Raw genomic sequence first — 57671 nt, 5'->3', positions numbered from 1 at the left:
AAGTCGATTTTATGTCGATAGAAGATATGATGCCCGATGTTGGCATCGCCTACATGCGCCTCGGCGAACGGAGTAATTGCATGCTTAACCACACAGGTTCGTCGTGCGTGTTTCCGATTAAAAACGAAGGAATACACCGGCTGCAAACAGGTTCGCAAAAGGCAATTGCGACTTACCAGGCCATTTTGCGGGTAAGCTCGCACGATGTAGAATCGAAATGGTTATTAAATATTGCCTACATGACATTGGGCGAATATCCGCAAAGCGTACCTCCCGAATTTTTGATTCCGGGCTTAAATAAAGCAGATGAACACCCGGTAAAACCGTTTACGGATGTAGCGCCCGACCTGGGCGTAGGTATTAACAGTAGAGCTGGGGGTGTTATTGTTGACGATTTTAACAATGACGGCTACATGGATATTGTGACCTCGGGCTGGGATCTGGATGACCCCATGCACTATTTTCAGAATAATAAAGACGGTTCATTTACCGACATGACCAAGCAAAGCGGCCTCACCGGGATAACCGGCGGCCTGAATATTCAGCAAACGGATTATAATAACGACGGCAATATTGACATTTTTGTTTTACGCGGTGCCTGGAATATGGGCGGTTTTGGCAACCAGCCAAGCTCATTACTGCGTAACAATGGCGATGGTACATTTACCGATGTGACCATGCCGAGCGGCCTGTTATTTTTTCACCCGACCCAAACTGCTACCTGGGCCGATTTTAATAACGATGGCTGGCTGGATGTATTTATAGGCACAGAAAATAATAATACAATGGACGCGGGAGGTACCCATGCCTGCATGTTATATCTTAACAACCACAATGGTACCTTTACTAATATTACCGCACAAGCCCATTGCGAAATTACCTCGTTTGTAAAAGGTGTTACCTCTGCCGATTATAATAACGACGGCTGGCCGGATATTTTTATCTCGACCATGGATGGTAGAAAATACCTTTTGAAAAACAAATGCAAGCCGGGTATGACGGCCGATTTTGAAAATGTAACATCGAAATCTGGCATCGACCAAAATAGGGAGAAAACATTTACCACGTTTTTTTATGATTACAACAACGATGGCTGGCCGGATATACTGGTAAGTAATTATCATTTCAACAAAAGTTTAGCCTTTTACGCAGGCGCAGAAGCTATGGGAATACCCATACCGGAAGCCGGGCACGTTTATTTGTACAGAAATAACCACGATGGTACCTTTACCGAGATGAGTAAGGAAACCGGGCTGGATAAAGTTGTTTATAGTATGGGCGGCAATTTTGGCGATATTGATAACGATGGCTACCCCGATATGTACTTCGGGACAGGTTCGCCCGATTTTAAATCGCTGGTGCCTAATAAAATGTTTAGAAATGTTGGCGGCAAACGCTTTGATGATGTAACCACGTCATCGCGCACAGGCAACCTGCAAAAGGGGCATGGTGTGGCTTTTGCCGATTTCAGGAATACAGGAGTGCAGGACATATTTGCTGAAATGGGTGGTGCCTACATTGGCGATGCCTACACAAGCTCGTTATACATGAACCCCGGCCAAAGCAATAATAATTGGATAAGCTTAAAACTTAGAGGTGTAAAAGCAAATGCATCGGCTATTGGCAGCCACATTAAGGTAACCTTTACAGAAAATGGCGTTAAACGCAGCGTTTATAAAGATGTAAACTCGGGCGGCAGCTTTGGCTCGTCGCCATTGCAGCAGGAAATTGGGATTGGCCAGGCCAAAGTAATTGACGAAATTGAAATTAAATGGGCGGGCAGCCGTGCGGTGCAGCATTTTACAAATGTATTACCTAACCAGTTTTTAAAGATTACAGAAGGCGATAGCCGGGTTAAGGTAAATCATTTGGCCAAACTGGTGTTTAAAACTAAACACAACCCCTCGGTTTGTATACCGATGGTGGCCAGTTTAAATAATTGATATTTAATGTATTGTAGTTTATAAAATGTATTCTAAATTAGGGTCAATAAAATCAATTAAAAAAACATGAGAAAAATCCTCTTACTATGCTGTCTCTTAGTTGGGCTAAGCACAGCAGGCTTTAGCCAGGCTAAAAACACTTCAGACCCTGATGTAAAGGCTAAGCAATTGCAAAAGCAATTAAAATTGAATGACGGTCAAACTAAAAAGGTAGCCGCGATATATGAAGAGTCGGCTAAGAAATATGCTAAAATTAAAGCCGATGAGCATGGCGATACCAATAAAATGCTGACAGCTATTAAACCACTGCGTACTACTACTATCACTAAAATTAAAGCAGTACTAACACCCAAACAGTCTGCCGAGTACAACGAATTACTAAAAAGTAAAAAAGGTGAAGATGGGAATGGCTGGGGCGACGGCTGGAGTTCTACAAGCAATTAATTGCTATTGCTATACAAAAAGAGCCATCTGTTAATAACGCATGGCTCTTTTTGTATTAAAAAATAAATATATTTTACTGTTTATCGTGCTTGGTCCAAACGAGGTTATCGGTATCATAGCCTAAATTTCTGGCTTTTTGCAGGTATTGTGTTTTTATCGTGTCGGGGATGGTTTTTTCACGGGATAAAATCCACAGATAATTTAAATTATTGCCTACAACTAAAGCATATTGGTATTTTTTGTCGACGGCTATTACATTGTAGCCTGCATAAAACGGGCCGAAGAATGACACCTTTAACCGTGCATTATCACTATCGCCCACAAATTTTGCTTTACCTACGCTTTCTTTCCATTTGTTTTTAGTGTAATCATAACCTTTATTATCAACCTTAATACTACCGTTATCATTAAGCGAATAATTGGCGGTTACATTATCCAGATTTTTTTCGAATTTGAAATCCAGGCGTGCAATTTCGTACCACTGGCCAAGGTATTTGTCTTTGTCAAAAGGGCGTACTGCCTTAGCACCCTTTGGTATGGTAACGCATGATGTATAGCTTGCCGCTATTGCTGTAGCGCCTGCGCCTAATGCCAGTGCTAAATACCATTTATTTATTTTCATAACTAATAATGGATTGAACTGGATTAACTACTAAAAGGTATTGATTGTTTGATTAGGCTAAGCACTAGCCTGGCTTGGCAACCTAAAGTAAAAAGTTAATCTTTACCCAATCGCTATCTATTGCTATCTGCCCATATTTTACCTTGTTGGCGTGCAATAAATAATCTGCAAATAAGTATAGCTTTTACGGCTTGGCGATGGTCCATTTAGGCACATAGCCTACCTGGTTATTAAAAGCTATTTTATAAAAGCTTTGTTTCTGTGCTAATACCCGCACCTTGGCGTTGCTGGGCAATAAGGTTACCACTGCCGACATATAATCTGCCAGTTGATGCAGGTATACAGAGCCAGCCAAGTTGGGTTTAAGGTAAGCCGTGTAAGAAGAATCGATAGGGGTAACAATAGCAGCCTGTTTAACAACAGGGGCAATAATAGGCGGTGAAGAAATAACAGCGGGGTTAGACTTTACAGATATAGATTTAGCAATTTTAACCTGCGCTGTATCTTTTACAGTTGGTTTGGTAACAACAGGTGGGGCAACCCTGGTATATAGTCTTTTTTTGTAATGCCTGGCCTTGTGCGGTTTAATTTGGGGTATTGCTACTACAGGCACAGCGGCTCTTACAACTTCGGCTGGTTTGGAGGTGTTAAGTAACCTCACCACGTAGAAACCAAAAAGTGTTGTAAATAATATTAATGCACCGGTAAGAGCGATATTAATGGGCCTGGTTTTAAAATTGGCCAGATGCCTTTGATGTGTTTTTTTGAAAGCAGCATCATAGGTACGTCGCCGGTTAGGGTCGCTTAATATTTCGTAAGCTTCGGTGATTTCCCTGAAATGACTTTGTAGGAAATGGTCATTCTCATGGGACGCGGGCCCGAGCTTTTGGGCCAATTTACGGTAGGCCTCATTGATCTCGCCTGCAGTACATCTGCTATCCGTGCCCAAAATATAGTAGAAATCTTTCATCCCTGATTCAACAATAACGTAATGTGTTATTTTGATTGATTTTTTTACTTATAGTTTAATCAGGGTGGGTTTTTTTAACTTCAAATCCATTAAATATCAGAACCGTGTGTTAAAATGTTTGATTTAAGCCTTTAGTTTGTTTTTTTATTCATATTTGGCCAACCAATTGTAGCTACGTATAAATTTGAGCTTATCCTGAATGAAAGAGCAATTGCCTTTTTTTAATTTTTCTTTGAAGAAGGTACTGGCCCTGGAGCCCAATTCTTTAAAAAGGGCCAAGATCCAGATTATCCTTACGGCGCTTGTGTTCACAATTATAAAGGCGCTGGTTATTGTTTTTGTGGCATACAAGTATGGGCAAAACCTGCAAGTATTACGTGCGGGTATTGTAATTAGCATAGCTGTTGTTTTCATTAAAATTCTTTTGTCGCGGCCGGCCAGTATGCCTGTAATTTCGCATATTATACTATTAATTGGGTTGCTTGTAATCTGGTCAAATTTGCTGGTGTTTGTACACCATATCAATATCGTCACCATCCAGATGATTTTTCTGAGTACCCTGGTTAGCTATTACCTTATTGGCGGGTTGCGGGCTGCCTGCTATACCGTACTGGTTATGATGCCGGTACTGTATTGTTTCTTATTTAGTAAAGAAGGGATTGCACCACCCGGTATTGTATCACAAGAACTGGTTTCATCTGGTACAGACCCTATAATTCTGCTCAATTTCCTCACCTTTATAATTACACACTATCTATATTACCGGGCGTTTAAGCAAAATTTGCAAGAAAAAGAGGCCTTAAACATGCAGCTGCAAAAAAACATTGCAGAAGTAAAAGCACTTGCAGAATCCCGGTCTGTATTTTTATCTACCATGTCGCATGAGTTACGCACCCCATTAAATGGTGTAATTGGTATGGCGCATTTGCTTAAGGATGCAGCAGTGGAAGAACAAAAAGATACCTTAAATATTTTAGAGTTTTCGGCCAACAACCTATTGTCGGTTATTAATGACGTGCTGGATTATAATAAAAGCGAACTGGATAAGATAGAATTAGAGTTATTACCTGTTAATCTTACCGCTTTAATGGGCAAAATACATTCGGGCCTTAGCCATAAAGCGGCTGAGAAGGGGCTAGATTTGGTATTATACCTGGATGACCGGCTAAAGAATATGGTGGTACTTACAGACCCAACCAGGCTTACGCAGGTAATTTATAACCTGGCCGGTAATGCAATTAAGTTTACAGAGGAAGGAACGGTAAAGATAAGCCTGCAGGCTAAAAGCATTGAGAATGATAAAATTGATATTCATTTTTCTGTCAGTGATACCGGTATCGGCATTGCGCCAGAACGGCAGGATGCCATTTTTGACCCTTTTACGCAGGCCTCAACTGATACTACCCGCAAATTTGGGGGTACGGGTTTGGGCCTGGCTATTGTAAAGCGACTGCTTAAACTTTTTAACAGTACTATTCATCTGGATAGCGGATCGGAAGTGGGGGCTACCTTTTCTTTTCTGATCAATTTTAAGTTATGCAGTGAAGAAATGCAAACCCGGGAAATACTTCAAGCTACACCCGTTGCTTTGAAAGGGCTTAAACTGCTGATTGTTGAGGATAACCGGATCAATGTATTGCTGCTGGAGAAATTACTTTCTAAATGGGAAGTGGCTACTGGCGTTGCCTGGAACGGGCAGGAGGCGGTAGATAAATTGTTAACAGAAAACTTTGACGGTATTTTAATGGATATCCATATGCCGGTGATGGATGGCTACAATGCTACCAGGGCCATCCGCCTGTTAAGCGACCCTGCTAAAGCTAACATCCCGATCATTGCAATTACGGCATCTGTTTCGCATCAACTATATGCTAAAATTACCACAGCAGGCATGCAGGATTATATCCATAAGCCTTTCCAGCCAGATCAACTCTGCGAAAAGTTGAATCAGATTTTAAAACCTGTTCATTTATAGGATAGCTAGCACTGCGTAGCTTAATTACTAAACCTTTTTGCGAAAGAAAATTTGGGATGCTGCATCGCTGTTTCGTTGGTGCTTGTTTCCTGTTGTGCTTCTTTTGCATAAGCTAACATCTGCTGCTCATAATTGCTGATTGCAGCTGCTATGGTTTTAAATTTTCCGTTAGTGAGGTTACCAGATAAAATTAACGCATCAACCAGCCCGGTATTAGCACCCTGGCCAGCAAAAGGAGGCATTAAATGTGCGGCATCCCCAATAAGGGTTACAGGCAAAGGGCGATCATTTTTCCAGGGTTTATCCAGCGGTAGCTTTCTCGTCGGTAATCCCCAGAAGGAGGATGTTGCCAGGAGTAATTGTTTATAACGAGCATCCCAATGAGAGAACATGGTTGAAAGCAATGTACGGATGTTCTCCTTGTTCTGAAAGTCTAACCCGTTTTCAACAACCCACGCTTCGGGCGATTTGAAAATAATATTATAGGTTAATGCGCCCTTATTGTTGGGATTGGCAACCAGTAAATTGCCTTGGTATGCGCTCATGAGTATATTATTGTTGCATAGCCGGTAAAACTCCGGGCACTTTATTGCCGGTTCAAACACTTCGCCCTGTATAATAAAGGTACCGGTATCTGCTACTTTTGCATCGGTAACATAATTTCTTACATTAGACATCCCGCCATTGGCACCGATAATAAGATCTGCGGTTGCGTCGGGTTTGTTTTCAAAATGTATCAGCCATTTTCTATTGTGCTCTTCAAGCCCTGTAAATTTGCTGTCCCAGGCAACGGTATCGCTTGTTAAGCTGGCAAGCAATATTTTTCTTAAATCGTTTCTGTTTATTTCGGGGTTGTCATGTTGGAGGTTTACAGAGTACAGTACTGTGCATTGCTCGTCAGTTATGGTTCTCCCCATTGGTATTGCCAGCGCATAGTAATTATCCAGCAGGCCTGCCTTTTTCATGGCTTCCTGCCCTGAATCTTTATGGAGGTCAAGCGTGCCGCCCCAAATTCTTGCTTGCGGGTTTTTGTCTCTTTCGTAAACGGTTACATCTACGCCTTTTTGCTGTAATAACCTGGCCATTGTAAGGCCTGCCGGCCCTGCACCAATAATGGCTATCTTTTTATTTCTGAGTAACATGTTTTTTGCCTCGTTTATTTACAATGCAAAAATGTTGAGTATATTGGAGATAAAATAACCGCCTTAGGTACAAAAATAGCTATAAAAGACTTTTAATAAAAAGAGAAAAATTGCAAACAGAACCGAATATCCTAAAAAAGCTTGCGCATTTATTATGGACAGATGTAAAGAACCGGAGACTGGAAATCCCCGAAAAGTTTGGCAAGGGGTATTGCACTGGTTATGTTTTTAATGAGCACATCCGGATGATGATCTTTAATTATGAACTGAGAGAGAACATAGTTATTGAAAACCCGGACGCCGGTGTTGCTGCGAGGACAATTCTTTTTAAGTTTCAAAATATTATCCCGCAAACAGATCTATTACCAGCAGGAAAGCCATTAAAAATAACTCCATCAGTTTTAATTGCTACCAGTAGCATAAATGCCGACGTGGTTATCATCCATACCAATACGGCTACTATTAATATAGAAGTGGATGCCGATTATTTAAACGGCTTATTTACCTCGGCAGACAAATCGCCGGTTTTACAAAGCCTGTTGCAGAATACGCGGCCCTTACTGTTTGAACAAATGATGTATCCTGCTTTACAGAAAATTTTGGATGAAATTATGTCTGATTTGGTTGATGAAAATTTCAAGTTGTTTTTTCTGCGGGTAAAGGCAGAAGAATTGATTTGCAGGCTATTAATGGAATTGGAAAAGCGGGATGAGAAACAACTGTACGCCTTAAACATCCGGGATATACAAACCATTTACAAGGTAAAAGAGCAAATGCTGGGGCATCTGGCAAAGCCGCCGGTTATTAAAGAATTAGCCATTGATGCCGGTATGAGCCCATCCAAACTGAAACGTTTGTTCAGGCAAATTTTTGGCAACAGTATTTTCAATTACTACCAGGAGTTCAGGATGAAAGAAGCCGCCCTATTGTTGAAAGACGAAAAGCTATCTGTTTCTGATGTAGGTTACAGGCTGGGCTTTACTAACTTAAGCCATTTTTCGAAAGTTTTTGCGGCACATACCGGGATGAAGCCCAAACAATATAGCCGGTCTTAAAAATTAAAAAGGGTTTGCCGGTCCTTTTTAATTCACGGTTTTGATGTGGTAATAAGGGATGACGATTTAAAAGCTGGTATTGTTGTCGTAAAATAAAAGATGTAACTTATTCATACATTTATTTTCCGCCGGTTTTAACGTACATATATACTACGGCTACAACAATGGTTATAATCACCACCACCAGGCCAGTTACGCCTTTCTTTTTATCCTGGCGCATTAGCCAAATTAAAAAAGCAAAAAGAGGCACTGCAAAAACCAGCCAGAATATTAAAGAGGGTCCGTTCATTTTTTAGTTTTGAATGATTGATTCACTAATCGATGTCAAAAGTAATGATAATTACCAACTGAGTAAATTATTCACTAACTCAAAACGCACTCATTAAAAACTGTACTAAAAAGGCATCCTCGCTAGCGGCGCTACCTGCTGACCAATAAATTCACCTTTTAAAAATTTATAATGGCCTGCAATGGCAATCATGGCGGCATTATCTGTGCAGTACTCAAACGCCGGGATAAAGCTTTTCCAGTTATGCTTATCGGCCAGTTGCTGTATCCCTAAACGTAAACCCGTATTGGCAGATACGCCGCCTGCCAGCGCAATGGTTTTAACATCGTAGGCTTTGGCCGCTTTTTCCAGCTTGTTTAATAGTATGGTAACCACCCGTTTTTCTACCGAAGCACAAATATCTGCCATATTCTGCGCTACAAAATCGGGGTTCTTGGCCTGATTATCGCGGATAAAATACATGATCGAAGTTTTTAACCCGCTAAAACTAAAATCAAAATCCGGGATATTGGGTTCCGGAAACTTAAAGGCGTCGGGGTTACCTAAACGGGCATATTTATCAATGAGCGGGCCACCGGGGTAAGGCAGGCCGAGCACTTTACTGGTCTTATCAAGCGCTTCGCCGGCAGCATCATCCTGGGTTTGGCCAACAATTTCCATGTCGAAATAATCCTTCACCAAAACTATTTGTGTGTGTCCGCCAGAAACAGTCAAACATAAGAAGGGGAATTGGGGTTTATCTATACCAATGAAATGGGCAAGGATATGGGCCTGCATGTGGTTAATGTCGATAAGTGGAACGTTTTGAGCAAGGGCAAATGCCTTTGCAAAAGATACCCCTACCAACAATGAACCTAAAAGACCTGGTCCGCGCGTAAAAGCTACTGCATCAATGTCATTTTTGCTTACTTTTGCGTTTATTATAGCTTGTTGTACAGCAGGAATAATATTTTGTTGATGAACCCGCGAAGCAAGCTCTGGCACTACGCCCCCGTAAGCTTCGTGTATGGTTTGGTTGGCAATAATATTGCTTAGCATGATACCGTCTGCACAAATAGCGGCAGAGGTTTCATCGCAAGAAGATTCGATTCCTAGTATTACAGGCACAGCAGTGTTTTAAAAAGCAAAGTTATTAAAAAAGTACTCAAAATAGCGCTAAGTATTGTACTGATCATCTTCTTGATGTTAAGTATACTTTTGCTCATCATTCAATACAAACCCGTACAAACCTGGGCCGCGCGCAAGGCTACGGCTTACCTGTCTAAAGAATTAAATACCACCGTAGATATTAAAAGCTTATACATTAAGCCCTTTTCTTCTATCGTGCTCGAAGATCTATACGTGCTGGATAAGCAACATGATACACTGTTGCGTACCCCAAAGCTTACAATTGACCTCAGCAAGTTTTCGCTGTTTAAAAGTATCCCCGCCCGTACCATTAATTTCGATTCCATCAGGCTGGATAACGGTTCTGTATACCTCAAAAAATTAAAAGACAGTTCAACAAACCTGAGCTTTATAATCAACTATTTTAATTCGGGGCCACCGGATACTACCAAAAAAGTAAGCAGGCCTTGGACGCTTAACTTCGGGCAGATTATGGTGAATAACCTGCATTTCAGGTACAAAAACCAACTGGATACCAGCGTACTGAAACACGAGGTAAACTTTGAAGATATTGACGTAAGCAAGTTTAGCGCTGTGATCCGCAATATGGATCTGAAAGAACACCTGTTTAAGGCCCGGCTTTCGCACTTAACTTTAAGAGAAAAAAGCGGCTTTTATGTAAAAAGTTTAAGCGGTACGGCAACTGTTGATACCAACCAGATCCTGGTGCAAAACTTCTACATCGTTACGCCGAACTCGAGGCTCAAAGATTATTTCAGGATGAAATTTAAATCATTTAGTGATTTTGGCAACTTCGAAAACAAGGTGTACATGGATGGCGACTTTAAACAATCATTCATCTCATCAAAAGATGTAGCTTACTTTACAAATACGCTCGATAAGACACAGTTTGACCTTGGCGTTGATGGCCGCATTAAAGGCAAGGTAAATTACCTTTCTGCCAAACACCTTACCATTACCGGTGGACAAGCCACTTATATAAAAGGAGATTTTAGCCTGAAAGGATTACCCGACTGGGAAAAAACACATTTGAACTTAAAGTTTGACCAACTGGCCAGTAATAAAAAAGATCTCGATTACTTACTAAGACGCTTTGCAGGCGACCCTAAAATGAGCCTGCCCGATTTTCTGACCAAGTTTGGCAACATCAATTTCACCGGCGAGCTTAATGGCTTGTCTGATAACTTTGTAACTAAAGGTACATTCAAAACAAAACTAGGCCGTTTTGCCCCTGATGTAAGGCTTGTCTTTAATAAGATACCGGCTTATATTGGTAAGGTTACACTGTATGATTTTGATTTGGGCACCATGCTGGATAATACTTCGCTGGGCCGTACATCACTTACTGCCAATGTAGATGGTAGCGGTGATGAGCTAAAAAATTTAAAAATTAAAACAGACGCTAAAATTGCTTACCTCGATTTTAACAAATACCATTACAGCAACCTTACTGTAAAAGGCTCATTTATTAATGATCTTGCTAATGGTAAAATTACCGTTAACGACCGCAACCTGAAGCTTAACTTACAAGGCAGTGTAAATTTAAAACCAAAGTTGCCCGCTTACCAGTTTAATGCCACAATTGGCGATGCCAAACTGTATGCACTTAAATTATTGGGCGATACCATTACGCTAAGTACGCAACTCAAAACCAGTTTTACTGGTAATGATCTTAAGAATTTGCAAGGCTCTGTTATACTGTCGCCTGTTCGCGTGGTTGATCCAAGGCATAATTACCTCATAGATTCTGTGAGCCTTACCTCAAAAGGGTTTGGTAAAGAAAGAGAGATCAGCCTGCGGTCTGACCTGCTTGACGGCACCCTGAAAGGTAACGCCGACCTGGCTACGCTGCCATCGTATTTTAAAACAATTGTTAAGCAATACATACCATCGTTAAAAACTGATATTGTAAAACCAGGCCCGCAGGATTTTGAATTTAATTTGCAACTCAAAAACCTCGACCCGATAACGGCCATGTTTGCACCCGATTTAAAGGTGCCGGAACAAGGAACGTTTAATGGTAAGTTTAACTCAGAAACGCATACGGCCACGCTTAACGGCTATGTTAAAACTTTTAAATATGGCACTACCGTTTTCCACGATTTTATTATTGATGAAAACACCAATGACCAATTTCTGGGACTCAACGTATCGTTAAGCCGAGTTGACTTAACCGACAGCTTGTTTATTAAGAACATTAACATCACCAACTTTTTAAAGAAAGACAGCCTTAACTTCAATATAAAACTATCTGACAAGGATGCAACAAACCAGTTAGACCTTTACGGTTTGGTGCAGTTTGGGCGAGACACAACAGCCAAACTGATGCTGCTACCATCAGACGTGATACTGGAGCACCAAACCTGGCGACTAAGTGATAAGGTACGTATCCGCTTTTTGAATGGCAAAACACAGGTATCCGGCTTTTCATTGGCCAATGGCAGCCAGAAGGTAAACATCAACGGGTTTATATCAGACAATCCTGAAGACAAACTCAAGCTGGAGTTCGATCATTTTAGCATGTCTACTTTAAATCAGCTTACCAAAGCCGGGGGAGTACTGCTTAAAGGCTCAATGAACGGCGATGTGCAGTTTACCTCCATTCTTAAAAACCCTGGTGTGGATGCACATCTTGGTATCGATTCGTTAAACATGAACGGCACGCAAGTGGGCAATGTAAAAATTGTATCAACCTTGGATAATAGCCGCAAAGACGCAAACATCAACCTTAATATCCTCAACCGTGGTTTAGAAACTATGAAAATTGCCGGCGTTTACCACTTGGGGCGCGATGCAGACAACCTGGATTTTGATGTGAACATGAACCAAACCGAGGCCGTTATCTTCGACCCGTTTGTAAAGGGCCTGGTATCAAACTTAAAAGGGACGCTATCAACCAATTTAAAACTAACTGGCACACCAAGTAAGCCCATGCTTAATGGCGATATTACTTTAGCCAACACCGGGGTAACGGTTGACTACTTAAAAACCTCTTATATTATCAATGATAAGCTTACAGTAGCCAACAGTGTGATCAACATCACCGACATGAAGCTAACCGATGGGCGGGGTGGTTCGGGCACAGCCAATGGCAAAGTTGACCTTACCAACCTCTCTAACCCGGATATTGAAGTTGCGCTTACTGCCAAAAAACTGCTGGCCCTAAACACCAGTTTTAAGGATAATAAGCTCTACTTTGGGAAGGCAATTGCCACCGGTCGCTTTAATTTTAGTGGCCCTGTTGATAACATGAAAATTGACATTAAGGCCCGAACTGAGGACAGTACGGTTTTTAATATCCCCCTTAATACTTCATTAGTTGCAGGTGATTATGAATTCATCCACTTTGTAAGCCACAAAGATTCTGCAAAGGTTACCCCTACGGTTAATGCCTTTAATGGCGTTACCCTAAATTTTGACCTTACCGTTGACGAAAAAACCCTGGTAATTATTGGTACGGATTACGGACAATTGGAAGGCCGCGGTAACACCAGTAATTTACAGCTGAATATTAACAGCCTGGGCGATTTCCAGATGTTTGGAGACTTCCTGATCTCATCTGGTAAGTTTGAGTTTACGGCCAAAAACTTCATCAGTAAAGTGTTCCAGGTAAATGAAGGTGGTACCATCCGCTGGACGGGCGACCCATCGAACGCGAGCATCAATATGCAGGCCATATACGAGGTGCGTACAGACATATCTAACCTTTACCGGGCAGCAGGCCTGCAATCGCCAAAGGGTAACCTGCAAGAGCTGGTACAGGCACAGCTGGTATTAACCAAAACGCTTTTAGCGCCAAATATCGACTTTGACTTTACCTTCCCTACCGACCCTTCTGTTAAGGATGATCTGGGCACTTACCTTACCGATTATAATAACCGGAGCCAGCAGGCGCTAAGCTTAATTGTACGCAGGCAGTTTGCATCGGGCTATGGTAATAATATTACAGACCAGGTTAAGCAAACAGCCCAGGATGCGGTAAGTGAATTTGCGTTTAATAAGTTGAATAACCTGATCTCGCAATCAAACATCAAGAACCTCGACATTAACTTTCGCTCGGCAAGTGATGCCAGTGCGTCTTTACACTTGTTTAAAGACCGTTTGCTATTAAACGGAAGCCTTTACAATACCAACCAAAACAATAATTTATTTGGTAGCAATACGCAAAGCCTCTTCAACTCTAATCTTAATAACTTTACGAAAGATTTTGAGGCCGATTACCTCATCAGGCCGGATGGCAGGTTACGTGCGCGTTACTCTTACAGGGTGCTAAACAGTACCACGTTAAACAGTATTAACAACCTTGATGTGCAGTATGTAAACGGAATTGGTTTAATATACCAGCGCGACTTTGATACCTTTGGCGAGTTTTTGAGGAGTATATTTACCAGGCGTAAACGTACCAGCAGCAATTCTAACAATACGGCAACTCCTGCTGGTAACGATAACGATTTTGATAAACCCGAAGACGATAAACGCGATTAGTGATTCAGCAAAATAGAATGATCCATTCTGTCGCGTTTGGTTTTCAGGTATAATTCATTGTGTGGGTTGGGTGCAATTTCAATAGGCAGGGTTTCGGTAACCTCTAAACCGTAACCAACCAGGCCCGCACGTTTTTTAGGATTGTTACTTAATAGCCTCATTTTAGAAATGCCCAGGTCGCGTAATATTTGTGCACCAATGCCATAATCGCGCTGATCCATCGGGAAACCCAATTGCAAGTTAGCATCTACAGTATCAAAACCATTCTCTTGCAGTTGGTAAGCCTTTAATTTATTAATTAAACCTATACCGCGGCCTTCCTGGTTCATGTATACAATTACACCCTTACCTTCTTTCTGGATAATTTCCATGGCTTTGTGTAATTGCGGGCCGCAATCGCATCGGCACGAACCGAAAATATCGCCCGTTACACATGAACTGTGCACGCGTACCAGTATCGGTTCGCCCGGCTCCCAGGTACCTTTTACAAGGGCAAGGTGGTTTTCGTTGGTAGTAAGCTGGGTATAGGCTATCATATCAAAATCGCCCCATTGGGTAGGCATCTTTACAGATACTTCCTTGCGGATCAGCGATTCGGCATCTAAGCGGTATTCGATCAGATCTTTGATCGAGATAATCTTCATGTCAAACTTCTTGGCAATTTCCAGCAGTTCGGGCAGGCGGGCCATTTCACCAGCCTCGTCCATAATTTCGCAAATTACACCTGCAGGTTCAAAACCGGCAAGCACGGCCAGATCTACAGCTGCCTCTGTATGGCCCGAGCGGCGCAATACACCACCTTCTTTTGCAATAAGCGGAAATATGTGCCCCGGGCGGCCCAGGTCTTCGGGCTTAATAGCCGGATTAATTAATGCCAGCGTAGTTTTTGAACGGTCTGTGGCAGAGATACCAGTGGTACATCCATAACCCAGCAAATCAATAGATACGGTAAAGTTGGTTTCGTGCGATGTGGTATTTCTACCTACCATGGGGTTTAACTCCAGCTCTTTTGCCCGTTCAACGGTAATGGGTGCGCAAACTAAACCACGGCCGTGGGTAACCATAAAGTTAATGGTTTCGGGGGTTGCATTGCGTGCAGCAGTTAAAAAATCACCTTCATTCTCGCGATCTTCATCATCTACTACTATAATGGTTTTGCCAGCTTTAATGGCGTCTATAGCTTCAGGGATAGTATTAAGCATACTTAATAATGGTTTGCAGGCGGTATAAAACACCTGTTGTTAAACAAAGTTACATCAAATTGTATTACACAGCGTCGGCACTGTGTAAAATGAATACGTAGCTAAGCTGCCTTTCGTTTAAACAGGCGGTTAAAAAATTTCTTGTAAGAATCCATATCAAATAATACCGAATCTGTAGCTGCTTTATAGGACAAGAAAAAACCGATTGGCGTAAGGATACCGATGGCGATCCACATACCGATAACCGGCGACAAGCTCCCCTCTTTAACCGACTTTTCGCCAATGGTTGAAATAATATAATAGATGAGGAAAAATACCACGGCCACCACAACCGGTAAGCCAAGCCCACCTTTACGGATAATTGCCCCAAGCGGTGCCCCGATCAGGAACAGCGCCAAACAGGCTGCTGAGAGTGTGAATTTTTTCTGGTATTCGATAATTGATTTCCGGATATCTTTTGATACTTCTTTATATCTTTCGTTGCGGCCTTTTACCAGGTCTTTGATTGATCGCGCCTCATTAGCTGCATTATTAACGGTTGATATTTGCGCATAAATGTCAACCTTTTTTAAATAATCGGGTTTCAGAGGCGCATAAGGCTTCCCTTTTACAGGCCTGTGCGAGAAATTGAAATATTTGTAATAAGCCGACATGAGCCTAAAGTTGGCATGTAGCCCGCTATCAACCTGGTGTTGGGTAGAATCTCTGAAAAATCTTAATTGCTTAAGGTTCATCATTTGATAGGCGCGCGAAAATTCACCCTCATTGGTACGCTTAAGTTTAAAACCCGAAAGATCAAATTTTTGCTCTGTTTCCTTGAACCTTAACCTGCTAAAACGCTGCCTGGCATTCCCGGTTTCGCCCGGCGACTCTTCGTAACGGATACCATCCTTGAGGCGCAATACCAGAAACTTATCATTAGGCGTGCGATACATTACGCCCTGCTTGGCAAAAAGCACGCTGTTGTTGTTCTGCGCTGCATTACGCGTGTAAATCATTACGCCATGCAGCGTTTGGCCATCTTCGTCCTTATTGTTTACCCGGATAGAGTAGCCGGGGAAACTATTATTAAAAACGCCCTCCTTAATTAAAAAACCGGATTTTTGCTGGCGCGCATCCCACAACAACGAATAATATTTGAGGTTGGCAACGGGCAGCATATAATCGGAAAAAATGAAGGCCGACATGGCTAATAAAGTTACCACGATAACCATGGGGTACATAGCCCGGCTAAGAGAAATACCGGCAGATTTTATAGCCACCAACTCGTAGTTTTCGCCCAGGCTGCCATACGTCATGATTGACGAAAGCAGCACAGAAAGCGGCAGCGCCATGGCCACATTGGTAGCCGATGCATACATCATCAGCTCTAAAATTATATACCACTCAAATCCTTTGCCTATCAGGTCGTCGATGTATTTAAATAAAAACAGCATCAGCAACACAAACATTACAATGAAAAAGGTAACGATAAAAGGCCGTATAAAGGACTTAAGTATTAAGAGGTGTATCTTCTTCACAATACAAATTTAGCGAATTTTTGGTTGCCTCTAGGCACCCAAAACGCTAATAAGATAGTCGATCTGGTTGTCCCATATCAGCTTGCGCTCGGCTATGGTTTCTTCGGCAGCAAAATCTGTAATTGCCAAAGCCACATCGTTGGTCAATTCGTCCTGCACAACTTCCATCTCGAAATAGCACTGCGGCTCGTCGTCAATCCATTTAAAACGTACCAGTTTATTCTCTTTGGTAAGCAGCAATTTGGCTTGTTGCTCCTCATCATCCCAGATAAAAGTATAAACCTGGTCGCGTACGCTTACACTATCTGCAAACCATTGCATTAGCCCGTTGGCCTCACTAATAAAACTATAAAGTATTCGGGGTGACGATCTTATCTCATATTCTATATGAAATTTCTTCTTCTCAGACATAAGGGGAGCAATAGTTTAAAGTGCTAAGGGGTAAAATTTGAACATTTTTTCTAAAGAAAAGTATTTTCTGCTATATTTGCAAACCTTTTTAAGAAAGGGGGCTTGGTTGAGCGATTAGTTATCAACATAATGGCCCGAACTCTTAAATAACCATAAACAAGGTTACGCCAGTAATTATAGCAAACCTTGCAATACACTCGGCGGGGTAGCTCAGATGGTTAGAGCGTAGGATTCATAATCCTACGAGTTTGACACAATATGATCTGATATGGGCTAAAATAGATGTTGCTTCGGTTATAATATCCCATAAGACACCATCACACCGCAGGTTGAGCCAGCCAAACCGTTAACAATTCCGTTAACAAAACGCGACCTTTGAACGGGGCGTGGAAACAAATTTTTACTTAAAAATGTTTCCACATGGCCACTGCAAAAATCATCACTTGGAGCCGTTTAGACAAAAACGGTCAATTTCCCATCGGAATTAAAGTATCTCAAAAAGGCATTCCTGCTTATTTATTTGAAGGCAACGTCCTTGCTTCCCGTGAATTATGGGATGCAACAAAACAGCAAGTCAAAAAAGCGCACCCACATGCGCTACGGCTGACAAACTTCTTGTCAAAACGGCTTTCTGAAATCAATGGAAAAATTCTCGAATTTGAAACCGACCAAAGAACGTATACGGCAGAAGACGTTATTAATGCTATCAAGCCTAAGCCAGTGGTAGATGTGCCTATGCCGCCAGCTCTAAAATTGCCTTTATTTAAAGACGTCGCCGATCAATATCTTGCGGAACAAAAAGGCCTGGGCAATTACGATGTTTATAACACCGATAAAAGCCGCCTGAAACGCTTTTATGAATTTGCCGGGGAGCAAGTTACGTTTGCTAATATTACCGTTGAACTCCTACGCCGCTTTACATTATATCTGCGAATGGATCGCAACAGAAATCATAAAGAGCATAAGCCATTAAGTGACCGCACGGTTACAAATCATTTACTGGTAATTCGCACTATGTACAACCGCGCTAAAACCGCCGGGCTGATTGGGAATGATACCTATCCGTTTGGCGGCAAAGAAAAGATAGTTATCAAATTCGGCAAGACGGAAAAAATCGGGCTGGTGGCCGAAGAAATCACCCAATTAAAAGAATATAAATTTGATAAATACCAAACGCATCTGCACCATAGTCGTAATATATGGCTAACCTGTTTTTATTTTGCCGGGATGCGTATCACGGATGCGCTATTATTGAAGTGGTCGGATTTTCAAAACGGGCGTTTCTACTATGTGATGTCAAAGAATGGTGAACCGGGTTCTTTAGCAACCCCTGCGGTAATTGCGGCCATTCTTGAAGAATATAAAAATAACAACCATGTCCATGATCTTGTATTCCCATACCTTAACGAAGTTAATAATCTCGAAGACCGTTTTGAACTGCGAAAGCGGATTAGTTTTGTAACGAAAATGCTCGGTGAACATATGGGCATTGTCATGGGATTGCTTGCCATTAATAAAAACGCATCACCGCACAAGGCCCGTCATGCATTTGCACAACTCGCCGAGGAAAAAGAAATACACCCGAAAGTATTACAAAAGCTTTATCGCCATGAAAGTATGCTGACAACAATGGGCTATCAATCTAATTTCTCAAACAAAAAGGCCGACGAAGCTTTAGAGGCGGTGATTGATTTTTAATTCGTTACACAACTGCATTTAGAAAAATGCTAACTTTATATAAAATAATAAAACATGGCAAAATTAACAAGAGCAGGCTCTGGCTTCATAAAATATGGTGACGAACTTATAAATCTAATAGGATATAAAGGGATAACAAAAATAGACGAAATGGATGACTCTATGATTGGTTTTACGCCATTCATACCATCAAATGAAGACTTGGAAAACGGCGTAGAAGGTACTTGGGTTATTACATATGAAACAGTTTCTGAAAGGGACGAAGATTTTAAACTAATTGAAACGGTACTTGCAGATTAGTACCATGATTTCAGAGCATAAATTTAATCCTGCAAAGACGAGAATGATTGTGCATTAAAAATTTGAATAACTTTGTAGCAGTTAAGCATCTCGCTTAGCTATTGTGATAAGGTTTAGGTTGAAAGTCCCCGGCAGCGAGTGCAGGGGACTTTCTTTTTATTGGTAATTTCTTCTTTTAATTTTAACGAAACATTTTTCTTCGCAGTTAGTTATCTAATAAAACCACCAACCTTATGGAGTACGAGATAACACCTAAATTATCCGGCGGAATATCTTACAGTAACAATATCCTAAACGGATTAAATAACGCAGGCCGCTCTTATCAGTCGAACTATGCGGCTAAAGTCATCACCTATATCAAGGCAAATTTTAATATTCGACAGCTCAGTCCCAAAGGGGACACGTCTGTACAGTATTATTTATATAATGATATTTTCAGCATCAATAACCGCAAGGTCTTAACGTATTATCCGGTTTCAAATACGATTTATTTCGGCTTTGCCGTTCCCAATGCCGGGGAAATTTCTCTTAACTTTAATGGCAATACCTTATACGTTAATCAGGTTGGTATAACAGGTTCAATGATTTCTAAAATGAGTATCCCGGCACTGTCAGGGATTAAGCGTAACGGGATTTATCTATTAGACCCGCTGCCCAACGGCGATTATACCGTTAATAATGGGCACCATCGCGGGAAAGACGAACAACGTGGCGGGTTTTATAGAGATGGTGTAGGTTTCACCTTTGATATAACGCCGCTCTTTGCCTCATTAAACGGCAAAAAGATGGAAAGAAGCTTGCTCCGTATACACCCGGACGGCAATAGCCCAGGGAGCGCGGGTTGCATCGCCCTCGGTGTTGATCGCCCTGTATTAACGGCTTTCTATGATGCTATGAAAGAGTATATGGCTAAGAAAGGCGCGGTGCGTCTGAAAGTTGAAGACCCCAATAATCCGAATATCATGTATAACAGACATAAAGGAGTAAAAAGCCATGAATAAGCTTTTAAAAGGGTTAGTCCTTTGTTCGATTATTTGGCTGATTGCTGGCAATTGCTTCGCGCAACAAAAGACCTGTTCCGCTACGTTCAAACATGATACCGGCGTGTCCGGCATAAAATTGCAAAGTGCAAACAGCACGATGGCCACTTTGGGAAAAAACTCGTGGGGCCGGGAATTTGAGAAAGAAGACGGCTTTGGTATGCCAAGGATTGAGGTTACCAATGCCGATAAAACGCAGTTGCTGCGCTTAGGATTCTTTGAAGGGGATTTTGAAAACAACGTACAAGCGTTTCAAATTCAGTATCTGCCAGCAAATTACAAGCGTTCTGCAAAAACTGCCAAGATCAACACCCCGGCCTTTATCTCTGCCCTGAATATCAAATTAGGCATGACTAAGGCAGAAGTTATTAAACGAATTGGGAACAGCTATAAATCCACTAAAGACAAGGGCTTTGCAAAACTGAAATGGTACACCAATGACCCTAATAGTGCTTTTCTAAAGGAATATAAAGCTGTTGGATATTCGATTGAATGTAAGTTTGATACCAGCGGTAAACTAACCCAATATTACTTCGGCTTTGAATATCCGTAAGTCGATTCTGACGGCAACCCTAACATGTTGACGGCAACTGTCACCTGTCTAATTTATACGAAAAGGGGTAGCACGAACTATAAATTTTTCTTTATCGTAAAAAGCCCTTCAATAATTACTCCATATTATTGGATTATGATCTCCAATAATTAAATGGCCGAGCTCCTGAAAGTTACTTATTTCTTTTATATCGGCAATCGCCCAAATATTAATTAACCCTAATTGGCTGTCTACTTCCCGTTGCCTAAAGTACACTTGTAACTGTTGCGTCTTAACCCTTTTTTGTTGCTCTGTAAAAACTTGTTTTATGCCTTTAAGATTTTTAATCGATGCCCTCATCAGTTTATTAGTAAAATCGGTATCTAATAAACTTTTGATCGTTTGAACCTGCGCCTGGTTTACACCGCTGTACTTGATCTTATTAACCAGTTCTGCAAAATCAGCAATAAACTTATCGAAATCTTCGATTGTGTATTCAATTAATTTTTTTTGTTCCGGTGCTATTTGAATTTCGTAGCTTGCTTCGAAATATATTTTGCAGGATGCAAATTTATCATGGGACATACCTTCTTTGTAGACTTGAATATCCCAAATCCGAATAGAATTCGGGAAAATATAAATGAGATTGAAAAAATCGCTACTAAATATTAGTTCATTGTCGTCCCATTTTTCTTCTCTGCTGAGCGGATGCCAGTAATCAAAGGCCATATTGAACTTGTGCGCATGTATCGCCGAGATGTATTGCTTTATCAAATCTTCAATTTCTATTTTATCATAATCTTCTTCGCTTAATTCTTTAATGGCTGATACTACTGCTTGTGGTTGGATTGTGAAAGAAACATCAACTTGCGTAATTTCTTTTTGTTCAGCATTAATAACAGCAGTTTCATTAATCTGTGTTTCAAAAGCCAATTGAGAGCCTTCTATTGAAGCGATATTTTTTTGAGCATTTTTCCTTTTTCTTTCTTTAGCGTCAGCAAGAGCAATTTTAATTTCTTCTAATTTCCCAGTTATATCAATCAGCGAACTTTCACCTGTTTTATGAATTAAGAAGCCCTCTTCGATCTTAAATAAGTCAGAATACCGTTTCATATAAACTTGCAACAATACGTAACCCTGTTGATCTGGATTATCAAAGTCTTTTTCTCTGATCTTTTTAGGGATTTTACAGCCGATATATTTAGATAAGGCCGTTATCATCAGCGATGTATTAACGGGCCAATATTTGGACATTGATTTCCTTGCATCGCTTTCAGTTTTGGAAAAATATAACAAGTCATGCCCTGTACCAGTACCAAAAAGATGTTCAAAAACAGCGATGGTTGTACCTGATGTGTTCTGCTTCCACATTTTTCCTTTGGGCCTAACCAATGCCTCCCGTTGACCAGGCGTAAAGCAGTTATCCCAAGCGTAGTTAGCCAACTCTTTATAAAATTTTATGAATACATTAACTGGTACATACATTTTGAAATAGAATAAATTCCTGCAGTTCCTGTAAAACTATAATTTTCTCCCGTAAAAAATCAAAGGAAAGGCAGATTTCCTGTAACATAAAAATCTGAAATGCAACCACGACTTTTGAATTATCAATCGGGCTGATTGTTGTTCTTTGATTTTTTGGGAGAGATAGAAGTTTTGCAAACTTCTAAGAGACGTTGGTTTTTAACAGCCAGCTTAATTAATTCCTTGCGTGTTTTACCATCGGAATTACTTATTAAGTTTATGGTATCTGTAGCGTCATATGTATACAATATATGAAATATTTTGTATGTGATATCAGAAACTGCTTGAAGATATCCGGTAGCGGTTTCACTGCCGTATTTATCTATAAATGCGGCGAGATCTTTTTCAATCGTTTTTTGATCGTTTAGATCAAGAAAATCTTTACCATCAAGAAAATCATCAAATACGCACATTATACACCTTCAATGATATGTATAAACAAAGGTTTGACGAATGTCAACTGAAATGAGATAAAAGTATAGTGAGAGCGCCTAAACACTTAAAAAAGAGGCACCGGATCGCGAAAACGGCTAAAAGAGTAGCATGTAAATTAAATCCTTAAAGTAATGGGAAACTATTCAGATAAGGAAAAAAGCACTATGCGTGACGGTGGTTATCGCCAAACTTCGGATTCCGATGTTTGGAAAAAAGATAATCATACTATCACCCGTAGGAATGAGACGACTATCTTTAACACAGATCGTCACACTACTAATGGTAGTGGTATCTCAGATAGCCTTTTTTCAAAGAAAGCGAAATAGCGTTGCTATTAACCATTCATGGTCGGCCAACCATGAATGGTTTTAAAAAGAACATTAAACCCACGTATAACATGGCGACAGTAATTCAGGCTGTTTACAAATAATATTTGAATCCTGAATTATACTTTCTAATTTAGAGCATATTATTTCTTGTAATAGCGAACTCGTTTAAGCTTCCGAACCGTCGAAACTTCTAAAGCAAAAACACACGAGTATGAGTTACTGCCATGTTATGCGTGGGGTTAATCATTCGTGTGTACGCTTTTCGACGGGCGTGGAAGCTGGTGAGGCCCCACGCTGTTTTTTAATAACCCGTCTTATTAGGGGCTAAGGCACATTAGCTCCTTTATGAAACATTTTTTATTTTCTTGTTTTTTGCTGATTACGATTATCAGCAGTTTTTCCTATGCACAAACCAAATCAAAAAAAGCAACTTCGGCAAGTGCAGAAGTACTGACCAATGCCTCGCTTATCAGCCTGCACAAAGCCGGACTGGACGATGAAGTCATTATCTCCAAGATTGAAACGTCACCAACCAATTTTGATGTATCAACTGACCGTCTGATTGACTTAAAAAATGCAGGCGTTAGCAACGCCATTATAAAGGCGCTAATTGATAAAGGGAGTGGCAAGAGCGCAAAGGGTAGTACCATCCCTAATATTAAAAGAGACATTGTAACCGCTGCTGCCCCAGATGTGGATATGATAAACAATCCCTATTATCTTGACAAAGCAGCAGGCAAGGCAACGGGTTTAGAAAGTACAACAGCGAAAGCCAAGATCAAAATCAACCCGCTTAAAGCGTTTATTCCAACGTCATCATTTCCGGTTATGCTGCGCGTCGATGGTGAAAAATCACCAGTCCAATTACAGGCTAATTCAACCTTTATTGTCAATTGCGGCAATACGATGACGCCTGAAGTTGTCTTCGGCCTGTATCGCTATAGCACCATCAAAAAGGGCTATCGGGAAACTATCTGGCAGAAAGTAAGCGGCATCAATACCGGGCAAGATAAAGATATGGTAAGCTTTAACTATAAGAAGCTGAAAGATGGCGTTTATGAGATCATCCCCAATGCACCGCTTGATAAAGGGGAATACTGCTTTGTAAACCGCATGTCTTACACTAACTATAAAGAAATGAAAGCCGATGTATTTGCTTTCGGTGTCGAATAATCAAACTTAAAATCATATAAAACTTACAGCAATGGGAGAAGTAATTTTTGTCCTAATCATTATAGGACTAATCGGGTTTTACCTGTATCGTGTATTCACAGAAGGCAGAATGGAAGAAACGCCGGAATATTTCAAGCAAGGTAAAGTTACCGTTGAATATAAAACGCAGAAGATCAAAATAGGCAAACAGGCTTATGATGTTAGCCAGGTCACAGGAATCAGTTCTAATACCAAATTTAACGGGCGAAGGGAACGTAACCACGTTCAAATTGAGGTCGATGATTTAAGGCACCCTGTGCATTTTATCCCGATCATCGGCGGCAAGGCAAGAGCAGATCAGTTAAACCAAAGAATATGCGTTGCCCTTCGTAAAGCAGGCGGGCCGAATTTTTATTAATCAATAAATCACCTTTATGAAACAGATATATATATTATCATTGGTTATTTTTCTTTTCTCGGCCTGTAAAAAAGATAATGGTGGGCAGGCCGTATACGTATCACCAAAGGATGCGGTAACGATAACTGATTTTACCCCGAAATCTGCGCAGCCCGGTGCAAAAATTACGATTACAGGCACAGGTTTTGGCAGCGATGCATCAGCCGTGGCTGTGGCCGTTAATAGTACGCCTTACTTTACATTAGTTTCAGTGTCGCCTACCACAATTGTTATTCAAACTAATTTAGGCACGCCGAGCGGCAAAATAAGGGTGACGGTTAATGGTAATGCAGCCGTTAGCACAACTGATTTTACCGCTTTATTGGAAGATTTGAGAATTGTGGGTTTCGATGACCAAGTCCAGCTTGGTCATCAGTTCAATATGTATGCGGATGGTTTTGGAACAGACACTAATAAGATTAGTATGTCCTTCGGCGGCACTACTCCGGTTAAAGCAAATTATATTGGCCCATCTTCTTCCGTAGTGGGCGCTATGGTGCCAAGATATGCACAAGGCGGTAAAGTTACTTTGACCCTTAACGGTAAATCAGTAATCAGTGATAAGATTTTAACTCTTGCAATGTCCATGCGGGATTTTTCACCTAAGACTATAAAAACAGGCGACACAGTAAAAATCACGGGTGTACAGTTCACTAACCAAGATGAAATGTGGGCAAGTTTTAACAATCTCTTAGATAAGCAGGAAAAGCCAATTAAGGTTACGCCAACGGAAATGTGGTTTATCGTTCCGTCCTATGCGAAATCTGGATATCTTGAAATAGGGCAGCGGTTCGGTCTAACCGATATAAGCGACACCAAGTTTACTTTCATTCCCAAGTAATCGCATGTTATTGCATGATAGAATATTGTGATAGGTTTAGGTTAAGCCCCCAAGCAGCGATTGCGAAGGGGCTTTGTTTCACAAACAAATAACAACATACAGCAAGGCGCATTATTGTCCTTCGGGACTATAGGAACCATAGTTAGAAACAATCCTTGCTGTTACTTATATACTTTATAATGACAAGGAGACTTAATCGCCGTCAGAGGCATAGTGCTTATCTTATGATTTAAGCCTTGTCATTACAATGTAGTTTGAAAGAAAATATACAGTAAGGCGCATTATTGTCCCTCTGGATTAGGAGCCATAGCTTGAAACAATCCTTGCTGTAATTAAACACTTTATAAATGACAAGGGGACTTAATCGCCGTCAGAGGCATAGTGCCTATCGTATGATTCAAGCCTTGTCATTTACAAAGTTGCCGGATACCTAAAAATATAACAGCAAGGCGTATTACTGTCCTTCTGGATTAAGAACCATAGTTGGAAAAAATCCTTGCTGTTTTTTTAGATACAAATGACAAGGGGACTTATTTGCCTTCAAAAGCCTATTGCTTATCTTATGATATAAGCCTTGTCATTTTAAAAACTTAATAATACGAAGACATAACAGCAAGACGCATTATTGTCCCTCTGGATTAAGAACCATAGTTAGAAGAAATCCTTGCTGTTTAAATATTAAAACGGCTTATAAGTGGCAAGGAGACTTAATCTACGTCGAAGGAAAAATACCTAACGAATGATACAAGCCCTGCCGCTTAAAAGTTAAATTAATATCTATGGAAGTTTCAAAAGCTAAAAAATACACTTACTTTATTGGAATAGACATTTCTCGCAACGAACTTGATTTTGCAGTCATGCAAGGAAATAAATTCTTATTTCATCGCGAAATAAAAAATGAAAGCTCCGAAATAAACGCCATAATCGATAGTTTAAAAAAACTACCGAAGTTTGTCATGAGCAGGGCGGTGTTTGGATTGGAAAATACCGGCATTTACGGGAACCATCTTCTGAACTGCCTGAAAAGGGTAAAAACAAATATTGTTAATGAGAATGCGCTGCATATTAGAAACTCCCTCGGCAATATCCGTGGAAAATACGATAAGATTGATGCCATACGCATCGCTCAATATTTGTATAAAAATCGGGATGAGCTAAATATCTGGAAACCAAAGCGACCAATCGTGCAACAGTTGGCGCATCTTTCCACTTTGAGAAACAGAATAATGACATTGGAAAAAGCCTTGGTTACCCCCTTGAAAGAAGATACTAATTTTGTCCAAAAGAAAATCGTTGCTCAAAGTAAAAAATTAATCAAAAACAGTTCCGATGCTTTATTGGCGGATTTTGCCGCCATAGATGCATTTATATTTGAACTTATCAACTCTGATACGAATTTAAAACGCATGTTCGGAATTATTACTTCAGTGCCAAGCGTAGGCCCTGTAACCGCATTACAGATAATTATAACAACAAACGAGTTCCAGGATATTCGCAATCCTAAAAAGTTCGCCTGTTATGCAGGCGTTGCTCCGTTTAAACGGGATTCCGGCTTAATTGAAGGTAAGGCCAAAATCTCAAACATGGCTAATAAGCGGGTAAAGGCCTTATTGCATACGTGTGCGTTAAGTGCTGTTAGGCATGACCCGGAGCTAAAAGCGTACTACGAAAGAAAAACCAAGACCGACGGCAAGCCCAAAATGGCCGTTCTAAATGCGGTGCGCAATAAAATAGTTTTAAGAATATTTGCTTGCCTTAATCAGGATAGATGCTTTGAACGAAATTATCAAAGACAAGCAATGTAGAAGTTTAGCCGCTAAACGTGTTCTTTTGTTTAACTTAGGGCTTATATGTTCCCAATGGGAATATTTTCTAATCATACTTTTGGATTAAGCGTAATAAACTCAAACGTGGAAGATACTTTTAGAAATTTCATTTCATCGCATAAGCTACAATTTTCCGTTCATAAGATACTTCGTCAACTGGATTCGCCTGGACTAAAAGCCATTCGCGAAGCAAGGAAGAGAATTGACGATTTACAAAGTCCTTCCGTTCAAAATATTTTAGAATATCAATCCATTCTAAAAAAAATCCCTGGGATTGGCCAGCAACTGACATTAATTAATCAGGTTAACTACTTTAATTTAAGGATGGCTAAACAGGTCGATTATTTAAGTGGCATCCTTGACTCTCACACTCTTCTTTCGCCAACGATTGAGTTTATAAGAAATATAGACTTTTCTAAATATGATATTCATTTCGAGGAAGACGACGAACTTCAACTAACGTCTTATGAGATCATGGCTGATCCAGAGACAAATACGATGCAGCAAAAAATAATTCTTCTGGATGAGGTAACGAATATAAGAAGGATTATATCTGATATTTATAGAGATCACACGCAGCTTTATAAGCTTCAGCCAAGAGCATTTGAAAAAATGATCGCCGAATTATTGAGGCATCATAATTTTGAAGTGCAATTAACCCAGCAAACACGAGATGGCGGTCTTGATATTATTGCACTCCAAAATATTTCTGGCTTCCCCTTAAAGTTTTTAGTGGAATGCAAAAAATACTCTCCTGAAAGAAAAGTAGGTGTAGGAATAATAAGGGAGTTTAGTCATGTAATAAATACTAATAGAGCTAATAAGGGTATTATATTCACCACATCATACTTTTCACCTGACGCTCTGCGAGAACAAATGCAAAACATGCCGAACCTTTTGGATTTACGAGACTGTAACGATATTATTGGTTGGGTTAATAATTATTCAGAGAAGCATTAACGAAGCCCCAAGCATCGAGTGCGAGATGGCTTTGTTGTTTTACGATTGCATATGCTTAATACGATGGCTGAACGTAATTATATCTTTTAGTAAGTTCCTCAATGAAAACTTTATCTATATAATCCGCGTAACGCTGCATCATTTCTGTACGTTGATCTAAGAACTCGGCCCGATCATAAGCTTTGTCGTTATTGTTTTTGCGTACATGTGCAAGCTGTCGATCAGCAATTTCATGAGTATAACCTAACTTTTCTTTTAAAATTCCCAAAGCTAAAGATCTAAAACCATGGCCAGTCATGTGTGTTTCAAACTTCATCCTTTTTAAAGCTTGAAGTATGGTTCCATTGCTCATGGGTTTAAGTGGCCGTGGGATGCTTGGGAAAATATATTCTCTTTTACCGTTCATTTCTTTCAGCTCTTTTAAAATGGCGATTGCCTGCCTTGATAGGGGGGTAAGATGGTCTTTCTTTTTTTTCATTCGCTTTCCAGGAATGCGCCATATAGCTGTTTCAAAATTAATTTCGCTCCATGTGGCTTTATTAAGTTCAGTAGTTCGAACAAAAGTCAGTAACATAAACTGGATAGCTAAATAAGTTTGGCGATGAATTTTGGTTTGCCTGAAGTCGTGCAGGGCTATTAAAAAATTTGCGAGTTCATCAACGTCAATAGATGCAAAATGGCCTTTTTCGTATTTACGAAGACCTTTTTCAAGTCCGGTGGTTATATCGCTTTGCACGCGATTTGTGTTTTTAGCGTAGACAAATACATTACTGCAAAGCTGTTTAATGCGCCGCGCCATATCGGGCGCGTTTTCGTCAATTTTACGAAGGCAGGATAGAATGATAACAGGTGTTAGCAAAGTGATTGGATATGATCCAATATCCGGGAAAAGGTATTTTTCCAAACGATGCAATATTGTTTTCGCGTATCGAGGATTCCAAGCAGGTGCATTCTGTGAATGCCATTCTTTTCCGATGAGTTCAAAAGTTTGTGCGTGTGCAAACACAGCTGTCTGCTGTTGTTCAAGTTTAACCAATATTGGGTCATGCCCAGATTTCAGTTGGGCTTTAATTTTATCCTTTTCTTGCCTTGCCTCCAAAAGCGTAACAAGTGGATAGTTGCCTAATGAAATTCTTTTTTCTTTTCGGTGGTATCTGTATTTAAGGCGCCAAAGCTTGGAGCCAGTCGGATAAACCTCTAAATACAACCCGTTGCGGTCAAAGATTTTATAAGGTTTGGCTTTGGACTTGGCTGTACGGCATAGCATATCATTAAGCGACATGGGATGAGGCCTTTCTGCTTGAAAAAAAATGATTTTTTAACTTTTGGGGGCAAGTCAATATGCAAATGGGCTGACTTGCCCCCAACTTGCCCCCATTTTTTGTTAATGTGGGTGAGTAACCATGATTGAAATTAAAATGAATTATACGCCAGGAAACTTTTGAAAGCCCTGTTTTCAATGGGTTATTAACGATAATTAATGTCTGTGAATGAATGCTAAGGTTAGCATGTGCCGAATTTTGGGCTTTTATTTGGTTAGTTGGCTCCCTGGGCAGGATTACCATTTGATCACCTATATATTTATTTTCATTGTGTTGCTGTATCAGGGTTTGTATTTAGGCACCCCAAATTTGCCCCCATTGTAATTTGCTTTCCTCGTTGGCAGCTTTCAAATTATACCATAAGCCATTTTTCATTCCAAGCATTTTCGCAGTCATTTATTTTATTTCGAATTTAGTTTTTAAACATTCTTCGGCTGGCCTCGAATAAGAGATTATCCTATTTAAAATTATTAATGGCCTTAGCAATAAGGTCAATGTTTGCTTCCGTTACATGATGGTTTTTGGCTAAATCTTTCCAATCACCCAAAGAACTCATTGTTTGATCAATAATTTCATCTATCAGGTTTTTAGATAGCTTTGCTTCCTGGCCAAGTTTTATCAAATGGCTGATCTTCGGATTTCTGCCTTCACCCATGACCATTGTGCTTTGTTCACCATTGGGGCCGCTGGAAAAAGTAAGATCGTATGCAGGGGCTAATTTCCATGTTCCGTTTTCATCCATTAGAAAACTGAAATTTTTAGCGTGATCATCCCGGTTATGCGCCAATACATTGAAAACCGCGAGGCGATACATTTTCTCTATTTCGCGAGTATCTTTTGTAAGAGCGCCAGTCAAAGTGAGCAAGTCTTCGTAATCCTGGGAAGGGGTTCTGAAATCGCTATGCAACAATCCACTTGCTGTATGCGTGTGTAGTCGTTTTTTACCGTCTCTGTCAAAACGTTTAACCGCAAAATAGCCAGCGCTTTTTTGCGATGAAAACAGGTGTACGTCCGGCATCACCAAACCTGCTTCTTTTGCCATCAAAGCATAAACGTATTCAATTGCACCGGCATCCTGACCGTCTTGGGAATTGGAAAACTTGACCAGCCAGGGTTCAAACCCTTCATCAAGTTTTTTTGTGCCATAAGCAATCTCCTTACGGTCATCGCTCAAAACAATAAGGGCTTTGGGGCGGGCACCGGCAGATGATCCATTCAAGGCCAATAATTCTTTTAAAACTTCTTCAGAACTGCCCTGTAAAACTTCTTCCGTCTGCGAGGCCAGGTGATCCAGGCCAATAAATTCCTGGTTATCTAATGGACTGTTATCCGGTTCATACACCAGTGCGCCCATGCCCGATAAGCCAACATGGGCCAAACGATCCAAAGGCGTTATGCTGGCAGGTAAAATGCCTTGTGATCTTATTAGGCGATCAAAAAGCAATCGACCCCAGCCATCAGGCAAACTATCGCTGAAAACACCGGCCAGCCCGTCAAATGGACGTTGAGGTAATTCGATAACATTTTGTTGCAATGGCAATCGGATGGGAGAAATTTCAATGTCCTTCTGGATGAAGGCATCGTTATATTCAAAATAAATGATGCGGTCGCGCATGGCCAACCGCCCTACAGGCTGAGTTTCTGAACCGAAATTTACGCCAACTTTTACTTCTGTTATGGGCTGGCTCATTTAATACTCCCTCTTTTTCGAGCAATGTTATTTGTGTCTTTCAACACGTCATCTATCGATTTGAAAATTGGCTTTGACGGTTTCAGTACATCGATTGTTTCTTCCATACCACCAACGACCATCAGTAGTTTCAAAAAGGACTCCAGCGAAATTGAACCTTTCTGTTCAAATTTCCGTAGGGTCGCAAGGGGAACGCCCGACCGTTCAGCCAAGCCTTCTTGGGTTAATGCCAAGAATAACCGTCTTGCTCGAATATTTTCAGCAATTTTCGCTTGCGCTTTTGATGGAGAAATAAGTGATATCATAATGGTAGTAATTGCACCAATAGGGTTAATACTAATACTATAGTATCACAAATTTAATAAAATTCAATTAAAATTTAAGCATATTAAAAAGGTATTTGCATAGGATATCGGATAAAGACGTTAATCTCCGAATTTGATAATGAGTGTTCTAATATCTTTAAAGTAGCGTTTGGCTTGGATAATATAAAAATTACACCAACGTAATTACTCGTAATTTAAAATTAAGGTCTGATTATTCTATCTCCTAACCAGTCTTCCAATTTACTTTTACAAAAAACATACTCTCCGTTTTTGATTTCAAACGGCATACCTTCTTTTGCAATTAAATTGTCCAAAGTATATTTGGTAGTTTTAAAATGCTTGAGAACGGCGTCGTAATTCATGAATTCTTCGGTCATAGATACGGTTATATATAACAGGCTACTTAAGATTGAAAGTTAGATGATGACCTAAGTTGGCCGATTTAATCGGTAACCCCGTTTTCGAAAAGTCGATTAAATTGTTTGTTAGATGTTCAGTGTTATTTCTAAAACCCTGTACAGCGTGAGAAACTGTTTTTTCCGTCTTATTTTTTAAAGGATATTGGTTATCATCCGAATGCTTTTTGAAAAGCATTTCGCTTGCTATTTCAAATACCACACCGCATGAAAATCCGACTAACAAAGTTTCCCATTTTTTCATTTCAAATCCTCAATAAATATTTTTACAAATCCTTGTATATCATATAAGAAGTTTTGTAAATTGTATACAAGTAAGAGTTATTATTCATTAACTACTTAAATTAAACATTATGTCCTACAAACAAGCAATGTCGCATCAAAACCTGAACAGTTCCAGCCAGGTAAAGTACCACCTCGGCGGTGGTCAAAGGCGAATGGAATTCTCAACAAAGTTTCCTGTAACACAGAGTAATGACGACGGATTCGCACAGCGAAAAGAAAAATCTTCCTCCGGAGGTGGGCACCAGCAAATAATGCCGTTTGCGGTTATTCCGTTTATGGAGAATTATCATGAACAAAAAAACAATTTTATCGGATGTAGCTAATGTATTATCAATTTTAAAAGGTTTACCTGAGCTACTTAAGCAAGTGTATCCCCATGTTTTAACTTGGGGCGGGCTATTATTTGCTTATATAAGCTATCATGCCAATCTTACTAACACAGTTGTTTTAAGTGCTATTTGCATTACTGTGGTAGGAGGCATTACTTTTGTTTTCAAAGACAGAATACGTAGGGCTTTGACTGTATTAAGAAAGTCAAAGAAATTAGTTCGTCCTGAACAATTTTCCACAATTTACAATGAAGTTGTAATCGATATTGCATCTAATCGTAGAAAAGCTAAATTAACACAGAAAAGATTTGTGCAATGTTTAGTTGCAAATGTTCTCTATTATCAATATCGTTTTTATCCAGCATATAAATACACAAACATTCAGCATAATGTTGGGAAACGTATCATTGACCCCAATAAAGATGATGCAGTCGATGTGCTTATTGAATTTAATAAACCTTTAAAAGTTAAATCTAAAGCTTTATTTGAACTGTCATGTGACATGCTCGACGTTTTTCCAACAGCCGACGAATATTGGTGCCTAAGCCAATTTTATAGAATTGATGGGCCATATAAATTAAAAATTCTTTTTCCTGCCAGTTCTTTTCCGACATGGTATAAGGGTGAAATAATCGAAAATGATGATTTTGACAATCCAATTCCAGTTGATGTATTTTCAAATCACCAAAGAAGGAGAAAACCATCCCTTAATATGGATGTAACTTTAAAAGAAGGCCAAGATTTATACCTTCGTTTTGTTTGGTGATTACCATCAGCAGTAGTAAAGTATGGCATTATACTTTACTTTCTAAACTATTACTGGGTCATTTAACAACATTCAGTTGGCTGCAACTTAATTTTATTTAATAGGAATATGCTTTAAGTATTCGTGTCCTATTAGAGTTAGTTTAATTTCTGTCGTAGGTCTATAAATCGTTAAAAATCCTTTATCAACGAGCGATACTATCCCTTTATCAAAGTTGTCTCTCAATGAAAGGTCTATCATTTCTTTGAGGTCAATGAGAAATCCTAAGCCATAACTGTCACCGGGGTGCATGTCGTTCTGTATAGCATATACCAACATTTTGGCCTCTACCTCTGTCGGGGTCATCAATATCTTTTTCATACTTAAACTTTCAAATTAAGTAAATTCCCCGGTAATTTAATTTTTTCGTAGGTATTTGATCCAACGATGTTTGCTTTAGCACCACTCAACGACCACAGCCATTTGTAAATCATATTCAGGTGTTTTAATTGCAAATCTTCTGCTTTTTAATTGCCCTCCTGCATCGCCTTCACATGACCTTTGATTGAGGCGAATTTATACCTCTTCGGCAGTCAAGGCCATGCCACAGTGCCGCTAAAAAAATCTCCACACCTGCGCTGCGCTTCGGGTAGTATTTTTTTCCGTCAGCCTTGCCTGCCAGCCCACCCCGCAAATATCTATGCCTCTATCAAAGGCCACGTGAGGCTCACGCCGAAAGGCCTTTGGTAGCAATAGATTATTTACACTTAAAACCCATTAAAAATGGATTTACAACACGCGAATGGCGCTGACGTTAAGAACGCCGCTACAAAAGAAAACAACAATGTTTCACAAAACGCAACAGCGAAAGCAACCGCTAATGCAAAACCGGAGGTTGCAAAGCCCCAACCTGCGAAACCACAGGAACCTGCTAAGGACGAACCCAAAGCAGCTCAAGAACCGCCCGTTGTTACAACCGAAATTTCAAAGCCAGTCCTGACACTGGAAACCAAATTGAGAAAGGTTGACGAACTGCACCGCAAAAGCGTGCAACGATTAAACCTGATCTCACGCATCAAACAGCTCGAAGCCTTTGAAGTAAACTTAGCGCAAGAGAATGACGAACTGGAAGACAACCCGTACCAGGGATGCAGACTAATCATCGAGGATGACAAAAAACGTCAATTCATTACAACCACACCGGGACTGATCCGATTGGTGTCTCAATTTATCTACGGATCATGTAACGAAAAACTGGTTGAGATTGAAGACAGCATCAATTTCCCCAACGCGTAACGTTGGGAATGCCCCTGCATTGCAGGGGCATTTTTTACATCCATACGATTGCATGTAAATCGCATAGCAATATGGCTAACGCTTTTAATTGTATTTAACAATTGGCATAAAATACTCTTTAGGCGTGTATTATCATATATAAGCTTGTTTCACCGTATGCATGTTCATGCATACAGATTCTTCCATATATATCACAAAGGCATTTTAATGAGAGACGTCCCTACGGATACGTTGCTCGACCGAAAAACGGCGGCAAAATATCTCGGTCTTAAAAACCACAACACCTTAGCCGTCTGGGATTGCACCCGGCGGTATGACCTATCGCCCATAAAAGTTGGCGGTGCCGTGCGCTACCGCCAGTCCAGCCTGGACAAATTCCTCGAATCCCGTTTGAAACGATAGGAGCCTATTTTGAATTACGAAGAAGCTAAATGCATCCCGATCAGCGCCGTTCGGGAAAAGATCAGACGTATCAAATTTACAGTGCCGAAAAATGCTAATACCGTGGAATTTTTAGAGGCCTACCTCAAAGCAATAGGCGAAGATTACACTCGGGTTGATGCCTTACGATGGCTTAACAATATGTTTGGCGAGAGCGGGAACTACGTATGCTCTAAAAAAGCGGCAAAAGTAAAGAAGGAGAAACGCAGTAGTGATTGGCGGATATTACAGGAAATAGAGCTTGAAGATCTGGCTTTAGTTCGTTGTCTGGAAAGGAAAGGTATTGGTCTTGATATAGCAAGGCAATACCTCAAAGAAATCTATATTCGAAATCGGAAAAAACGCGAGTCGATGTATGCACTCGGGTTTAAAAATGAGGAGGGCGATTATGTTGCGTTTAACCCTTTTATCGATGAACAAATTGGTAAGCCTGGAATCACTATCATCCGTTGCAATAAAAAATCTCGTAAGGTAATTCACGTCTTTGAAAATTTTATGGATATGCTTGCAGCTTTTACCGCTTTTCCAAAATTGCCTAAGAACTATGATGTGATTTGCCTGAATTCTCCAAATCTGATTACCCAGTCCTTTGCTTATTTAACAAGCGATACGTATAAAAAAGTATATAGCTGGATGCCAAATAATAAGCGCGGTATCAAGCAAATTAAGCAACTAAATGCGTCTATCAAAAAGCAGCAGGGCATGAAACACATGATTTGCAACGAGGTATATCACGGTCATGTTGATGTGATTAGCTGGTGGAAGCATCAAAGTAAAACGGCGTAAATAAAACATCCGGCGCACGGATAATAGGTTTTTGCACGTCCCGTGCCTTACCTGTGTGGAATGAAGTGAATGGTTTTGCTTGAGATTAGCGAAGCCGTTCACTCCACCAACTATTATTTTCCTCTGCCGCTACGCGTCATTCACCCGCCCATCCAAAATAACAGCCGGTTCATTCACTTAGACCTCGCTGTTCATCTCCTGCAACCATTAACTCCAAACAGGAAAGGCACAAGCCATGCAAAAACAATTATCCCCCTCAGAGCGCGGCGAGAAATTCACAGTCCCACGTCTTGACGTTCACGATCTTGTAACAGCAACGATTATCGAACAACTTGAAGAAGGCACAATCCCGTGGCGACAACCCTGGAGAGGGCCAAACCATAAATTATTAGGCTTACCGGAAAACTACATCACCGGAAACAAATACCGGGGCATCAACATCGTTTTGCTTTGGTGTTCAGCTATCAAAAACAATTACCAGTCCAGCGAATGGGGTAGCTTCAAACAATGGCAATCCAAAAATGAGACAATCCGCAAGGGCGAGAAAGGTAATCTGGTCGTTTATTACGATACGTTTGAAAAAGAAAAAGATGGCGAAATTCAGAAAATACCGTTTCTTAAATCATCCTACGTTTTCAATCGCTGCCAGTTAGCCAGTTATGAACCACTTGCGAACGTTGATGTGCCAATCGATACTTTTAGCTTAGTCGAAAAGATTGATGCGGTAGAGCAGTTCATAAGTAATACAAAAGCGATCATTGCACACGAAAAAAACGGTGGTTTTTACCTGCCAGGCGAAGATAAAATCGTTCTGCCACATCCTGAAAGCTTTAAAGCTACTGCAACGTGTACAGCAACTGAAGGGTATTACTCAACTGCTTTTCATGAATTGACCCACTGGACGGGCCATGAAAAGCGTTTAAACCGATTGCAACCTGGCCGATTTGGTAATCAAACTTATGCTGTCGAGGAATTGGTAGCTGAGTTTGGTGCAGCATTCCTTTGTGCTGGATTTGGTATCGCCACGGTAGAGAAGGGCGATCATGCTAGCTATATTGGCGGATGGTTGAAAGCGCTTAAAGAAAATAAGCAGTTTTTATTTACAGCCGCCAGTGAGGCTTCAAAAGCTGTAGACTATTTAAATAAAGTATCTATGTAATAAATGGGTCAAAGTAGGTTACAATAAACCTACTTTGACCATAGCAGTTGCTAATCTTTTGGTAAAAGATCTATTTTTATCACTTTATCAATTACTCTGAATGCTTCGGCTAACTCTTGAATTTTCGAATTATGTTTCACGTCTAATAATCTTTGTACTTTTTTATATCTGGGCGGCAATGATGGCTTTAGGTGTATCGTTTTACTTAATTGCCATTCATCTGCCTTAACGTCATGCTCTGTTAGAGCCAATAAATTTGCCAATTGAGTTTTTGTAATATTTCGTTCGATCATCTCTTTATGAAGTAACATTTTTAGTTCGATACTCAATGGCAAATTAAATGTGCCACGACCTCTTGGATAATTTAATCTATTGTCAATTGAAATATTTTCTGGAAATTTTTCACCAGATAAAATAATCCGATTTATTTCTTGGCTTAATTTTGAGAAAAAATCCTTAGTCGTTTCTAATTCTGAATTACCAACGCCTAAAATTTGCGGAAATTGAGGGCTTGTTGAAGTGAATATTTTATTTAGTTTTTTTAGTTGTAGTTCGTAAGAAAGCATCTTAGCTCCTATTCAATAATTCGATTATACCATGTTTGGACATATCTGTCAAAACTAATTTGTTTAATGATTTTAAAAGAGCTAACTTGTATTAAAACAGATAATTATGGAAAATATAACCGCTATGGTGTATAACAGATTTTCACATGCTGATGTGATAGAGCCGTTGGCTGAAAACGAAAAAGAATGCTTAGAAGAAATTAGATGTATTCTAACGAAGTATGACAAATTAGATCGATTTGGCATTACTTTACTACATAAGCATTTTGAATTATTCAATGACGAAATATTGATAGAAACTACTGATGAGGAAACGCGTCAACAAATAATTCAACCAATGAAGAAGTCTGACTTAGATCTGATTGATGGATCTATTCTTGAAACAAGTTGGGCATTAAAAAATTCTGAAACGTTGGTGGTCTGCCAAAGATCGTGTGTTAAACAAGATCATGGTCATTACAGTGGTGTCCATGTAAAAACTTTTTAATTAATATTGCTAAAAGGAATAAAAATTTGCTGTAATATAAATAATTGATAACTTGTCATTTAAGAAGCCAAAGCCTATTACTTAAATGAAGAGATTTTTAATTGTATTCCTTACCCCTTTAGTTACTTCAGTCGCCATACTTATTAGGTTTGATTTCGTTCAATCAGTTCTGAAAAGTTATTTCGGCACAAACTCAGGCGATATTATCGGATCTATTTTGCTACTACTTTCGTTATATATCTATTATTTTAACATTTATATACCTTTTGTTACGTATGAGCGTATTGCTAAGTCAAGATGGACAGCATTACAGCAGACGATTGAAGGATTTATCTTAGGCTATTCCGGTATTATGGAATTGAATGTTAATATCATGATACCTGAAAGAAAATATTTTAAACGTATTGAACCTGTTATTAATAATAAGAAAAAGAAGAAATTTTCTAGAAGAGTAGAAGTTTTTAAAATTATTTGGCAAGACGAGAAAAGCTCTATTGATCAAAGATTTAAGCTCACAATAAACCAAGGGCTATGTGGGGAGGTCTATAAAGCAGGCAAAAGGACGGAAGGTGCGGCATTAATTTCTTCAGAATTAGGTAAATATAAATTTAACTTTACAGAAGACCAGGAAAGTTTGACAAAAGATTTAGTAATTTTGGCCTCTTGTCCAATAAAAATATTTGAACAAACACAAGATGGGTTATCGAAAAAAGTAATCGCTGTGCTAAATGTCGAAAGTAAAACACTAGGGTCGGAAGAATGGATTTTAGACAGGGGTAAACGTAATACCTTTTTTAAAAGCATAGATGACCTAGAAAAATTAATAAGGAACTTGATATAACAACAAAACAATTTAGACTACGTAATAGTCTATATAACTTAAGGAGGAAAGATATGTCTCTAAGTAAAAAAGAAGAAGATAGAAGCAAAAACGGATTTTTCATAAATGATTATGACGAAAGTGATGATGCTAATATGAATTTAATTCAAGCTGCTAAAAACTTTGCAAGTTCAATGAACGAAGTTAAAAGGATAGCTGAAGCTCAAAAACATCATAATACTGCTGTTTCGTCTGTTTCCGTTGCACATAGCCATTATACGCCATAAAATATGCTCCTCAACGTAGGAGATAAAAAAAGAATGGCCTTTTGTATTACAAAAGGCCATTCTTTTTTTGACATTCGATCCCTTAATAAGTCTACAAATAATTATGGGTTGCGTGAAAAATTGTCGATAATAATTTCATTTACAATAAAATCCTTCATTTCTATGATTTCGTACCGATTATTGGAGCAAATAACTGTATTAGCGAGATGTAGAAAAAGTTGATTGAATAATAGTTCTAATCTTATCCCCTTAATTGTTATTACCTCGCTAGTAAAAATGAGTTTTAAAACATTACGTTCTGGCTCAAAATCAGCAGATACTAAATAAGCGTAATTCAAAAATTTCTTCCGACCATCCGGCCACTCAAAGCATAAGTTTCGAACATTACCTGGCTGACTGTAAATATTGTTGTCATTTTCAGTAGACTGGCCTTTTTCATCGCCACCCTTAAAATTAAATTTAAAATCCTGGCTCATAATCCCGTTCCTGATTTCGTTGAATGCTTTCTATTGATTTATTCTGTGATGGCGTAACCATATATTTTCCACGTTCCAGTTTTTGAACATACTCGTCATGGCTTGGTTGTTTCTGTACCAATTCTAAAGCAGATTGCCTGTCACCAATCTCGGAGGCATGTTGCAGTAACGCTGCTTTGTCATCTGTATAAATGGTGACTGCATGCTGACCGCGCGAAACAGATACATAAAATTGTTTTGCGTTTGTCGCGCCAAACGTTCCGGCAGGCTGTGAGATAAATACCTCATCAACGGTTTTACCCTGTGCTGAATGTGATGTCGTGCAGTAATCATGCGACAGGTGCCCAAAATCTTTAGATAGGTGGAACGTAGCCTTACTTGCCTTATTCCGCAGGATGATGTCGCCTTTTTTACTTACAGAAGCAACTTCGAGTGATGTTCCGTTATTCAGCCTTTTATCCTGCTTATCAAAGCTATTTTTAGTAATCTTAACATTATCTCCTTTAGCGAGGCCGATTTCTTTTGCTTTAAATACGTCATACGCCGTTGGCTTATCCCTGGGTAGGGTGCGTTGCTCATTTTCGGTGTTTTGCAAGACTACCTTTTGTTCGTCTACATCCTGTACAACCCACGAACTACCGCGTTTAATTTTCGGTACGTTCTGGTTAAATTGGATAATTTGCCCTTTTTCAAACTTTCGCCAGTCTGACTTTTCGGCCTCGGTTAAATTAAGATTACTGAGTTTGGTTGCTTGTACTTCTTTTTTACCGAGCAGGCCGGTTGCCTTTAATCGTTCGCGTACATCATCGGTAACGCTATCTCCCTGTTTGTGCGTAGGAGAAACGATCAGTGCGGATTTTCCGCGCTTGATCGTAGCTACATAATCATTGACCAGTTTTTCGTTTGGTTTTGACGGGTCAATTTCTTCTATCGCGCCAATATCATCCAGCTTGTTAAAAGCTTTTTCAATATTACCCTCTGAAAGATCCTGTACGGCTGACCTGTACGCCTCATTCTTTTGACGTTGCACAATGCTCAACTGCGCGGTCTTAATGCCGCCTACGGTGTTTAAAATCCTTAATGCATCGCCCCTAACGACACTGGCATGCTGCCGCGTGTCTCCAACGAGGATTAAGCGAGCATTTTGCTTATCCGCGAGCGAAAGCAGGGAGCTCATATCCCTGGTGCCAAGCATGCCAGCCTCGTCAACGATCAACACCTGACCATATAGGCTTTCCTGCATTTCTTTATCGACCAGCAGCTTTGCCACGGTTTCGGCATTGGCAAAACCTTCCTGGGCCAAAACACCACGCGAAGCCTGGGCAGTTGGTGCCACCAGCGTTACCTTTTTGCCGCTATTTTTTATATGTTGGACCGCTTCTTTTAGCAGGGTGGTTTTACCAGCCCCGGCAGCACCGCGAATAATGGAGACCTGGTGTTTTGTGGTAAGCACATGCTCAATAGCTGTGGCCGCTTGCCCTTTGGCTTTCAGGGCAGGGGTTTCTAAGAACAATGGCTGAAACCGTCCTTGGCCTTTACGGGCCAGCATCACCATGCGCTGTTCTTCTTTTAAAACCTCTTTTGTGGTGCAAAAGGTTCGGCCTTTTTCCTTCACCCGGATAATGCGCCCATCCGAATTGAATTTATCCGTCATCGCAGGCAGGGAAACGTTTCTATGGCCGACACTGTGCCGATAGACATTTTCTAACAACCGCCGTTCTGGCATGACCGAAGCCCTCTCATAGCAGTGTTTTAAAGCATACTCTACACAATCATCAGCAATGATCCTGGGCGTGGGACGCTTCGCATAGCGCACCGGTCTTTCCGCTTCGGCAGCATCCACTTCAGAATAAGCCTTGATCTGTTGCCGCCATTCGGCTTTCAGATCAATCATGCTCAACCCCTTTTGTTTTTTTGCGCGGGTTCGTGCGCCTAAGTTGCTTAACTCATGCGCATCGGTTATTCCTTTTTCTTTAGCAAACTCACCAATTTCATTCGTGCGTTTGCTAAACAGGTTGATCACGTTTTGTGGTACGCCTTCAATCTCAAAAGATTTTTCTGTACGGCGGATCTGGTAGCCTAAATCTTCCAGATTGTCGGCCAGCCGTTTGTGAAACATCGCCTGGTAATAAGGCATGTCGCGGTTGATGTCTTTGAACTGCCCAGCCTTAATCATTTTTTCCTGAGCGTCCCAAGTCGCATTGAATACAAAGCAATGGCTATGCAGGTGCGGGTCGGGCGCCGAGCCATCAACCGGCCTTGCGGTCTGATGGGTAAACTCAGCCCAAAGTAATTCGCCTGTTTGGCGGTCAAATGATTTGCCGCCCTTTCTAACCCGTGCCTGGCTATCAGCCTCAATGTCTTTCATCGTTTCAAGCACGCTCTTTTGGAATGCTTCCAAAATATGGCTGTCATTGCTTAATGCATTTACGACCGATACAGATTTCGGGCAGTGGAAATTTATATCATAACCGGTTGTCCGATCATCCCGCTTGCGCGGTGTCATCGGTTTTCCCGTTACCGGGTTGATGTTCTCACATAATGCGAAGAAAGTCTCTTTGCTCGCCCCGCCTTGTAGGCCGATGCGCTCAGCTAACTTGCCATGGTATTGCCCCTGCAATTCCTGGTCATTCAGATAATAATCTGACTTTAGAAGTGCATCGGAAAAATAGGCTTTTGCATGACTGGCAGATGTACTTGGTATCATTCTGATCATGGCACGAAGTGTAAATCAGGTTTGTATTGCAGCCCGTGTGTTTGTGATTTTGTTAGTGACTATCAATCTTGGTTAAACAACCAGACAGTGATAAGCAGTGCTTGGAAAGCTGTTAAACCCCATTAATAAAATATCATCAGACGTCTTCCCTAAGCACTGCTTTGGGGTTAATTTACATCGGGAATATGCTCATCGTCGTAAAACATATGCGCCACTCTACGCCGAAATTCTTTATTAGCAGGCTTGTGAAAGAATTGCTCATAGCCTCTAGAATTTTCGGGGCCTCGATCATCTATAAACGAATCGGCCATCTCCTCATTCGCTATTAACTGATCTAACATATCCATTATGTACTGGTCTCCCAAATAATAAGCACCAGCGTATCCTAGGCTGTAAATAATGCTGCAAATTATTATCAAGAATCCAATATTTTGACCAAGGAGGGCTAGCACTAAACCAATGATTAAAAAGAATGCCGGTTCATAGTATATAGATATAATACGGGAAGTTGTCTCGACATCGAAAAGCTCTAGCTCCCAAAATCGCCTATTTATATTGCCAGTATATAATGTGTATTTCGCGCAATCGAAGATTCCAGGTTCCCGTTTAACTTCCTGCCATCTACGCCAAGCGAAATATAAGAACAGTAACACAAAAGCATACCAACTTAGATGATGCCAGACATAGCTTAAAAAACTCGGATGCTCATAAAAGGGATTGACTGTGGCATACATGTAAGGAACCCCGCCAACGAGTATTGCAAGTATAACTGAAGTTGAAAAAGAGAAATATCGCTCACCGAAACTTCTTCGGATGAACACCTCCAACAATAGTCGTGGTAACGAACTAAGGCCTAAAAATATTTTTAAAAGGAATCGCTTGATTACGTTGTCTCTCCCAAATTCGGTTTTGTAAGATAATTTCTTGGTGCGTTTCATGATTTCTATGTTTAATTGTTTACAATATATTTTGGTTAAATCGTACTTTTTTAAAGCTTTCACCACTGAACAATTTGTCGCCTTGTACGTGAATGATAGCCTCTACCTTGCCACCGTTTCGTTTGCCTCCTGTCTTCATTCCGACAAATTCTTCAGGGCGAATTCGGCGATCAATTTTGAGGCTTACACTATCACTTCGTGAAAATTCTTTTGCCGTAGTAATTGAACTGGAGGGTTCGTAAAACGTCGTATCTCCTACAAGATCACTTCCTAGCCGATTACTCGCGAGATCCGCATTTGCGTGAAAAATTTTGGTCGATAGTGTACCTAAAAAGCTATCAACCCGATCATCTGAACTTGATCCACCCATCGAAGCTTTATATTGATGAATGTTTTGTGTCAGGTATACGGTTGCAATCCGGCAGCTTCTTGCCGTGGCCTGAAAAAGAGCATCATGTTCATGTAGAAAAAACTGGCTTTCATCTGCCCAAAGAAAGCAGGGCCGGTCGTTTTTAAGGATGTCTCTTTTTTCCATTGCAACCTGCCAGATATATTTAAATAGCACCTGGCAATCGCGACCGACGTTATGATATAATTTCACCGGTAAATTGATCAAAATTATTTTACCAGTGAGGCAGTCTTCTGGCTTTAAATTCAATGAGCCTTTGCAGAACAAAGAATATACAGGATCTCTGAGCAAGCGAAACAAAAATGCCGAAAATGAGAATTCTACAATACTTCTTGTCTTGCTACTTAAGTCCTTAAACGTTTCGTAAAAAAATGTATCAAGATGTTTCATTAAGCGCGCATTGGGGAGATGTTCCACAACAGCATTTTCGTAAGCCTCCTGATCTGCAAATCTGGCTCGCTGTTCTTTCGATAATGATTTATACCAAAGATCTATGTCATTTTGAACAATGGTCTTTGCTTTTAACATTGCCTTTTTAAAAGCATTTTCGGGTGCTGGTTGGCCATTCTGGGCATTAGTCGAGCTGACTTTAGGAAGCGTTTGAACTATTTCATATAATAGTTTTACGCTGATTTTTTGGTACGCAATCATACACAAGTCCATCACGTGAAACAACAACATATCGACCGCAGATTCCCAAAATGGATCGTCTGATTTTCCTGTGGATTTTTCGTTTCCTGCGCGAATTACAGTTTTCAGTGTTTCAAGTGCTTGAGCTGTAATCGCTTCGCTACTAATGTTACCAACCGATAAATATTGCAGGAAATCAAATCCGAAACTTCCGCCAGGTTCGATGATTATCAAATCATTTTCTCGTCCGGTTTCCTTGCAGTAATGACGCCATAAATCAGCTTCATCTGTTTTTGCTGTTAGAACGAGCCCCCCGAAGCCGTGTTGCAAATATTTGACTGCAAGTGTCTTACCACTGCCGCTGGTTTTGCCGCTGCCTATTCCTCCGAAAATTTGTACGCCTTCTACAGCGTTTCTAATTGTCCAAGCTTGATCCTCTTGAGAGTCGCCGAATTGGAGAATAGGGGTATCTAAGTCAAATTTTTTCATATGCTATTTGGTTAGTTTAAATTGCCGCCCATTGCATTGCAATGGGCGGCTTAACGGTGTGACTTACTTCTTAAGTCTGTTGTTGAAATCGGTAGATGACATGCTACCGTAACTGTTATGGCGAGAAGTATTGAAAATGTTGCTCTCGCCATCTTTCTTAACCCAATGATTACCGTTAATCATTTTGTTCGGGTCGCTGCTTGACTCTTGATAGCCTGCTTTTTTTAATGAGCTTGCTTCGTCTTTTGACCATCCCATGGTTTTTAAAGATTAAATGGTGCCTTACTCTACTAGTTTTTCTGCATCTCCTGCCTGCTGTTAAGGATCTCGGCTTGCTTCCTTGGTTCACAAATATTTTAGTTGACAGTTATATCGAGATATGTTAAGTCATAAACTTTTTAAGGGGAATGAACATGCCTATCTTCAGAGACTATTCCGAAAACGGCAACCTCATTGGAGAAAGAGCAGAACCGCTTTCTTCGAAAAACTTTGAACGATATGTTCAAGAAGGTGGAAAACTCCGAACGCTTGGCTATTTGGAGGCGTTGGCTGATATAGTAAGTGAAGTCCAACAAATATTGAGACCAGAACAGTTGAGCTGCCCGCAAACGCCACATCTTGTTAAAACCAATCTGAAAAAATTTCTTGTCCATAAAGAATCCATTTTAAATGCTCTAAGTATTTTAGTGGAGACTCAACCAGTCGGTGAGCCGTCGAAAAATACATATTGATACAAATGGACACAGTTTGATTCATTTAATGTAAATCGGAAAAAACATTATTTTCTGATCAAATTTTCTTTTCTGTCATAAATTTCTGAAATTTCAGAAACGCTAAACTTATCATGGATATATCTACTATTGCCTTCAAAAGAATGTATGAGTTATTAACTCAAAAAATCTGGGATGACGAATTAACTGATGCCCAAAAAAAGAAATTGAAAAAAATGAGTTACGCTATTTGGGCTGAGGATGATCCCGGAAAGAAAGGTGCAAATTTTTTTGACACTATTTTTAACGGTGTTGGCTTAGATAGAAATCACTATTGGAGGAAAGCCAGGGACTTTAACCCTAATACTGGGCGGAACCTCTTACCATTAGATGATAAAGCATTGATTGCGATCAGCCTATACATTGGTGTTACCTATCCTAAAAATGTAAACAAGAAAGACATCAGAGACGATGATCAAAAAGCGAATGTACTGTACCAAGAGTTTAAGGCTACTCTTTTAGATGACGACGAACGTCTTGAGGTCGAAGCGCAAGACAGATTTGATGTCAACGCTGCTGAAAAAATTATCGGTAGCAACAAAAAGGATTTAAATAAAACAAAGAATAAGGAAATTTCAATAGAAGGAATGAATTATGATATAGAAAAGGTTGTGGGTGATTTTTATCACTTGCTTTCGGCCAGTCAAATTGAAAAAGCTTGGTCACTTTTAACTAAAAATTTTCAACAGCGGGGATGGAAAGGAAAATACGAGGATTTTGCTATCGGCTATACAAACTTGCTGGCTATAAAAGATGTCCACGTGTGGGATATTAATATTCAAGACATTACAGCAGATTGTAAGGTTTTCTACATGGACAAGGTTTTGACCTTCACTGATCGAATATTAACCGATCTTGACAAAATAACTATTGGCGACGTTGAAGAACTTGTACGAGTAATAAAAAAAGTTTTAGAGAAGGCAGGTGATACTGAGCTAAAGGGCTTTGAGAACATCGAAGTTTGTAAACTTTTCGAGCCGGCAGCAAGTGAATATATTTGGTATAAATGCGGTAAGAATCCCGAGTATATAAAAAGTTTAATGCCAATAGAAAAGACAATGGAGCTTCCACGTCTTTATAACTTAACTTTTTCTCTCGTTGATGGAGCCTGGCTAATTTCAAGTATCACGCCGATAAGAAGCCATTTATACAGATAGTGAGCTTAAATTGCTTCCTATTAGAGGGATAATATCTGCGGTTGCCTTACCATGTTCGTAAAGTGCAGTCCTATAGGTAATAAGTGTAACTGCTTTGATATCATAAGTAGTGATTTTTTCATCTAAATAGATGGTATCATCTGCTAAGATTTTGCGAATAAACATTTCCGCCTCGGCTGAATATTCAACAGGTGGTGCATAACCTAAAAATTTTGCAATTCGTTCTTTCGCTTTATGAGCAAATAAGGATAAAAATGAGGAATACAGTTCGTATGTTGAGTGATCATATTCCAAGGTTGTGTTTCGTCTGATATCTTCGTTTCGAGCCAACTTAATATATCTGTCCGCTTGCTCGAGCATGATATCAAATGTCGTTTCGCCTTTTTGATATGCCATTAGCAAAGCACGTATGTTTGGCTCAATCGCTAGCGTTACATTTAACGACGGCAAGTAGCCCAACCGTTCTTTAATTAGCATCCGCCCAGCGGTTTCAAGGTCGGGAAGCGTTGTTGATGATGCTTGAAGATCCGACCATTTAATTGCATCGTTTCGTCCCTCCATAGAGTCATCAAATGGAAGTTCAGCAGGGAGGTTTTTGTTAGATGGGGGATTTGTAGTTGTCATTATCGCCCTCGCGTTATTAGGAATAATATAAAACATCAAATAAATCAACTAAAATATGGAACAGGCAAATGATTTTGAGCCGCTTTTCCCCCCTGAATTTAGCTCATTGCAGCAGCCGGTAAAAGACGCTCAGGAAGAAATTAATCGGATCGATAACTTATTATCTAATATACCTGCCGATAGAGGATTACGATTTGATTTTAGCCCGCCAGGCACTAGAAATAACGATCAAATCAACCAAAGCAGACGCAAGGAATTATTGGAAAGAAAAGTATATATTCAAGATACTGTTAGGGCGAAGGTCGAAAACACCTTATCAGGGATTGACCCCAAAAAAGCTAAACAAGTCAGAGATACCGTAGAAATACACATCGGAGATAATGATTTCAAAAACCTCAATAGGTTTCAATTAAAGGATGCACGCAGCGCAGAAAGGGATTTTAATACCTCTGGAGATTATATGGCAAAGAGAGCGTCTGACGAGCGGGCGGATCAGGGCTATAAACAGCTTATCGCAGACCAAAGCGCGGCAGATAGGTTTTTCAATAGTTTTTCGTCTCAAAAGGTTAATGAAGACGTTGGGCCAGGCAAAAATTTTGAACCCGGAAAAGAAGATCCTGATAAAGAGTAATCGCTCATAAAAAACAATTGTCGGTAGTATGGATTTAAAAGTTATTTGTCTCGAAGAACCAGCATTTTACGAATTGCTAGAGCGATTGTATAAAAGGCTAAATCAGGAAAAAGAAATAAAGCAGGATAAATGGATTTCTGGGGAAGAGGCGATGCAACGGTTGCGGATTAAAAGCAAAACAACTTTGCAAAAGTTGAGGGATGAGGGCAAAATTCGCTACAGTCAGCCTGAGAAGAAAATAATTCTCTATGATGGAGATTCTATTAATGATTATCTTAATGATTTTATTTACGAACCATTTTAATTATGGAACAGGAAATTGACCCAGCTGAAGAGTATATCCGAAACTTTAATTTAGGGTACGGTATAAATAGAGATTCACCTGAAATTGCAGAGTTACTTGATGGTTTGAAACCAGACGGCGAACGATGGAAGGCATTTAAAGCTGGTATAGACCAATATTCGAAGGAATTACATTCGTCGAGAACATTGAGCTGGCTTAGTAGAGATAGGTTAGAACCCCCAATTGATCCTAGTTTGGACAGAGAGAGTCCGGATTTGGAACTTGACCGAGAGTGATGTTTACCTCTAATACCTTTGACCTTTAGCGCGTAAAATCATTCGTGCGCTCAAGCATCAAAACATAATAGTATCAAAATCTAATAAAATTTTCTGCACACATTGCATTTAAAATATTTTTATATATTTGATATACCCCTATTACAATAAACTTCACGACACCCATATTGGGTTTACATTGATTATTTTCTTGAATTTTTCAATTAATGCCATTTGCGGTTCGAACAGGGCACGTATTTATTGTCATGCTTAAAATCTAATATTTACTTATATCTAAACTTTATTATGAACAAACCACAATTAAAAAAATTAAATGAGGCTACAGGTTCTAAGGTTAATTCGGTCTGCGGACAATGCTCATCAAGAGCGGATGCCATTGATGGCGATGATGACGACGGCGGATGCTGTGATGACGATGGCGGCGATGATGACGGCGGTGGAGGAGATGGTGGTGATGGAGATGGTGACGGAGATGCTGGAGATGGAGATGCCGGTGAAGGAGATGATGGGCAAGCTGATGACGACGACGATGATGATGATGACGACAATCCTGGCACAGGAATTACCAGTGGCGATATCGTTTACATTGACCAGGATGGAAACCAGTATGTTTTGCCAAAGGGAGGGACATACACTTTAGATGATGGTCAAGTTGTAACAATCAGTGATGATGGTACAGTTCAGAATACAACATTACCGACAGTTACAGTTTCAGCTACGATAACGCCATCAACGGGAGAAGTCTTTCTTTCTGCTTTTACTTTGGGTGCAGACATACAATCTACCACTTTCAGTGGTGTTCAGTTAGCTACTGAGGGGATTGAAGTTCTGGAAAATTTGGGTAGCGGTTTTGGTGTTGCCAGTATTATCGCCGGAGGCTTTCCGTCCGCTGTTAATATCATTATAAGTTTATATAATGGACAACAGATTTCCCTTAAAGATGCTGTTAATGTTTTTTTCGCAGTAATTGCAGCGTTAGGTCTTTACTTTGGAATTTCCGAATTTGTATCATTTGTATTAGCTCTCGGAGCAACAATCAATGATGTTATACAGGCGATGAATTAGTCTATAATAATTAAAATCAATTGAAGAAATTTGAGATAACTATATTTCGATCTGGCAAAGGTGCTGGAATGATGGCTATTGCGTTTTGTATAAGCGCCGTAATAGGAGTTTGCATGCCGTTTATCTTAAAGGGAGCGCATGGCTCGTTCACTTTCGGCGCGATTATATTTTTTGCGTTACCACTCTTGAGTTATCCTTTCATCAAACAGAAGTGCATGGAAAAAGCACTTCTGTTTTTTGATGACCAAGGATTTAAGTTGGAAGAGTTAGAAAATGATCAGACAATTTCTTTGAATTGGAATGAGCTAGAAAGTTTTAGGATACAGCCTTTTAAAAACATCTCTGGAAAAGGCTTTATTTTAAAACTCAAATTTAGAGATGGAAGGAAGTATAGTCTCCCAGTAATTGGTGTAAACCTTTGGGAAGAATCCACAATTGATGACAATGCTGGCTTGCTTTTTACGTTTTTCAAGCAAGTAAAAGCTTATAACGAACAACCAATATTTAAAGATAAAGAGATACTTTTTCTGCCAAATTTTTTTGCAACTAATTTGGGGCAGTATTTATTGGTACTTCCGGTAATATTACTAATTATTGATTTAGAATACAGATCTCTACATCACATTCCACTTAAAAGAAATTATCCTTTTCTATTTATGACTGTAGTATTAGCAGTCGGTTTTTGGGATCAGAGAAAGAAGGATCGCCAGATTTATCAAACATTGTCTAATCTCTTGTAACGCAAGTAGTCCCAAGCTTTTTACTTGATATAAAATCCATTGTTTAGGATGATATAATTTTAATCACAGTTATCATCTCGTCAATGTGCTGATACTGATGCTCGATTTTAAAAATTCCTATCGTTGTGATGCTGCACGTTCCTCAATCCTTTAGATTTGAAATTTAAAACTATGCGATACATCCTTTTTATCATCTTCAATGAAATTAACGGACAGAAATGACCTATTTGACGCTGGGGCTAATTGTGTGAACTATTTAGTCAACTGCATTCAGAGCGACGGTTCTTTCATATATCAGCAAAATGCAGAGAGCGGTGTAAGATCCTATAAGTATAATATCCTCAGACATTCAGGAGCTATTTTTGAATTATGTTTGTGGTTAAAAGATAACCATGATAACTATCAATTAGAGTTATTGGAACAACCGATAAAGTTTCTACTAAATCATCTTTTTGAATGGGATGAACATCTATGCATTGTGGAACGAGGCACAGCTAAACTTGGCGGAGTAGCATTAGCACTACTCGCTTTATCATCTTTTTATGAATTAAAAAAAGTTGAGGCATTGATCCCAATAATGAAAAGACTTGCAGGTTTTCTTGAGGTTTGCCAACTGCCTGATGGCGACTTTATCTCAAAGATATATTATGATGGGCGTAGTTCATCTGAATTTGTTTCTGCCTACTATCCAGGCCAGGCTATACTTGCCCTAATTAGTTTTTATAAGATAGATCGTAATGAAAGGTGGTTAAACTCTGCTAGAAAATCGGCGGATTTTATTGTATCTAAGCCGCTCCTCACTGGTTTAGACCGCTCACGTAATCGCAACTTTGATACTTGGTTATCCAAAGCACTTTATCAATTGTTATCTGTTGAATATAAAGTTTCGTACGTCAAAAAAATAAATGACATTGTTGAGTTGGATCTTGATATTATGAATCGGTTTTTTCGGAGGAATATTGACGCTAATGAAATCTTTGATCAATCCACGTCTGCGTCCATGGCAAGCCTTTGCGAAGCCTTACTCGCGGGGATTCATTGGAGTATATTGTCAGACAATAGAGAAGAAGCAGTCAAAATCTTTAATTCATTAAATGCGGCTAGGAATTATTGCCTCAGTTTGCAAGTTACCCAAAAAGTAAACGGAACCCAATTTATCGGTGGAATTAAGAAAAACAGAAGGGATGCTAGTATTCGGATAGACTTCGTGCAGCATGTTTTGTCGGTTATTACAAGTATGCTTCAGATCAAAAAACAATTAAATTGAGTTTTGTCACAGATAAACCTGGTGGTATAATTTGCACGAGAAATAAAAAATTGCGGGGTAAGTTGCACAGAATGCCCAGACAAACGTATTCAGTCCCATTACAAATGCAATTCCGAGATGTAAACACAAACCTATGAGAAGAATACACAAGCATATTTTTGGCGGAAATAGTACTGAAATTGACAATAGAATATCGCCGAATACAACAATGAAAGAGGCGGCAAACCTTAACATTATACGCTTACTAAAATAATCTAAAATCTTTCTATTTCCGAAAGTAGACGTTTTCAATATCTCTAACACGTAAGTTCCATTAAGCCAACCTGCTTTAGTTAACTTTAAAAAGCCTGATGTACCATAAGCAAGCAGGGCCTGGGCGGTAATAAAAGCAAGCGCAATATCTAAGCTATGCTTTGTAGATGCAACTTTTCCCAAAGCAAGAGCAGCAATGACAATTCCACTCATCTGGTCTGCACCGTTGTTACTACGATAATTTCTATAAATTGTAAGTAGTGAAACCAGCGCTAATAGCAGTATTAATAAAATGACTGAATTTCCTATCCATAGCTGGAATATAATTGTTACAGCTATGCAAAGTTTAAAAACAAGTAAGAAGATATAATTTGGGTAAGAGAATAGGTGGTTAAAGCCCAGCCGATGAATAAATCGAGCAAATTTTGGATGTGCAAATCGGTTTACCTCCCAAGATATTAGCCCCGAATCTTTAAATAGCTGATAACTGAATAAATATTCTGATGTCGAGATAATGACTTGTATTGAAAAAATCAGCAGTACTAAGTTGTAACAATATAACTGATTCATATTAACAGCAGCATTTATGCCAGTGCGAATAAAATACTACCTTGTTGGTAGCATTTGGGTTAAAATCTTGAGTAAAGACCGCTCTAAACTTTATGCATTTACAGTCTCTCGGGGTCTCAAGATGTTGCAAGTAATTCAAAATACACAGATATGAATTAGTTTTTGCTGCCCTGTTTAATCCCGAGCTTTCATAGGTCTTTTTAATTCGGTTAAGCGCTGTTGTTAATGCCTTTCGCTGACGTTTTTCAGGGTACCAAATTGTACACCAGATTTTACGTTCAGGTAACGTAAGGCATGTTGCCCATTGTGTTTTTATACCAGATGCCAATAGATATCGATATTCTAAACGAAAGTCATTTCTGATAGGCAGAGGCGCAAAGAAACGCCAATTAGGAATAAGTCTAAACCAATCGTTGGGATGCCATTTGCCAACAAATGACAGTTTTGCCTGTGCACATGCCGACAAAATAAACCAATAGGAAAAAATCAATATTAAAATATAGTCCGCTATTTTCATTGAACTAACTATAATTTATGTTTTTTTTTAAGTGCTTCAATAATCTCCTTTGATGAAGGGTAAATGAGCAATGCTCGGTTTTTCTTGGAATTTTCCCTTCTGGTGATATCGATTTGAGCCCCGATTTGGTATTTTGATTGTGGGAGATTCATAAGGTTATAAGCAATATCTTCTAAAGATACAAAGCAATTTAATTAATATCAAGATTGAGACTTCTGTAGTTAATTATAATATGATCTTTCATATGAATAGGTTTATTATTTTGAACCTTATGTATGAATTGATATTTCGATATGCTTAATTAAATTCGTTTAAGGAAAATTATCGTCGTAAATTGTGATATGCCTTTGAACTTGCATCTGGCATAATTAATAGAAATTGGCTTAGTGTTATCAGTTTAATTTGAAATCCAGCTTTTAATAATGACTATGCTTTGATTTTCGTTAGTTGACTTGCGCCCCTTTCTAAGAACGGACTTATCCCCAGAAATAGGTACTCATGAGTTTACTGCATAGTCATTATTAATAGCCTTCTATGATATAGCTATATGGTTTTATCCTAATCTACAAATTGTATGAATGTTAGTAAACCTAAAAAGTTCACATACTTTATCGGCATCGACGTGTCTCGAAACGAACTTGATTTCGCAATTCATTACGGTCAAACATTTATATTTCATAAAGAGATTGCAAACGAACTCACTGCTATTAAAAATGTAATTGAAGAGATAAAAAAGCAGCCTAAATTTATGATGAGCAAAGCTGTGTTTTGCATGGAAAATACAGGCATATATTGTAACATATTAATCAATGCACTTAAAAAATTTAAAGCTAACATAGTTCAAGAAAATGCCCTTCAAATACGTAATTCCTTGGGAAATATTCGAGGCAAGCATGATAAAATTGATGCGATACGAATTGCACAATATGCTTACCGACATAGGGAAGAACTCAGGCTTTGGCAATCTAAGCGCAAGATTGTCCAGCAAGTTGCCTATTTATCCACCATTCGCTTTCGGCTCATGTCAATACAACTTGCTTTAAAAGCCCCATTAAAAGAGCAACAGGATTTTTTATCTAAGAAAGAATCTAAAGAGAATGTTGAAGTCTGTAAGCGTAGTATGACGAGTATTAGGCAAGATATTGAAGGAATTGAAATGCGCATTCTGGAATTAATCGCAAGTGACGAAAATCTTAAAAATTTATTAGATATAATAACCTCTATAACAAGTATTGGTGTTGTAACCGCGGTGCAGATGATCATTCGCACGAATGAATTTCGGGGCATTACCACAGCCAAAAAATTCGCTTGTTATGCAGGTGTAGCACCATTTAAAGATGAATCGGGCACAGTTATTAAAAAGGCACGGGTATCACACATAGCCAATAAGAAAATGAAATCATTATTGCATATCTGTGCAGTGGGAGCTATGCGCTATGATAAGGATATTAAAGCCTATTATGAACGTAAAGTAGCCGAAGGTAAACCTAAGATGCTTATTATAAACGCCATCCGTTTTAAGTTAATCACACGAGTATTTACGTGTGTGCATCAAAATAGACAATATGAGAAGGAATATAAACGGCGAGATGAATCATATTCCGTTTAAGGTTTAGGACCTACAAAAGGATTTGGCTCTTGCCGTTTATCTTTTATTGTTCGCATAGAAAAGTGGGGGTTTTCTTACTTTTTATGCCCGGACTTTTTAGTCTGCTTTTGACTTTTTTAGGTCTTTTGCTGTCGATATAAGCTTCAATCATTGCAAAGAAAGCGCTATCTTCAAAACAGATAACTTCCATACAGGCAAGGTGATAAGTTTTTTGATGGGAACAAAAGTGAAAAAGATTATAAAATAAACGCGGTAAATCTTACCTTTGCACTCCACGCACCGAAAGGCGCAACCGTTAACAAAACCATTAACGGGTTTGGAAGCTGAAAAATAGCCATTACGACTTAGATTGTAAAAGCCTAAAAATCAGCAAGAGATACACCCGGCGGGGTAGCTCAGATGGTTAGAGCGTAGGATTCATAACCCTAAGGTCGGCAGTTCGATCCTGCTCCCCGCTACCAAACAGGCGAAAGCGGCAAAATCCAGATTTAATTCTGGTATGCCGCTTTTTTTATTGCCTATAAGTTGCTGAAGATAAGCAAGATACAAAAACACAAAATTTATTCGCGGGGTTCGAACTTCTTCTTTTTTCTTGCTAAAAGTAATGCCATCAGGAAACACTAATGTCTGGATCTTTTGCTTACCTACGTAATCGCTTAAAACCCACTTTTTACCTATTTCTGAGGCTATTTCCAAAGAAATATCTATACAATTTCCAAGGTTCGAACTTTTTTTTGAGGCTTTCATAATCTTGTCTTCCAATTCGCCTTTTTCCGATAGGTATTTTTCCGAATACTTGTTATATAAGTCACTATTAATTTCTTCTTCAACATAACGTTCTTCAAGACGATCTATCTTTTTCTTCAATTCGTTATATTGGTTTGCCAAAGAAACGTAAGCCTCTTCGTCTCCTTTAAACAGTTGGTTAAAAGTTGTCACGGCCTGTTGTCGGATGAGATGTAAAAAATCTTGATCTAAATTTAGCGTGAAACTGTTTAGTAAATTATGAAATGTTTCGTTAAGAGATTTGGCGTTCTTGTTGGTGTTACAGCCCCGCGTTTTACATTTATAATAATGGATATTCTTTTTGCGCATCAGGTAGCCTGTGAGGGGTTTTCCGCATTCAGCACATTTAGTAAATCTTTTTAAGGGGATAGCGTCATTTTCTTCCTTTAATGAGTACCCATGAGCATTTTGGTCTAAAATACCATTGACTTTTAAAAAGGTTGCTTTGGAAACCAATTTTTCCTGATTGCCATCAACCACGCGTCCTTCCAGCATATTGTGAGCCATCAAACCGCAATAGAATGGATTTCTAAAAATCTCCGATATTCTTTGATGGTTTAATTTCAGGCCCTTTTCACCAAGTTTCTCGCGAATGGCTTCATTGGATAAATTGTATTGTGATTTCCATTCGAAAGCATGCCTTAAGAGTTTGCCTTTCTGGTTAACGATAATTTTTCGAACGCCATTGCTGCGTACAATATCAAAACCAAGTGGTGCAGCCGTTGGCCAGTCCCCACGCATCAGCATTTCCTTTATTCCTGCGGTGCATTTTTGTTTCCTGAGCTGATTATCAAATTCACCGAATAAAAACAACATTTTTTGTTGCATCTGTCCTGAAGCACTGGAGGTATCAATTGGCTGAGTGACTGATACGATCTCTATTCCTAACTTTCTCAACTCACCGCTTAACCAAATGGAATTGTCATTCCTGGAAAAGCGCTCCAAGCTGTAAACTAATATGTAAGACACTTTTTCTTTAGCCTTTTTTACAAAGGCCAGCATTGCGATGAATTCCTTTCGTTCATCATTTTCCGCACTTTCATAAGTTCCTCCAAATTGCGCTAAGACTTTATATTTTAACCTTTCGGCATATTGATTACATCCTTTCAGCTGAGTGCCAAGGCTTAAATTATCAGCTTGCTCCCTGCTGCTAACTCTTGTGTAAATAACACAGTTTGTACCACGTACTTTACTTGACGTTATTGTGCCTTTGGCAAACGTGTCAAATGGTGATATTTCGATCATAAATAAGAGCTTTTGTTAGACTTACAATTTAGCGACTTTCAGACTTTTTTCCAAGGGTTTGTTTGAAATATCATTAAAATTAAAGGCAATTTCTGTAATGGTTTTTATAGTAATTATGATTTCTTGTATTTGGTTTTCGGGGAGATTGGCGAATGCGGGATGGCGCTTTACTTCTTCTACGGTAAGATCTGTCTTACGTAAAACATCTAAGTCCTGAAATTTATTCACCTGTCATTTATTAATATCATTTGGAAGTGTCGAGACGATTGTCTTGCACTTGAGTAGGAAGAGGCTTAAGAGTCTGCCCATTACTAAGATTATAAGTTTAGGGACCAAATTTGCTAGCAAATCTAAATCCCATTGTTTTAGAAGAAAATCGCATAAAGAGACTTTTAACGCCAATCCGAATTACTTTCCTATAATAAATTTCGCCTAACAGCGAAAGCCCCATTGAAAACGCCTATGATGCGAATTCAACGGGGACATCGGAAAAATGATGGATTTTCAGTTCTCCAGAATTAGTGCTGCTGTTGTTTGGAACCATCAATAAATTAAGTGATGAACTAACGGATTGCCAAGCTGAGAAGGAATAAGTTTAAAAAACAAAAATCCCCAAACACTCGCTGCCGGGGACTTTTAACCTAAACCTTATCACAATTGCGGGCAGATCGCCCGCTTTTAAGATTTTGTAAATTAACAATTATAGTTTAATAATGTCTGTTAAATGCTGAACTGCGCATATATTCATTAAACCTGCGCTCGTATTCCCGTTCCTCGTTTAACCTTCGGTTGAGTACAGAACATCTCCATGCGCATAATCCACAGGCTAAGAAAGCCACTGACAAGCAGGTCAAAGTTTCCTTCCTTGCTTCAATTTTCTGAGCGGGTGTCATTTTGGTATGTTTCCTGCCTACTGCCCCGAAAAAGGCAAATGTGGTTATTAAACAAGCTAACAAAATGTTACGA

General features: G+C 39.6%; 59 protein-coding genes and 1 tRNA gene (1 of these 60 only partly in view). 33 read left to right on the top strand and 27 right to left on the bottom strand.

Annotated features, from left to right (window positions below; all coding sequences use genetic code 11):
• Window positions 1–1943, top strand: the 3' portion of a protein-coding gene (locus RG47T_RS17845) for a CRTAC1 family protein (protein ID WP_074490825.1). The gene continues 292 nt to the left of window position 1, outside the view; only the last 1943 of its 2235 coding nucleotides appear in the window; its start codon lies off the left edge, out of view; the stop codon is at window positions 1941–1943.
• Window positions 1944–2009: 66 nt separating this feature from the next.
• The gene (locus RG47T_RS17840) at window positions 2010–2387 is read left to right on the top strand and encodes a hypothetical protein (protein WP_074490824.1); all 378 of its coding nucleotides are present in this window, start codon (window positions 2010–2012) and stop codon (window positions 2385–2387) included.
• A 73-nt stretch (window positions 2388–2460) separates the two neighbouring features.
• On the opposite strand, the gene RG47T_RS17835 is transcribed toward RG47T_RS17840, so the two are convergent.
• Window positions 2461–3009: a lipocalin family protein gene (locus tag RG47T_RS17835; RefSeq protein WP_074490823.1), complete on the bottom strand. Its 549-nt coding sequence runs from the start codon at window positions 3007–3009 to the stop codon at window positions 2461–2463.
• A gap of 184 nt (window positions 3010–3193) precedes the next feature.
• Entirely contained in the window at window positions 3194–3979 is a 786-nt protein-coding gene (locus tag RG47T_RS17830) for an SH3 domain-containing protein (RefSeq protein ID WP_074490822.1), read from the bottom strand.
• Between the two features lie 199 nt (window positions 3980–4178).
• Here RG47T_RS17830 and RG47T_RS17825 point away from each other — a divergent pair, with 199 nt between their 5' ends.
• Window positions 4179–5954 carry an ATP-binding protein gene (locus RG47T_RS17825; protein ID WP_074490821.1) on the top strand — a complete coding sequence of 592 codons (1776 nt, stop codon included), beginning with the start codon at window positions 4179–4181 and terminating at the stop codon, window positions 5952–5954.
• Window positions 5955–5974: 20 nt separating this feature from the next.
• On the opposite strand, the gene RG47T_RS17820 is transcribed toward RG47T_RS17825, so the two are convergent.
• Window positions 5975–7096: an FAD-dependent oxidoreductase gene (locus tag RG47T_RS17820; protein ID WP_074490820.1), complete on the bottom strand. Its 1122-nt coding sequence runs from the start codon at window positions 7094–7096 to the stop codon at window positions 5975–5977.
• Between the two features lie 110 nt (window positions 7097–7206).
• Between RG47T_RS17820 and RG47T_RS17815 the strand changes: the two genes are divergently transcribed.
• Window positions 7207–8151, top strand: coding sequence for a helix-turn-helix domain-containing protein (locus tag RG47T_RS17815; protein ID WP_245770848.1), 945 nt, complete (start codon window positions 7207–7209; stop codon window positions 8149–8151).
• A gap of 118 nt (window positions 8152–8269) precedes the next feature.
• On the opposite strand, the gene RG47T_RS26155 is transcribed toward RG47T_RS17815, so the two are convergent.
• Together RG47T_RS26155 and tsaD are read right to left on the bottom strand one after the other, a co-directional pair.
• Window positions 8270–8440: a hypothetical protein gene (locus tag RG47T_RS26155; RefSeq protein WP_171972557.1), complete on the bottom strand. Its 171-nt coding sequence runs from the start codon at window positions 8438–8440 to the stop codon at window positions 8270–8272.
• A 105-nt stretch (window positions 8441–8545) separates the two neighbouring features.
• Window positions 8546–9547, bottom strand: coding sequence for a tRNA (adenosine(37)-N6)-threonylcarbamoyltransferase complex transferase subunit TsaD (gene tsaD, locus RG47T_RS17810; protein WP_074490818.1), 1002 nt, complete (start codon window positions 9545–9547; stop codon window positions 8546–8548).
• A gap of 75 nt (window positions 9548–9622) precedes the next feature.
• Here tsaD and RG47T_RS17805 point away from each other — a divergent pair, with 75 nt between their 5' ends.
• Window positions 9623–14053 (top strand): translocation/assembly module TamB domain-containing protein, encoded by a 4431-nt coding sequence (locus RG47T_RS17805; protein ID WP_074490817.1) that lies wholly within the window; start codon window positions 9623–9625, stop codon window positions 14051–14053.
• Here RG47T_RS17805 and RG47T_RS17800 read toward each other — a convergent pair.
• From RG47T_RS17800 to RG47T_RS17790, 3 genes are all read right to left on the bottom strand, one after another.
• Window positions 14050–15255: a bifunctional 3,4-dihydroxy-2-butanone-4-phosphate synthase/GTP cyclohydrolase II gene (locus RG47T_RS17800; protein WP_074490816.1), complete on the bottom strand. Its 1206-nt coding sequence runs from the start codon at window positions 15253–15255 to the stop codon at window positions 14050–14052. The genes RG47T_RS17805 and RG47T_RS17800 overlap by 4 nt on opposite strands.
• Window positions 15256–15356: 101 nt before the next feature.
• Complete coding sequence (locus tag RG47T_RS17795) at window positions 15357–16775, bottom strand: LptF/LptG family permease (protein WP_074490815.1); 1419 nt, start codon at window positions 16773–16775, stop codon at window positions 15357–15359.
• Between the two features lie 30 nt (window positions 16776–16805).
• Entirely contained in the window at window positions 16806–17186 is a 381-nt protein-coding gene (locus RG47T_RS17790; protein ID WP_074490814.1) for an START-like domain-containing protein, read from the bottom strand.
• A gap of 420 nt (window positions 17187–17606) precedes the next feature.
• Between RG47T_RS17790 and RG47T_RS17785 the strand changes: the two genes are divergently transcribed.
• The 4 genes from RG47T_RS17785 (at window position 17607) to RG47T_RS17770 (ending at window position 20777) form a co-directional block, all read left to right on the top strand.
• Window positions 17607–18884 (top strand): site-specific integrase, encoded by a 1278-nt coding sequence (locus RG47T_RS17785; RefSeq protein ID WP_074490813.1) that lies wholly within the window; start codon window positions 17607–17609, stop codon window positions 18882–18884.
• A gap of 54 nt (window positions 18885–18938) precedes the next feature.
• Window positions 18939–19184, top strand: a complete 246-nt coding sequence (locus RG47T_RS17780; RefSeq protein WP_074490812.1) for a hypothetical protein — start codon at window positions 18939–18941, stop codon at window positions 19182–19184.
• A 233-nt stretch (window positions 19185–19417) separates the two neighbouring features.
• Complete coding sequence (locus RG47T_RS17775; RefSeq protein ID WP_074490811.1) at window positions 19418–20185, top strand: hypothetical protein; 768 nt, start codon at window positions 19418–19420, stop codon at window positions 20183–20185.
• A complete protein-coding gene (locus tag RG47T_RS17770; protein ID WP_074490810.1) occupies window positions 20178–20777 on the top strand; it encodes a hypothetical protein in 600 nt (199 codons plus the stop codon). The genes RG47T_RS17775 and RG47T_RS17770 overlap by 8 nt, the downstream gene beginning before the upstream one ends.
• A 108-nt stretch (window positions 20778–20885) precedes the next feature.
• Here RG47T_RS17770 and RG47T_RS17765 read toward each other — a convergent pair whose 3' ends face one another.
• The gene (locus RG47T_RS17765) at window positions 20886–22241 is read right to left on the bottom strand and encodes a hypothetical protein (RefSeq protein WP_074490808.1); all 1356 of its coding nucleotides are present in this window, start codon (window positions 22239–22241) and stop codon (window positions 20886–20888) included.
• Window positions 22242–22363: 122 nt separating this feature from the next.
• A complete protein-coding gene (locus RG47T_RS17760) occupies window positions 22364–22693 on the bottom strand; it encodes a hypothetical protein (RefSeq protein WP_074490806.1) in 330 nt (109 codons plus the stop codon).
• Window positions 22694–22846: 153 nt separating this feature from the next.
• Here RG47T_RS17760 and RG47T_RS26150 point away from each other — a divergent pair, with 153 nt between their 5' ends.
• The 6 genes from RG47T_RS26150 (at window position 22847) to RG47T_RS17730 (ending at window position 28280) form a co-directional block, all read left to right on the top strand.
• Complete coding sequence (locus tag RG47T_RS26150; protein WP_074490804.1) at window positions 22847–23041, top strand: hypothetical protein; 195 nt, start codon at window positions 22847–22849, stop codon at window positions 23039–23041.
• A 348-nt stretch (window positions 23042–23389) separates the two neighbouring features.
• Entirely contained in the window at window positions 23390–24217 is an 828-nt protein-coding gene (locus RG47T_RS17750; protein ID WP_074490802.1) for a hypothetical protein, read from the top strand.
• Window positions 24218–24248: 31 nt separating this feature from the next.
• Window positions 24249–24614, top strand: a complete 366-nt coding sequence (locus RG47T_RS17745; RefSeq protein ID WP_139235718.1) for a hypothetical protein — start codon at window positions 24249–24251, stop codon at window positions 24612–24614.
• Between the two features lie 16 nt (window positions 24615–24630).
• Window positions 24631–25494 (top strand): IPT/TIG domain-containing protein, encoded by an 864-nt coding sequence (locus RG47T_RS17740; protein WP_074490799.1) that lies wholly within the window; start codon window positions 24631–24633, stop codon window positions 25492–25494.
• 779 nt (window positions 25495–26273) lie between these two features.
• A complete protein-coding gene (locus RG47T_RS17735) occupies window positions 26274–27299 on the top strand; it encodes an IS110 family RNA-guided transposase (RefSeq protein ID WP_074490797.1) in 1026 nt (341 codons plus the stop codon).
• 105 nt (window positions 27300–27404) lie between these two features.
• A complete protein-coding gene (locus RG47T_RS17730; RefSeq protein WP_171972556.1) occupies window positions 27405–28280 on the top strand; it encodes a restriction endonuclease in 876 nt (291 codons plus the stop codon).
• 55 nt (window positions 28281–28335) lie between these two features.
• Here the strand turns inward: RG47T_RS17730 and RG47T_RS17725 are convergent, their stop codons facing one another.
• The 5 genes from RG47T_RS17725 to RG47T_RS17710 form a co-directional block, all read right to left on the bottom strand.
• On the bottom strand, window positions 28336–29562 hold the full coding sequence (locus RG47T_RS17725; protein WP_074490794.1) for a tyrosine-type recombinase/integrase: 1227 nt from the start codon (window positions 29560–29562) through the stop codon (window positions 28336–28338).
• A 497-nt stretch (window positions 29563–30059) separates the two neighbouring features.
• Entirely contained in the window at window positions 30060–31292 is a 1233-nt protein-coding gene (locus RG47T_RS17720; RefSeq protein ID WP_074490792.1) for a type II toxin-antitoxin system HipA family toxin, read from the bottom strand.
• Complete coding sequence (locus tag RG47T_RS17715; RefSeq protein WP_171972555.1) at window positions 31289–31597, bottom strand: helix-turn-helix domain-containing protein; 309 nt, start codon at window positions 31595–31597, stop codon at window positions 31289–31291. Before RG47T_RS17715 ends, RG47T_RS17720 begins: the two co-directional genes overlap by 4 nt.
• Before the next feature lie 221 nt (window positions 31598–31818).
• Window positions 31819–31995: a hypothetical protein gene (locus RG47T_RS26145; protein WP_171972554.1), complete on the bottom strand. Its 177-nt coding sequence runs from the start codon at window positions 31993–31995 to the stop codon at window positions 31819–31821.
• A 22-nt stretch (window positions 31996–32017) separates the two neighbouring features.
• A complete protein-coding gene (locus RG47T_RS17710) occupies window positions 32018–32278 on the bottom strand; it encodes a hypothetical protein (RefSeq protein WP_074490791.1) in 261 nt (86 codons plus the stop codon).
• A gap of 109 nt (window positions 32279–32387) precedes the next feature.
• Between RG47T_RS17710 and RG47T_RS26140 the strand changes: the two genes are divergently transcribed.
• Window positions 32388–32642 carry a hypothetical protein gene (locus RG47T_RS26140; RefSeq protein WP_074490789.1) on the top strand — a complete coding sequence of 85 codons (255 nt, stop codon included), beginning with the start codon at window positions 32388–32390 and terminating at the stop codon, window positions 32640–32642.
• Window positions 32608–33414 carry a hypothetical protein gene (locus tag RG47T_RS17700; RefSeq protein WP_074490786.1) on the top strand — a complete coding sequence of 269 codons (807 nt, stop codon included), beginning with the start codon at window positions 32608–32610 and terminating at the stop codon, window positions 33412–33414. Before RG47T_RS26140 ends, RG47T_RS17700 begins: the two co-directional genes overlap by 35 nt.
• Before the next feature lie 93 nt (window positions 33415–33507).
• Here the strand turns inward: RG47T_RS17700 and RG47T_RS17695 are convergent, their stop codons facing one another.
• Entirely contained in the window at window positions 33508–33774 is a 267-nt protein-coding gene (locus RG47T_RS17695) for a hypothetical protein (protein ID WP_074490784.1), read from the bottom strand.
• A gap of 402 nt (window positions 33775–34176) precedes the next feature.
• Here RG47T_RS17695 and RG47T_RS17690 point away from each other — a divergent pair, with 402 nt between their 5' ends.
• From RG47T_RS17690 to RG47T_RS17675, 3 genes are all read left to right on the top strand, one after another.
• Entirely contained in the window at window positions 34177–34689 is a 513-nt protein-coding gene (locus RG47T_RS17690; protein ID WP_074490783.1) for a hypothetical protein, read from the top strand.
• A gap of 411 nt (window positions 34690–35100) precedes the next feature.
• On the top strand, window positions 35101–35916 hold the full coding sequence (locus tag RG47T_RS17680; RefSeq protein ID WP_074490782.1) for a DUF8464 domain-containing protein: 816 nt from the start codon (window positions 35101–35103) through the stop codon (window positions 35914–35916).
• Window positions 35917–36151: 235 nt separating this feature from the next.
• Window positions 36152–37075 (top strand): ArdC family protein, encoded by a 924-nt coding sequence (locus RG47T_RS17675; protein ID WP_074490780.1) that lies wholly within the window; start codon window positions 36152–36154, stop codon window positions 37073–37075.
• A 50-nt stretch (window positions 37076–37125) separates the two neighbouring features.
• On the opposite strand, the gene RG47T_RS17670 is transcribed toward RG47T_RS17675, so the two are convergent.
• Complete coding sequence (locus tag RG47T_RS17670; protein ID WP_074490778.1) at window positions 37126–37641, bottom strand: hypothetical protein; 516 nt, start codon at window positions 37639–37641, stop codon at window positions 37126–37128.
• Window positions 37642–37747: 106 nt separating this feature from the next.
• On the opposite strand from RG47T_RS17670, the gene RG47T_RS17665 reads away from it, so the two are divergent.
• The 3 genes from RG47T_RS17665 to RG47T_RS17655 all read left to right on the top strand — a co-directional run bounded on the left by RG47T_RS17665 (window position 37748) and on the right by RG47T_RS17655 (window position 39235).
• Window positions 37748–38128, top strand: coding sequence for a hypothetical protein (locus tag RG47T_RS17665; RefSeq protein WP_074490776.1), 381 nt, complete (start codon window positions 37748–37750; stop codon window positions 38126–38128).
• Between the two features lie 85 nt (window positions 38129–38213).
• The gene (locus tag RG47T_RS17660; protein ID WP_074490774.1) at window positions 38214–38969 is read left to right on the top strand and encodes a hypothetical protein; all 756 of its coding nucleotides are present in this window, start codon (window positions 38214–38216) and stop codon (window positions 38967–38969) included.
• A gap of 53 nt (window positions 38970–39022) precedes the next feature.
• Window positions 39023–39235 (top strand): hypothetical protein, encoded by a 213-nt coding sequence (locus tag RG47T_RS17655; protein WP_074490773.1) that lies wholly within the window; start codon window positions 39023–39025, stop codon window positions 39233–39235.
• Between the two features lie 101 nt (window positions 39236–39336).
• On the opposite strand, the gene RG47T_RS17650 is transcribed toward RG47T_RS17655, so the two are convergent.
• The 5 genes from RG47T_RS17650 to RG47T_RS17630 form a co-directional block, all read right to left on the bottom strand.
• On the bottom strand, window positions 39337–39711 hold the full coding sequence (locus tag RG47T_RS17650; protein WP_074490771.1) for a hypothetical protein: 375 nt from the start codon (window positions 39709–39711) through the stop codon (window positions 39337–39339).
• Entirely contained in the window at window positions 39695–42427 is a 2733-nt protein-coding gene (gene mobF, locus RG47T_RS17645) for a MobF family relaxase (protein WP_216351071.1), read from the bottom strand. Before mobF ends, RG47T_RS17650 begins: the two co-directional genes overlap by 17 nt.
• A 167-nt stretch (window positions 42428–42594) precedes the next feature.
• On the bottom strand, window positions 42595–43365 hold the full coding sequence (locus RG47T_RS17640; RefSeq protein WP_139235719.1) for a hypothetical protein: 771 nt from the start codon (window positions 43363–43365) through the stop codon (window positions 42595–42597).
• A 19-nt stretch (window positions 43366–43384) separates the two neighbouring features.
• Window positions 43385–44893 (bottom strand): type IV secretory system conjugative DNA transfer family protein, encoded by a 1509-nt coding sequence (locus tag RG47T_RS17635; protein ID WP_074490765.1) that lies wholly within the window; start codon window positions 44891–44893, stop codon window positions 43385–43387.
• Window positions 44894–44956: 63 nt separating this feature from the next.
• On the bottom strand, window positions 44957–45151 hold the full coding sequence (locus RG47T_RS17630; protein ID WP_074490763.1) for a hypothetical protein: 195 nt from the start codon (window positions 45149–45151) through the stop codon (window positions 44957–44959).
• Window positions 45152–45300: 149 nt separating this feature from the next.
• Here RG47T_RS17630 and RG47T_RS17625 point away from each other — a divergent pair, with 149 nt between their 5' ends.
• Complete coding sequence (locus tag RG47T_RS17625) at window positions 45301–45624, top strand: hypothetical protein (RefSeq protein WP_074490762.1); 324 nt, start codon at window positions 45301–45303, stop codon at window positions 45622–45624.
• Window positions 45625–45737: 113 nt separating this feature from the next.
• A complete protein-coding gene (locus RG47T_RS17620; protein ID WP_139235720.1) occupies window positions 45738–46820 on the top strand; it encodes a hypothetical protein in 1083 nt (360 codons plus the stop codon).
• Here RG47T_RS17620 and RG47T_RS17615 read toward each other — a convergent pair.
• Window positions 46809–47444 (bottom strand): hypothetical protein, encoded by a 636-nt coding sequence (locus RG47T_RS17615; protein ID WP_139235721.1) that lies wholly within the window; start codon window positions 47442–47444, stop codon window positions 46809–46811. The two genes, RG47T_RS17620 and RG47T_RS17615, sit on opposite strands and share 12 nt — an antisense overlap.
• A 55-nt stretch (window positions 47445–47499) precedes the next feature.
• Between RG47T_RS17615 and RG47T_RS17610 the strand changes: the two genes are divergently transcribed.
• From RG47T_RS17610 to RG47T_RS17585, 6 genes are all read left to right on the top strand, one after another.
• On the top strand, window positions 47500–48075 hold the full coding sequence (locus RG47T_RS17610; protein ID WP_074490756.1) for a hypothetical protein: 576 nt from the start codon (window positions 47500–47502) through the stop codon (window positions 48073–48075).
• Between the two features lie 28 nt (window positions 48076–48103).
• The gene (locus RG47T_RS17605) at window positions 48104–48379 is read left to right on the top strand and encodes a helix-turn-helix domain-containing protein (protein WP_074490754.1); all 276 of its coding nucleotides are present in this window, start codon (window positions 48104–48106) and stop codon (window positions 48377–48379) included.
• Between the two features lie 2 nt (window positions 48380–48381).
• A complete protein-coding gene (locus tag RG47T_RS17600; protein WP_074490752.1) occupies window positions 48382–48654 on the top strand; it encodes a hypothetical protein in 273 nt (90 codons plus the stop codon).
• A gap of 285 nt (window positions 48655–48939) precedes the next feature.
• Entirely contained in the window at window positions 48940–49719 is a 780-nt protein-coding gene (locus RG47T_RS17595; RefSeq protein ID WP_074490750.1) for a hypothetical protein, read from the top strand.
• Window positions 49720–49739: 20 nt separating this feature from the next.
• Window positions 49740–50459, top strand: coding sequence for a hypothetical protein (locus RG47T_RS17590; RefSeq protein WP_175538900.1), 720 nt, complete (start codon window positions 49740–49742; stop codon window positions 50457–50459).
• A gap of 199 nt (window positions 50460–50658) precedes the next feature.
• Window positions 50659–51726 carry a prenyltransferase/squalene oxidase repeat-containing protein gene (locus RG47T_RS17585; RefSeq protein ID WP_074490747.1) on the top strand — a complete coding sequence of 356 codons (1068 nt, stop codon included), beginning with the start codon at window positions 50659–50661 and terminating at the stop codon, window positions 51724–51726.
• A 6-nt stretch (window positions 51727–51732) separates the two neighbouring features.
• Here the strand turns inward: RG47T_RS17585 and RG47T_RS25805 are convergent, their stop codons facing one another.
• Window positions 51733–52191, bottom strand: coding sequence for an HTTM domain-containing protein (locus tag RG47T_RS25805; RefSeq protein ID WP_139235723.1), 459 nt, complete (start codon window positions 52189–52191; stop codon window positions 51733–51735).
• A 1448-nt stretch (window positions 52192–53639) separates the two neighbouring features.
• Between RG47T_RS25805 and RG47T_RS17570 the strand changes: the two genes are divergently transcribed.
• A complete protein-coding gene (locus tag RG47T_RS17570) occupies window positions 53640–54674 on the top strand; it encodes a transposase (protein WP_074490742.1) in 1035 nt (344 codons plus the stop codon).
• A 43-nt stretch (window positions 54675–54717) separates the two neighbouring features.
• Here RG47T_RS17570 and RG47T_RS26450 read toward each other — a convergent pair whose 3' ends face one another.
• Complete coding sequence (locus RG47T_RS26450) at window positions 54718–54864, bottom strand: hypothetical protein (RefSeq protein WP_175538901.1); 147 nt, start codon at window positions 54862–54864, stop codon at window positions 54718–54720.
• Between the two features lie 194 nt (window positions 54865–55058).
• On the opposite strand from RG47T_RS26450, the gene RG47T_RS17565 reads away from it, so the two are divergent.
• Window positions 55059–55135, top strand: a tRNA-Met gene (locus tag RG47T_RS17565).
• Here the strand turns inward: RG47T_RS17565 and RG47T_RS27090 are convergent.
• Window positions 55092–56705, bottom strand: a complete 1614-nt coding sequence (locus tag RG47T_RS27090) for a recombinase family protein (RefSeq protein WP_354525468.1) — start codon at window positions 56703–56705, stop codon at window positions 55092–55094. The two genes, RG47T_RS17565 and RG47T_RS27090, sit on opposite strands and share 44 nt — an antisense overlap.
• Before the next feature lie 21 nt (window positions 56706–56726).
• Entirely contained in the window at window positions 56727–56933 is a 207-nt protein-coding gene (locus tag RG47T_RS17550; RefSeq protein ID WP_074490741.1) for a hypothetical protein, read from the bottom strand.
• Window positions 56934–57671 lie beyond the last annotated feature (738 nt).

This window comes from Mucilaginibacter polytrichastri (genome assembly GCF_001911425.1).
In the GTDB taxonomy this organism is placed as follows: Bacteria; Bacteroidota; Bacteroidia; order Sphingobacteriales; family Sphingobacteriaceae; genus Mucilaginibacter; species Mucilaginibacter polytrichastri.
This window is presented reverse-complemented; position numbering and strand designations above follow the sequence as displayed.

Bases quoted from the DNA above. Each gene is read 5' to 3' on its own strand.
- mobF (WP_216351071.1), bottom strand. From the start codon at position 42,427: ATGATCAGAATGATACCAAGTACATCTGCCAGTCATGCAAAAGCCTAT.
- RG47T_RS17570 (WP_074490742.1), top strand. From the start codon at position 53,640: ATGAATGTTAGTAAACCTAAAAAGTTCACATACTTTATCGGCATCGAC.
- RG47T_RS27090 (WP_354525468.1), bottom strand. From the start codon at position 56,705: ATGATCGAAATATCACCATTTGACACGTTTGCCAAAGGCACAATAACG.
- RG47T_RS17630 (WP_074490763.1), bottom strand. From the start codon at position 45,151: ATGGGATGGTCAAAAGACGAAGCAAGCTCATTAAAAAAAGCAGGCTAT.
- RG47T_RS17740 (WP_074490799.1), top strand. From the start codon at position 24,631: ATGAAACAGATATATATATTATCATTGGTTATTTTTCTTTTCTCGGCC.
- RG47T_RS17840 (WP_074490824.1), top strand. From the start codon at position 2,010: ATGAGAAAAATCCTCTTACTATGCTGTCTCTTAGTTGGGCTAAGCACA.
- RG47T_RS17745 (WP_139235718.1), top strand. From the start codon at position 24,249: ATGGGAGAAGTAATTTTTGTCCTAATCATTATAGGACTAATCGGGTTT.
- RG47T_RS17650 (WP_074490771.1), bottom strand. From the start codon at position 39,711: ATGAGCCAGGATTTTAAATTTAATTTTAAGGGTGGCGATGAAAAAGGC.
- RG47T_RS17785 (WP_074490813.1), top strand. From the start codon at position 17,607: ATGGCCACTGCAAAAATCATCACTTGGAGCCGTTTAGACAAAAACGGT.
- RG47T_RS17610 (WP_074490756.1), top strand. From the start codon at position 47,500: ATGGAACAGGCAAATGATTTTGAGCCGCTTTTCCCCCCTGAATTTAGC.
- RG47T_RS17595 (WP_074490750.1), top strand. From the start codon at position 48,940: ATGAACAAACCACAATTAAAAAAATTAAATGAGGCTACAGGTTCTAAG.
- RG47T_RS17660 (WP_074490774.1), top strand. From the start codon at position 38,214: ATGAAGAGATTTTTAATTGTATTCCTTACCCCTTTAGTTACTTCAGTC.
- RG47T_RS17770 (WP_074490810.1), top strand. From the start codon at position 20,178: ATGAATAAGCTTTTAAAAGGGTTAGTCCTTTGTTCGATTATTTGGCTG.
- RG47T_RS17825 (WP_074490821.1), top strand. From the start codon at position 4,179: ATGAAAGAGCAATTGCCTTTTTTTAATTTTTCTTTGAAGAAGGTACTG.
- RG47T_RS25805 (WP_139235723.1), bottom strand. From the start codon at position 52,191: ATGAGTGGAATTGTCATTGCTGCTCTTGCTTTGGGAAAAGTTGCATCT.
- RG47T_RS17695 (WP_074490784.1), bottom strand. From the start codon at position 33,774: ATGAAAAAGATATTGATGACCCCGACAGAGGTAGAGGCCAAAATGTTG.
- RG47T_RS17790 (WP_074490814.1), bottom strand. From the start codon at position 17,186: ATGTCTGAGAAGAAGAAATTTCATATAGAATATGAGATAAGATCGTCA.
- RG47T_RS17725 (WP_074490794.1), bottom strand. From the start codon at position 29,562: ATGTCGCTTAATGATATGCTATGCCGTACAGCCAAGTCCAAAGCCAAA.
- RG47T_RS26150 (WP_074490804.1), top strand. From the start codon at position 22,847: ATGGGAAACTATTCAGATAAGGAAAAAAGCACTATGCGTGACGGTGGT.
- RG47T_RS17640 (WP_139235719.1), bottom strand. From the start codon at position 43,365: ATGAAACGCACCAAGAAATTATCTTACAAAACCGAATTTGGGAGAGAC.
- RG47T_RS17800 (WP_074490816.1), bottom strand. From the start codon at position 15,255: ATGCTTAATACTATCCCTGAAGCTATAGACGCCATTAAAGCTGGCAAA.
- RG47T_RS26155 (WP_171972557.1), bottom strand. From the start codon at position 8,440: ATGAACGGACCCTCTTTAATATTCTGGCTGGTTTTTGCAGTGCCTCTT.
- RG47T_RS17750 (WP_074490802.1), top strand. From the start codon at position 23,390: ATGAAACATTTTTTATTTTCTTGTTTTTTGCTGATTACGATTATCAGC.
- RG47T_RS17665 (WP_074490776.1), top strand. From the start codon at position 37,748: ATGGAAAATATAACCGCTATGGTGTATAACAGATTTTCACATGCTGAT.
- RG47T_RS17690 (WP_074490783.1), top strand. From the start codon at position 34,177: ATGGATTTACAACACGCGAATGGCGCTGACGTTAAGAACGCCGCTACA.
- RG47T_RS17700 (WP_074490786.1), top strand. From the start codon at position 32,608: ATGAACAAAAAAACAATTTTATCGGATGTAGCTAATGTATTATCAATT.
- RG47T_RS17635 (WP_074490765.1), bottom strand. From the start codon at position 44,893: ATGAAAAAATTTGACTTAGATACCCCTATTCTCCAATTCGGCGACTCT.
- RG47T_RS17780 (WP_074490812.1), top strand. From the start codon at position 18,939: ATGGCAAAATTAACAAGAGCAGGCTCTGGCTTCATAAAATATGGTGAC.
- RG47T_RS17775 (WP_074490811.1), top strand. From the start codon at position 19,418: ATGGAGTACGAGATAACACCTAAATTATCCGGCGGAATATCTTACAGT.
- RG47T_RS17760 (WP_074490806.1), bottom strand. From the start codon at position 22,693: ATGTGCGTATTTGATGATTTTCTTGATGGTAAAGATTTTCTTGATCTA.
- RG47T_RS26145 (WP_171972554.1), bottom strand. From the start codon at position 31,995: ATGACCGAAGAATTCATGAATTACGACGCCGTTCTCAAGCATTTTAAA.
- RG47T_RS17620 (WP_139235720.1), top strand. From the start codon at position 45,738: ATGGATATATCTACTATTGCCTTCAAAAGAATGTATGAGTTATTAACT.
- RG47T_RS17805 (WP_074490817.1), top strand. From the start codon at position 9,623: ATGTTAAGTATACTTTTGCTCATCATTCAATACAAACCCGTACAAACC.
- RG47T_RS26140 (WP_074490789.1), top strand. From the start codon at position 32,388: ATGTCCTACAAACAAGCAATGTCGCATCAAAACCTGAACAGTTCCAGC.
- RG47T_RS17585 (WP_074490747.1), top strand. From the start codon at position 50,659: ATGAAATTAACGGACAGAAATGACCTATTTGACGCTGGGGCTAATTGT.
- RG47T_RS17670 (WP_074490778.1), bottom strand. From the start codon at position 37,641: ATGCTTTCTTACGAACTACAACTAAAAAAACTAAATAAAATATTCACT.
- RG47T_RS17720 (WP_074490792.1), bottom strand. From the start codon at position 31,292: ATGAGCCAGCCCATAACAGAAGTAAAAGTTGGCGTAAATTTCGGTTCA.
- RG47T_RS17830 (WP_074490822.1), bottom strand. From the start codon at position 3,979: ATGAAAGATTTCTACTATATTTTGGGCACGGATAGCAGATGTACTGCA.
- RG47T_RS17820 (WP_074490820.1), bottom strand. From the start codon at position 7,096: ATGTTACTCAGAAATAAAAAGATAGCCATTATTGGTGCAGGGCCGGCA.
- RG47T_RS17765 (WP_074490808.1), bottom strand. From the start codon at position 22,241: ATGTATGTACCAGTTAATGTATTCATAAAATTTTATAAAGAGTTGGCT.
- RG47T_RS17675 (WP_074490780.1), top strand. From the start codon at position 36,152: ATGCAAAAACAATTATCCCCCTCAGAGCGCGGCGAGAAATTCACAGTC.
- RG47T_RS17735 (WP_074490797.1), top strand. From the start codon at position 26,274: ATGGAAGTTTCAAAAGCTAAAAAATACACTTACTTTATTGGAATAGAC.
- RG47T_RS17600 (WP_074490752.1), top strand. From the start codon at position 48,382: ATGGAACAGGAAATTGACCCAGCTGAAGAGTATATCCGAAACTTTAAT.
- RG47T_RS17615 (WP_139235721.1), bottom strand. From the start codon at position 47,444: ATGACAACTACAAATCCCCCATCTAACAAAAACCTCCCTGCTGAACTT.
- RG47T_RS17715 (WP_171972555.1), bottom strand. From the start codon at position 31,597: ATGATATCACTTATTTCTCCATCAAAAGCGCAAGCGAAAATTGCTGAA.
- RG47T_RS17605 (WP_074490754.1), top strand. From the start codon at position 48,104: ATGGATTTAAAAGTTATTTGTCTCGAAGAACCAGCATTTTACGAATTG.
- RG47T_RS17655 (WP_074490773.1), top strand. From the start codon at position 39,023: ATGTCTCTAAGTAAAAAAGAAGAAGATAGAAGCAAAAACGGATTTTTC.
- RG47T_RS17710 (WP_074490791.1), bottom strand. From the start codon at position 32,278: ATGAAAAAATGGGAAACTTTGTTAGTCGGATTTTCATGCGGTGTGGTA.
- RG47T_RS17625 (WP_074490762.1), top strand. From the start codon at position 45,301: ATGAACATGCCTATCTTCAGAGACTATTCCGAAAACGGCAACCTCATT.
- RG47T_RS17835 (WP_074490823.1), bottom strand. From the start codon at position 3,009: ATGAAAATAAATAAATGGTATTTAGCACTGGCATTAGGCGCAGGCGCT.
- RG47T_RS26450 (WP_175538901.1), bottom strand. From the start codon at position 54,864: ATGGAAGTTATCTGTTTTGAAGATAGCGCTTTCTTTGCAATGATTGAA.